Genomic DNA, 57671 nt, shown 5'->3' with positions numbered 1-57671 from the left:
TATTAATCATCCCTGCTTCAACTAGTGCTGTGCAAACTCCAATTGTATCGTGACCACACATAGGTAAATAGCCGCCTGTCTCAATGTAAATCACGCCAATATCTGCTTCAGGGTGACAAGGCTCTGTGATTAAGGCACCTGACATCACATCATGTCCTCTCGGTTCGTACATTAAAAACTGCCGGATATAATCATAATTTTTTTTCATATATAGCATTTTGTCAGACATGGTTTTGCCTTCTAACTTTGGGAGACCATTAATTACAGTTCTTGTTGGATTCCCTCCTGTATGTGTGTCAATTGTTGAAAACACCTGCCTTGCTTTCATTATTGTGTCACCCTCTCTTTAAAGCGATCGTATCTTAGTGGTTTTAATGGAACTGCTGATCCTGACTTTTCTTGTATAAGATCATCAATTAATTTTCCCGTGATTGCTGCCAAGCTGATCCCATCTCCTTCATGCCCAGCTGCTATAAAGAAATTTGGTATCTCTTCAACTTGTGAAATGATGGGTAAATGATCCTCCGTATACGGACGTAATCCTGCATATGTTCGAATGAGTGAGAAGTCAGCTAGCTTAGGGTAAAAACGAATCGCCCTCTTTGCCATACACTTTATCACTTCCATATCTACGGTCGTATTAAATCCGACGAACTGTCTGCTACTCCCTATAAGAAAATTTTGACTGGCTGTTGGCTCAAAAACGAGGGCAACACCATACTTCTCTGTTGTCTCATCAACCATTCTTTTCCCACCGAATTTAGAAATTAAATAGCCAAATTCCATTACTTTACGGAGACCAATTGGCTGTTGCCTTGCTGCAACGATGATATGTCCTTTTCTTGGTTTAATCGGAATAGTGATGCCCAACATTTCTCCTATTCTAGGAGCCCATACCCCTGCAGCGTTCACGACATATGTTGATGTAAAAGTTCCGTTAGATGTTTCTACTATAAATTGATGATTCTTTGTTTTGTTCACTTGTTTTACTTCAGCATGAGTAACAACTTGAGCTCCATACTTCCTCGCCCCTTCAAATAATGAAAATGTCATTAAATATGGGTTAACTGTTGAATCCGTTTGACATTCCACTCCTCCGAGTAGGTCATCAGCGAAATAAGGAGATTCTTGCTTTATATCAGATCGATCAAGCATACGAAACGGAAGTCCAGCTGCCTTCTGCTTTCTGACCCATTCTTCTGCTGCCACCATCTCCTGTTCATTTTCACAAACTAAAATACTTCCTGGTGCTCTATATTCAAAAGTGTGCTCTAATTCTTTACTTAATTGAGCAACGAGCCTTTGACTCTCAAGTGACATTTGACTATCAAATCCGGGGTCTTTATCAATTGCTAAGATGTTCCCGTCACACCTTGATGAAGTTCCACTAGCTAGTTCCCCTTTTTCTATTACAGTTACATCGTATCCTGATTTGGAAACGTAATATGCCACTGCGCTTCCTATTACACCTCCACCAATAACTAAGACTTCACAATGTTTTGTCGTACACATGATAGACTCCTTCCTAACTACAATTGCTTTAGTTACATAATGCAAGAAGTATACCAATGTAATAAAAATATAAAATCATATATAAAAATGAACACGCTAATAAAGATATCTAATTAAAATGCCTATGATTTATAATTTAAATATTGTAAATGTTCTAACAATGAAATAAAATGAGTGTATAATATCTTTTAATGTGTAAAAAAAGACATACATAAAATAGGGGGGGGTACTAATGTCAATAACATATACAAATGCCATTGATTTTATCGATACTGAGTTTTTATTATATTCAAAAGAAGAATTTAATGAACAACATGCTTCTAACGAATTAACTAACATAGACGATTTTCCAATGATCTTTGTCAAAGATCAGGATAATTACTTTTTTGCACTTTTTGACAAACCCACAACACAGCTTGAAAAAGTCAGTTTAATTCCTGCAAATAGTTCTGTTGCTCAGTTAATTAGTGAATTAACAAGCAGCAGTATCGTTCTTGTACAAAATACGAAAGAAGTCATAGGTTATGTTAGTATCAAGCAGTTTATAGATAAAATGTATTATTCCTACCAATCATTAAATGCCTACTTCGATGCTGTCATCAATACAATCGATGCCTCGGTTACGGTTATCGATCATCAAGGCATCGTTCACGTTTGGACTGAAGGAGCTGAAAAAATTTTTTCTTTAAGTAAAGAGCAAATTTTAGGAAATCCGATCACCGATTTTTTTGACATAGACAAACTAGAAATCATGAAAACATTAAAGGAAGGCCGCTCTTTATATCGCCATCAACACAAACCTCGCTCAGACCTATTCGTCTTAATTAACTCAAATCCCATTCACCTAGAAAATGATATCGTAGGAGCAGTAGTAACCGAAATGGACATAACGAGTCAGGTTCGCCTAAATCAAGAATTATTTAATATGTCTACAAAAGTCCAACATCTTGAACAAGAAGTTGCAAAGTTAAATCGATTAAAAGATCCATTTGATACGATAAAAGGTAATAGCTCAGCTATAAAGAAAACCATTCAATTGTCAAAGAAAATATGCACAACAAATACAACTGTTTTAATTCTTGGTGAAAGTGGAGTCGGGAAAGAGTTATTCGCCAAAGCCATTCATGATACACGTGAACCTCATGATGCACCTTTTATTCCAATAAACTGTGGAGCCATTCCTTCATCATTGTTTGAAAGTGAATTATTTGGATATGCAAAAGGAGCATTTTCAGGTGCAGACCAAAAAGGTAAGAAAGGTAAAATTGAGCTTGCGATTGGTGGTACACTTTTTCTTGATGAAATCGGTGAAATGCCCCTAGACATGCAAGTTAAACTACTCAGAGTTCTACAAGAAAGAAAATTCTACCCCATTGGAGGAACAAGACAGATAAATGCTGATATAAACATTATCGCTGCAACGAATCGTGACCTAGAGTCATTAGTAAAGCAAGGAGATTTTCGTCAAGATTTATTTTACAGACTAAATGTTGTCAGCATAAATGTTCCACCTTTACGAAAAAGACAAGAAGATATTGTAGAGCTTACGCATTACTTTTTATATGAATTTTCCATTAGATACAACCGTCCAATCCACGGTATATCTCAGACTGTGATGGAACAACTACTACAATATGATTGGCCTGGAAATATTCGAGAGCTACGCAATGTTGTGGAAAGATTAGTTGTTTTTAGCTCTGAAGGAAATATAAATCATGAAGATTTACCTTTTACAATCGATCCTATCAAAACAAGCGAATCGACATCATTTGCTCTTTCAACATCTGAAATCCTTTCACATGAGATCGGGACATTAAGTGACGAATTACATGCTCATGAGAAAAAGGTTATCTTACATGCTTTAAAATTGCATAACGGAAATAAGCTAGCATGTGCGAAGAGATTAGGAATTACACGAGCAACACTATACAATAGGATGAAAAAATTAAATATCCATTTATGAACCATCCTCCGGCTTCGGCATAAAACTTGCATTTGTTAGTAATAAGTTTATTCTAAACGTTTTTGAACATCAAAAAAGGAGTGACCTATTATGACCGAAGCACAAACGATCATATGTCGATGCGAAGAAGTAAACTACGAGGAAGTGTTCAATGCTATTCAACAATATAAGTGTTCCTCTCGAGAAATTAAACTAAGAACACGCGCTGGAATGGGCTGTTGTGGAGGTCGTACGTGTAGAATAATGCTTGAATCTATCATTCAAGATTTTTCTCAATCTGAAACAGAGAAGCTACAGCCCTTAAAATATCAGCCACCTATTCGACCAATATCTTTTGGGCTGTTAGGTGAAAATAAATGACCGAAAAAAACCGTATCATGAACCACCCAATCCTTGGCATATTAGAAGACAAAAAACGAATTACTTTTATGTTTGATGGACAGCTTGTCGACGCTTATGAAGGAGATACGATTGCTGCTGCGTTATTAGCTAATAATATACGTACGCTACGGTATCATGAAGAGACTGCTACACCGAGGGGAATATATTGTAACATAGGACATTGTTTCGAATGCCGCTTGTCGGTCAATGGCAGGAATGGAGTTAGATCTTGCATAACTGTAGTTGAAGAAGGAATGAAAGTAGAAGCAAGTAGAACTCTACCGAGTCCATTAAAGGAGGTGGAGTCAAAATGATTGATGTCGTTATTGTTGGAGCTGGTCCAGCCGGATTAAAAGCAGGCATAACATGTGCGACATATGGCTTACATGTAAAGATAATAGATGAGTTTGTGAAACCAGGTGGACGACTTCTCGGTCAACTTCATGAAGAACCGAATGGAACTTGGTGGAATGGTATAGAACAAGCGAACAATTTATTGGAGCAAGCCACAGCTATCGGCGTTACAATAGAATGTGGAGTATCTGTACACCACATTGAAAAAACTACAGATGGCTGGGTTATTCATACAAATAAAGAACAAATTATTACACCGACCGTCTTATTAGCAACAGGTGCCGCTGAATATTCAACACCAATTAAGGGGTGGACACTTCCTGGAGTCATGTCAATTGGTGCTGCACAGGTGATGACAAATGTTCACAGGGTGAAAGTTGGCCAAAGAGGAATTGTCATTGGATTAAATGTATTATCATTTGCAATAGCTCGTGAATTACAACTTGCAGGAATCGAATTGGCTAGTATTGTTCCTCCAAAGCTCAATCAAATCACGAAAGAAGCTGGGCATCCACATAAAATCATGGAGGCGTTACTTCGATATTCTCACCTTGCCCCATCAGCATTTCTTAGATTTGGGAGTAAATTAATAAAAAGTCAAACTTTGCAAAGAATAGCAGTTGACTTTTACCCTAAAACTGGCATATCAGTTTGGGGCATACCTCTGCATCTACGTACTGCCGCTGTAGAAATATTTGGGGATACTAAAGTTGAAGGTGTTAAGCTTGTTAATATTACTTCAAGTGGTGAACCCATAAAGGGTACAGAAAAGGAATTACTTGTCGATTTTGTTTGTATTTCTGGCGGACTATACCCATTAGCAGAATTAGCAGCTGTTGCTGGCTGCCCCTTCTACTATATTCCGGAATTGGGTGGCCATATTCCTTTACACAACGAAAGAATGAAAACACCATTGGATGGACTCTACGTAGCAGGAAACATTACAGGTATAGAAAGTTCTAAAGTTGCAATTGCTCAAGGAGATACCGCTGGGTTGTCAATTGTATCAGACTTAATGAAAAATAATGAGGCAATTGAGGAAAAGGTCAATGCATCAATTGTAAACATAGAGCAAGATAGACATAACTCAATCATCCAATTTCACCCTGGTATAAAGGAAGGTAGAAAAAAGTTAAATAAATTATGGACTGAACTACAAATGTCAATACCTTCAAAATATAAACAAATATACTAGTGATCATCGGGCTTGAACATCTATGAAAACATATGGAGGCTCTCCCTAATAAAGAATCCCACCTTTAGCAGTGGGATTCTTATTTTCTCTCTAGTCTTTTTATAGAACTTTGTTCACATTAATTGTTGTTCACATTAAAAATAAACACGTAATAAACAAGCGTTCTTAGTTTTTTTCTTCTATACCACAATGAACATATAAAATCACATTTTATAGTACTATTTTGTTTACAATAAAGTTTGCGAAAAGAGCTTAATGATAAGAACCTTTCCACCCACCCTATTATACCAATCATAATTCAAAATAAAAATTTCACTTAAATGATGACCACATTACCCTTCTTATGTCCTTTATCAACATATTCATGAGCTTCAGTAATTTGTTCCAATGGATAGCATCTATCAATAACCGATACTAGTTTTTCCTCCTCGATAAGCTTTTTAAGGAAAACTAAATCTTCAGTATTGCCTGGAGCTATCCCGCTTACAACTTTTTTGTCACCTACTATTGAAGTGCGTATCATTTGAAAAACTTGTGGATAATGAATAACAGCTAATACATAAAATCCATTTTGTTTTAAAGACCTTTTACAATGTGAAAACTTGGTTTTGCCCACAGTGTCAAATATAATGTCATACGTATCAATATTTTGTGTGAAATCCTCAGCAGTGTAATCAATGACTTTATCCGCTCCTAAAGATCTCACCATTTCTGCATTGGCTGTACTACAAACTCCTGTTACTTCTGCCCCGAAGACTTTACCAAGCTGTACTGCAAATGTACCTACACTCCCTGAAGCTCCATAAATAAGGATTTTTTGTCCACTCTTTATATTGCCTTTACGTAAGAAGTACAATGCAGATACTGCCCCAAAGGGAACTGCTGCGGCTTCTTCGTAGTTCATATTACTTGGCTTAATTCCAATAGCTCCGTCTTCAGCTATGCTTATATACTCAACATAAGTGCCTTTCCCACTAAATCCATACACTTGGTCACCTATATTAAACCGTGTTACTTTACTACCTATTGAAACAACTTCCCCAGCAAGATCCATACCTAGTATATTTTTTTTGGGCTTTGTAAAACCTATCGCTAATTTAGAAATTGGCCACATTGGTAATGACTTTCTACTTCCTTGTCGCATCCTTGCATCTCCTGATGAAACAGTTCTTGCATGAACTTTGATCAGCACTTCATTATCCTCGATAGTAGGCTTATCAAGTTCTTCCAGTCGAAGAACATCCGGTGGCCCGTACCTTGTATATATCATTGCTTTCATAAATCTCCTCCTTAAATCAATAATGGCGTTAAGCATTAATTGAAGCTAATATATTATCTATATTACTAAAATATTCATAGTTCGGTAATATCTAAAACTGCTTGCGTGTTCATAAAATGAGATAAAGGATCGATTATTGACATTCCCTCATAGTACCAACTAAATAAAAAAAGGCAGAGATACGATACCCTGCCCTTGTTATTTTTCTTTGCCATAGTACTATAAATTAAGTAACTCTATTTAAGGCCGAACCTTTCTAAGATGTAAAGGAACTGCAAAATCTTCAACAAAGTTTAAAAAGAGTATTTAATTGCACAAGTTTTAATTGATGTATAGAAATCTAATGCAGCCTGCCCTTGTTCCCGTGAATGAGAGCTTGATTGTTTCATACCACCAAATGGCGCTTGATATTCAACACCAGCTGTTTCTTGATTAACTCGAACCATTCCCGCATCACTTTCATCAAGAAAACGATGAGCTTTCGTTAGATTATTCGTAAATACTGAAGCACTTAATCCGTATACTGTCTCATTACATAAATGCATTGCATCTTCAAAGTCTTGTGCTTTTAACACAAGCGCAAGCGGACCAAAGACCTCTTCTTGAACAAGTGTATGTTTAGGGTCAACTCCTGTCGCTAGCATAGGGCTAATATAGAACCCTTCTGATTCAATTGAACTCATACCCTCTCCAATAATCTCTGCCTCAGTACGGGCTTGATTAATATATGCTGAAACACTATCAAACTGTTCTTTTGATGCTACTGGTCCTAAGTATGAACTTGCATTTAAAGCATTTCCAGTAACAAGTTCAGAAATAGCTCGTTTCATTTGTGCAACAAACTTTTCGTAAACACTACTTTCTACAATTATTCTACTCGTAGCAGTACACTTTTGCCCAGCAGAACGATAAGCACCACTTAGTATGATGGGAACAGTTTTTTCTATATTTGCATCATTTAGAACAACTGCTGCATTCTTCCCACCCATTTCAGTTTGATATTTAATATTTCGCTTTGCACATATACTAGCAACTTGTATCCCTGTATTCGATGATCCTGTGAAACTAACTGCCTCTATGTCTACTTGTTCAAGTAGTGTCTTCCCTACAATACTCCCCTTACCGATTACTAAGTTTAATACTCCTTCAGGTAATTGGACTGTACTAAAAATCTCCATCATTTTTGTTGCTGTTAATGAAGCGATTTCTGCAGGTTTCCAAATTACTGTATTTCCACAGATGAGTGCAGGAGCTATTTTCCAAATAGGAATAGCTACAGGGAAATTCCATGGTGTAATTATCCCAACTACTCCTAAAGGAACACGCTTCGTATATTGAAGTACATCACTATCGGACGCAGGTATAACATTACCATTTGAACGTACTCCTTCAGCTGCATAGTATTTTAATAGATTTACTGCACGCAACACTTCACCCTTCATCTCAGCAATTGGCTTTCCCATCTCTCGACTCGATAAAGTTGCAAGCTCTTCAATGTTTTTTTGCAAGGCATCTGCCATTTTGGATAAATACGAACCTCGAACAGCGCTAGGTAGAGATGACCATACCTTGAAGCCTTGCTTTGCCGCCGTCTCTGCTTGTAATACATGATTTTCATTAGAGCAATGCACAACTCCAACTTCTTCGGTTAAATTAGATGGGTTATACACAACTTTTCTATCATCTACTACCGTAACGACTTCCCCACCTATCCAGTTTTTTGTTTCCAAACATATCCCTCCTACTAATTCCATTTTATTTTTTTGTTAAGGCTGTTTTCGTATTAAGAAGTGAATACCTACACAACTAGAGTTCGTGGGATCTTTTTCTTCTGTGCAACGATGACTAACAATTTAAAACCATTTTTATAGTACTAATTTGATTACGATAGCAACCTGGACCTTTATTAAAAAGTCATTATTTAATAATTGACTTGGTATACCATTTAATAACTAAAGGATTTTTGTCTATCATTTTAACAATAATTCGTAACATCTCTTCTTCGCTAAAGATTATAAAATCCTACACGTCAGTTACTCAAATGTAGTAATAAATGTTTACAAAAAGAGCTTATAATCGTTATTGCTTAACAGTAGAAGCTGCTCGTTGAAAAGCTTTTTTAACATCTTCATATTCTTCACTACTTAAAGGTAAGCGTGGAGGTCTTGTTGTACCCACTGGCTGTCCAGCTAATTCCATCATGTATTTTATATATTGAACAAGCTGAGGGCTCGCATCATAATGAAATAAAGGGAGTAAACTTCTATATAACTCTATTGCCTCAGTCGCCCGACCTTCCCTACCCAGGCGAAACAACTCTACACTTTGTTTAGGTAAAGCATTTGGAACCCCAGCAATCCAACCAGTTGCGCCAGCTAAAGGACCTTCCAACGCTAAGTCATCTACCCCAATTAATACTTCCAAGTCTGTTTTATCCAAAATGTCATGTACTCTTCGAATATCCCCACTGAACTCTTTTACAGCTTTAACATTTTTCAGCTTTGAAAGAGTTATTAATAATTCAGGAGTTAAATCAGTAGGATAGTCGTGAGGATTATTGTATGCAATAATCGGAATACCTACTTCATTTAACGCTTCATAATGAGCAATGACTTCGTTTTGTAGAGGTTTATAATTTATAGGTGGTAAAGCCATAATACCTGCTCCACCTTTGTCTTTTGCGAACTGTGCCCACTTTACTGCTTGCTCCGTAGAAGGTGCTCCAGTACCAACTATTACAGGAACACGAAAATTAGCAGCAGCAATGACCGTTTCAATTACTTTTGCACGTTCTTCAACTGTTAACGTAGCATATTCTCCTAATGAACCCGAAGGAACTAAACCGTCTACCCCTTGAGAAATTAACCAATTACATAACTCATATAAGCGCTTATAATCAACTTCATAAGTTTCAGTAAATGGAGTAACAACTGCAACGTACACACCTTCAAAATTTGCCATATAACATTCCCCTTTCTAAGAAAACATAGCGGTATTTTTTATAAATTATACTCAGAGAAAGTTCTGCAAATTTCATGCCAATAATTAATCATTTATATAATGTATTTTTATTTGCATATGATTTATTAAGAGTGTATAAAAAAGCATACACCGTTTATTTTTTTATACACTTCTACTACATAAAAGTTAACACTCTAACTATAAGCCATTTTGTTATGCCATTATTACCAAAAAAACTATTAGACGACCTTTTTACTTTGACCTCATAGCTTAGTGGCAAAATGTATATGAATTAGTTGCTTTCTTAGTGTAAAAACTAACAAAAATCAAAGACTCTATGAGTAAACTTAACAATTAGAACACCTATCCATCTCATTCTCCTAAGCTATTTAAAAAAATGTTCAAATTATCAAATAAATCAACAATCAGGCAACATTACAATAAAAGTCAAATTCAACATAGCAAAACTTAACTAGTTAATATCACCCAAATATACTGGCGCATTTTCTTTTCGAATATATTTAACAATATATTTAGTCAACTCTTTCGTATATAACCTGTATTGTTCTAAATCTTTTATATCCACCCAATCTATCCCTACTTGGTAACTATCAGGATTCGTAGGGACTTTATTTGGACTCGTTTTATTTACTAGACTACAAATAAAGTAATATTCGATTTGATGAACATTAAAATCATAAGCAGCATGCTCATGGTTTTTGCCAATATATTCTCGAATATGAAGTAGTTCTCCAATTTGTACTTCTTGACCCACTTCTTCAATGCATTCTCTAATTAAAGCGTTGCTAATCGTTTCACCATGCTCTTGACCACCACCAGGAAATAGATAATATAACCCATCATCACCTACATTTTTTGTTAATAAGATCTTCTCCCCGTTAAAAATAATTGCTTTTGCAGAATTTCTAATATTCATTCTCTAACAACCCCTCCATCAAGTATTGTTGAATTCATGTGCATAAAAAAACCATAGAGATCCGCTCTACGGCAAAAAATGTATATGTAGTTTTTTACAACTTATTCTCCATTAAAGGTTTACTATCCTTTGTTACGAAATTAATAGCTGTTTGAATTATGTTTATCATTGTAAGACCTCTTTTATTTAGCTTATTGATAATAATATTATTATTCCATCCCCATGTAAATACCATTTTTAGAATTATAATCATAAAAAGGTAAAAAAGACCACAAATGTGGTCTTTGTTGATAAACTAAATATTTTTTCAATAGAGACAGCTTTTATCCTTCATATAATCCATTATTTTTTGAGGCATTCTCTCGTTTTGTTTTTTCTTTTTGTGCACGATTTGCATTAGCACTTCCAAATTCATGGCTAAATTCAGTATCAATCGTACTACTGTCAAATCCTTGTTTGTTTTTTTGTTCTGCATCATTTTTGTTCGTTCTTTTTGCCACTCCTAATACCTCCATAATAATAGATTTACCCACCTATTATTATCAAGTCATGGTATATTTATTCGTTTAGGAATGAAATTATTTATACAGCTAAACTGTAGGCTTATTTAAATCAATAAACAGTAAATTATGAAGGTTTAATATAACTTATACAATGCTTGTGTTCCACTTTCCCCTTCACCTTTTTTTGCTAGTTTGTCATACATTGATTTAGCTAGGCTTAACCCTGGTGTTTGCATTCCCATTGCTTCCGCCTCATTTAGCGCAATTCCCATATCTTTAATAAAATGTTTCACATAAAACCCTGGCTCAAAATTATCATCAATGATTCTCGGTGCTAAATTACTTAATGACCAGCTCCCCGCAGCTCCAAACGATATACTCTCTAACACTTTTGAAGGATTTAAGCCAGCTTTTTCTGCGTAAGCAACTGCTTCACAGACACCAATCATATTTGTAGCAATCGCAATTTGGTTACACATCTTAGTATGCTGTCCTGATCCTGCTTCCCCTTGCAAAATTATGTTCTTGCCCATTATTTCTAAAATCGGTTTACAAGTAGTAAACACTTGCTCATCTCCACCTACCATAATCGTTAGCTGCGCCTTTTGTGCCCCAATATCACCACCAGACACTGGTGCATCTAAAGAGAATATATTTTTTTTCTTCGCTTTTTCATAAATTTTTTTAGCAAGAGTAGGAGTCGATGTCGTCATGTCAATGACATATGTACCTGGTTTTACATGACTTAATATACCGTTATCTCCAAGATAAACTTCTTCTACATCATGTGGATATCCTACCATTGTAAAGATCACATTTGCTTCTTGTGCGAGCTCTTCAACGCTATTTCTCCACATAGCCCCTTTTTCCAATAAGTCTTGCGCTTTTTCCTTCGTACGCGTATATAGCGCTACCTTGTAACCCGCATCAACTAAATGACCTGCCATACTGTTACCCATTACACCCGTTCCGATAAAACCAATCTCTGTCTTTTCTTTTCTTAACATGCATAACATCCCCTTCACTATTTCCTCATATTATAATGTTTATGTTCATTATTTTATCATTTAATGCAATTAGTTGACTGTCACTAAGTTAAAATCCTAACGATCTTTTTAAACTTTGTTGCCATTGTTACCAAATTTGAACCGTAACATGTCGTTTACATGTTGGTCATCATTTTAGAAAAGAAAAGATGCCACAAACTCTAGTTGTGTATATTTTTAAATCTTAGTACAAGCAACAACAATTAATACGAAAACAGCCAATCATAAATAGAAATTACTTATAGTTTCTTTTCGAAAACGCCTATATCTTCCGAATGGAGTCTCTCCCATCTGATAAGGAAAAAGCTGTAGAGATGGAGCGCTAAAGCTCTTAAATCAAGGCTCTTTTCGTAAACTGTGTTGCTATTGTTATGTAATTAGAACCATAAATGGTTTAATATGGGTAGTCGTTGTTGTACAGAAGAAAAGATGCCACGAACTCTGGTTGTGTACGTGTTTGGTTCTTAGTACGAAAAGCAACCATTAATGCAAAAACAGCCTAAAGCAAAGTACGATCTAAATCCCCCTCTTGAACAAGTCATCGTTTCAAAAAAACCCCACACTTTGTAAGTGGGGTTCAATCATACTTAAACATTATGAGTCACTTTTTCTTCCTTCATCCACAAAGCTAACGCTTCTATATCTATAGCAAACACTCTATCTTTCTTAATTGATGGAACAACGTTTCTCCCATTTTCAAATAGTTTGCGAGTTAGCGGAGCCATTTGTTCTTCTCCACGGTATTCTACTGCCTGCATACCACAGATTAACTCAATAGCCAACACTCGACGTACATTGTTAATAATTTGATAAGCGTGTCTTGAGCCGATGGTCCCCATACTTACATGGTCTTCTTGATTTGCAGATGATGGTATCGAATCAACACTTGCCGGGTGTGCGAGTGTTTTATTTTCCGATACTAGGGACGCTGCACTGTATTGCATGATCATAGCTCCTGACTGAAGTCCTGGCTCTGGACTGAGAAAAGGAGGTAAGTCATTTAATTGAGGATTTACTAACCTTTCAATACGGCGTTCAGAAATATTCGCAAGTTCTGCCATGGCAATGCCAAGAAAATCCATTGCAAAAGCAATCGGTTGGCCGTGAAAGTTCCCGCCAGAAATGACTTTGTTACCATCATCAAAAATTAGCGGATTATCCGTTGCTGCATTAATTTCTATTTCAAGTTTTTCTTTCACATAAGATAATGTTTGCCATGTCGCTCCATGCACTTGGGGTATACAGCGTATCGAGTAGGCATCTTGTACTCGTATTTCTCCTTGATGGGTCGTAAGCTTACTTTGATCTAATATCTTTCTTATTCTTTCAGCTACATGAATTTGCTCTTGATACCCTCTAGCTTCGTGAATGTCGTTATCAAATGCATCTATTATACCTCGCAAGCCTTCAACTGTTAATGATGCAATCCAGTCAGCTTGAATTGCTAATTTTTCTGCCTCAATGTAGGCTACAACACCCATAGCTGTCATGGCTTGTGTTCCGTTAATTAAAGCCAAACCTTCTTTTGCTTGTAATACAATCGGTGAAATGCCGACTTCAGCTAACACATCTTTTGCAGGATGTATTTCACCTTGATAATACACATTCCCTTCACCAAGTAGTGGTAATACTAAATGTGATAGTGGAGCCAGATCTCCACTTGCACCTAGTGATCCTTGCTGAGGAATGACAGGATGAATTTGGTTGTTTACTAACTTTAATAATGTTTCAATTACTATTGGTCGAACACCAGATACTCCTTTCAATAGGGCATTGGCTCTCAACACAAGCATTGCACGTGACACAACCTCTGGAAATGGCTCACCTACTCCACAAGCATGAGAAAGGATTAAATTCAATTGTAGCTCCTCTACATCTTTAGCATCTATTAAAACATCACTAAATTTACCAAAACCAGTTGTGATTCCGTAGATTACTTTCTTTTCGGATACAATTCTTTCTACAGCTTCTCTGCTCTTTTTAACTTTTTCCATACTAGTTGAACAAGCTGTAACTTTTATATTGTCATTTAATATTTGTCTCATATCAGTAATTGTCAGTGTCTGTCCAGTTAACATAATCAGTCCGTCCACCATCTTTCTTTGTTTTTCTTCGACCTCATTTACGAACACACTCATTCTAATCCACTCCAAATCTCTTTAGTTAATTAAAGCACAAATCACAAAAGGGGCTATATCTAGTTAACAAAATGTTATACCTAGATATAGCCCCCTAATGTCTATAAAACTATGGGCATATATGAGTTTTTTATTCAATCAATAAAGCATGAACCTTTGGTTGTAGTGTGATTATATGTGATTAATCCCTAAACCAATTGCTTCATGTTCATTCCCTTTTACTGGGGCACCAATGGTACCGTACAAAGCAACGGCAAGCCATTCTCCTTCAGCATCATTTTGATACGGTTTACCTCTAACGATTGAAAACCTAAGACCAACTGTGCGTAGAACAGAGCCTAATTGAACTTGCCCCCTCGTAACTCCATGAAGCGCCTCAATAATTGCATGGTACAACGCATGTGATTCTCGGTATAATTCACCATCAATCATGCCATTTTTCCTTGCTGCAGTTTCAATTGCAGCTACGACTTTATTGGATTCCATTGAGCCTACTTTACCTACACACATACTCCAAGAGGAGGGATACTGCTGTTGAGAAACGTCAGTTTCGTCTACACTTAGAACAAGCTGAATGGCAATCTTTCCAATACGATTTTCCAATTTAATCGACATACATATTCTCTCTTTCATTAATACATAACTAAAGTATCTACTATCTAATAACTATTTTATGTGTAAAACGAATTTGTTGTCAATTATTATTTACTAGTTTAGTCGTTCGTTTCTTTTTTGAGTAGAGAATACATATCATCTTCTATGTTAGAAATTCCTTGGGTCATAATACGTATACTATCTTTTACACCAGCATTATAAAAATGTGGACCAAGTTCTTTCATGGCGAAATCTAACAAATTCCTCGCCGCTAATTCACCAATTTCCTCACTATGCTCATCATAGAAATATCTTTGGATATTAGTTATTATGTCATCCTGAGACTCTTTTGATAATTTCATGTACACTCAATAAACACTCCTAATAAGTATTCGAAAGACGGTTAACCCATTGTTAAGTCATTATAATGAAAGCATTTGTAAACGGTCTTATTGGGTTATCGCATAGTTTGCTCGTTTTTGTTGTCATTATCAGTTTTTTTATAATATAAAATTCCTATAATTAATAAAAAGATTGGTAGTGTGATTAATGCTGTCATTTGAATTGAATGTGTTAGTAAATATATGGATGTGAAAAGTAAAAGCAAAAATAATTTCAGTACATCCTGTAGGTTATTTTTAAATTTCACCTTTTTTCTGACAGACAAATAACCACTCTCCTTTTTTCAGATTGTTTTCTCACGATCAGTTGTTTAGCGCACAAACAAGTCCCCTCTTATACACCAAGCGTTTGTGTCATCTTTCCTTAGTGAATGTAAGCTTGCTGTTCTAATGTAATTGCAATAGCAACAAGATTTATAAGTGTTGTTTTAGCAATTACGTTCTAACATATACGTACAGCGTTTGAGTCATTTTTTCTACAGTTACAACGTTTGAGCTCTCATAAAACTCATTGTCCATTATAAGTAAGACTGTTTTCGCGAGTGTTGGTTTTCGCACTAAGGTATAAGCACGTATAAACCTACATTTCATTCCATCTTTTCTTTTATAAAACGTTGACTTTTGTATGAATCGACTTATCATCTAGTTTAGGAATTGTTACAACAAAGTTTACGAAAAGAGCATTTTAGCATGTCGCCAAATGTGCTTCTACCTATATGATGCGTATAATCATTATGGAGAAAATATCGCTTTCCGTCAAGTTTTTTTCAGATTTTTCTGAAATTTTAACAAACCAACAAAAAGAAACTGATTTCAAATTCAACTTCAAATCAGTTTCTTTAATTTTATCCTCTAATATACATTTATTCTACATGAAATGTTTCTTTCACAAACTGAACAACCTCATCTGTTGTGCTCATTGAAAGTAATTTCTCTTTATAGCTTTCAGCTGTTGCTTTTGATAAACGTTTCAGCTGTGATCTTGCAGGTAATATTGATGTCGCACTCATACTAAATTCATCTAATCCTAATGCGAGTAAAATTGGAATAGCGATTGGATCGCCAGCCATTTCACCACACATACCAACCCACTTTCCTTCTTGATGAGCAGCTTCAATAACCATATTGACTAAGCGTAAAATAGCTGGATTATAAGGTTGATATAAATATGACACCTGTTCGTTCATTCTGTCAGCCGCCATAGTGTATTGAATAAGATCATTCGTGCCTATGCTGAAAAAGTCTACTTCCTTTGCAAACTGATCAGCAAGAACTGCTGTAGAAGGGATTTCAACCATCATTCCTAATTCAATACTCTCAGATACACTGACACCATCAGCAACTAACTTTTCTTTTTCTTCTATTAATACTGCTTTCGCCTGCCTAAACTCTTCTAATGTTGCGATCATTGGGAACATGATTTTTAAATTACCGAAAGTGCTAGCTCTTAGTAGAGCACGCAACTGTGTACGGAAAATATCCTGTTCCTCTAAACAAAGCCTGATAGCACGGTAGCCCAGAAATGGATTCATTTCCTTCGGCAAATCTAGATAAGGAAGCTCTTTATCACCACCGATATCTAGCGTACGGACGACGACAGGTTTTCCTTCCATATTTTCAAGTACTGCTTTATACGCATCAAACTGTTCATCTTCTGAAGGAAAATTGTCACGACCCATATATAAAAATTCAGTACGATATAAGCCGACTGCTTCGCCACCATTATTCTTAACGCCGACAACATCATTTGGCGTCCCAATATTTGCTGCTAACTCTACATGATGATCATCATCAGTAACAGTCTTTTCGTTAACGAGCTTTGCCCACTCTGCTTTTTGCTCTTCAAATGAAGCTTTCTTTTGCTCAAATTGTGAAATAAGCTCTTGAGATGGATTAACAATAACTTGGCCCTCAAGTCCATCAACAATAATTATATCACCATTTTTCACATCACTTGTAATCGTTTTTGTTCCGACAACTGCAGGAATTTCCATAGAACGAGCCATGATAGCTGAATGTGAAGTTCTACCACCTATATCAGTCGTAAATCCTTTCACATAATTCCTATTTAATTGCGCGGTATCGGATGGTGTTAAATCTTCTGCAATGATTACGACTTCTTCTGAAATCATACTAGGGTTAGCTAACGATACACCAGATAAGTGAGCTTGTACACGTTTTGTGACATCTCTAATATCTGCAGCACGTTCTTTCATATAATCATTGTCCATTTGTTGAAACATCGTTACAAACATGCTTGCTACTTCTTGTAGAGCAAATTCTGCATTAACGTTTTCTGCTACAACTTTGTCTTTCACGGGATTTAATAACTCTGGGTCACTTAATACAAGTAAATGAGCAGCAAAAATGGCTGCCTTATCTTCCCCTAATTCGTCAAAGGCACGATCTTTAATTTGCTGTAACTCACCTTTTGCCGACTCTACTGCTGCGTCAAACCGAGCACATTCTTCATCTGTATTGACTATCGTACGCTTGTCGATGTTCAACTCTGGTTCTTCTAATCGAAATGCTTTTGCAATTGCAATTCCTGATGATGCGGCAATGCCTTTAATTTGTTTAATCATTACTGACCTAATCCTTCTTCCTTTATTGTTGCTTCTATTTTCGTTAATGCTTCGTTTTCATCTGAACCTTCAGCAGAAATAGTAATCGTAGCTCCTTTAGGAATTCCTAATGATAAGACACCCATAATAGATTTAAGATTTACTGTTTTGCCGTTATATTCTAAATTAATGTCTGATTGAAATCCCCCAGCTGCTTGAACTAATGCTGTCGCTGGACGAGCATGAATTCCTGTGTCACTAGTAATAGAAAATGTTTTGTTTGCCATTAATTATCTCTCCTTTTGAATGTCCCATTGAATAAAGTAACTTAGGATAATTTATCTCAGGTCCTACATCTATAACTCGGCTAACATTTGTAGTATCACCAATCATTTAGAAGCAAGACCTGGTCCTCTTTATCAGCTTACTTTAGAAAATGGTAAATTATTTAGAAATCTTAACGATTCCTTTTTCTTGTTTACTTACTTTTCCTTGCTTATTTATTTTAACAGACTCTCCAGCATTTAGGTTAGTGAAAATGACTGGGGTCATTATTGAAGGTGCATGTTTTTTAATATATTCAAGGTCGATTTTTAATAAAGGCTGCCCAGCTTTTACTTTATCTCCTTGTGTAACAAGTGTTTCAAATCCTTCACCTTTTAAATTAACTGTATCAATTCCAACATGGATTAAGATTTCTCTGCCTGTTGTTGATTCAATACCAATTGCATGTTTCGTTGGGAAAAGGTTGACGATTTTTCCATCTACAGGAGCTACTAATTCACCATCTGTTGGTAAAATTGCAAATCCATCTCCCATCATTTTTTGTGAAAACACTTGATCTGGTACTTCTTCTAATGGCTTAATTTCACCAGTTAGTGGTGAAACGAATACATCCTCTTTACCTTCTGATTGTAGTGCTTGAGGTTGTACATCTTCCACTTGTTTTTTCACTTCTTTTTCAGGTGAAACTGGTTGTGCTGGTCTTGGTGCTTTCCCATCCATAATATCTTTCATTTGTGTTTTTAATTGATCAGACTTTGGTCCAAATATTGCTTGGATATTATTTCCTACTTCAAGTACACCAGCAGCACCAAGCTGTTTAAGACGGTTTTTATCAACATTTTGAATATCGTTAACAGATACGCGCAAGCGAGTAATACATGCATCTAAATGATCAATATTCTCTTTTCCACCCATTGCCTCTAAAATATTATGAGGTAACTCACCGGCTTCAACAGTTGCAGGTGCAGAATCTTCATCCTCATCTTCGCGACCAGGTGTTTTTAAGTTCCATTTGCGAATTGCAAAGCGGAAACCGAAGTAATAAATAACAGAGAACACTAAACCTACTACGATAACTAACCACCAGGCTGTACGACCAGGAAGTACACCAAACAATAGGAAGTCAATGACACCACCGGAGAAGGTCATCCCAATTTTTACGTTTAGTAGGTGCATTGTCATAAATGATAAACCTGCGAAAATGGTATGAATTCCGAATAATACTGGTGCTACGAATAAGAATGAAAACTCAATTGGTTCTGTAATCCCTGTGAGAAACGATGTTAACGCTGCTGAAGCCATAATACCTGCTACAACTGTTTTCTTCTCAGGACGAGCTTCATGATAGATTGCTAACGCCGCTGCTGGTAAACCAAACATCATGAATGGAAATTTTCCTGTCATGAATGTACCAGCTGTTAGCTCGGCACCGTCTTTAATCTGATTAAAGAAGATAGCTTGGTCACCACGGACGATCTCCCCTGCTGCATTAGTATACGAACCAAATTCAAACCAAAACGGCGAGTAGAAGATATGGTGTAAACCAAATGGAATTAGTGCCCTTTCAATAACTCCGAATATAAATGCTGCTAAAGTTCTATTTGCGTCAATCATCGACGTTGAGAACGTATTTAAGCCATGTTGAACAGGTGGCCATAAGAAAATCATTACAATTCCAAGAACTAAACCGGCGACCGCAGTTACGATAGGAACAAATCGCTTACCTGCAAAGAAGCCTAAATAAGATGGTAATTCAATATTGAAATACTTGTTATACAATGATGCTGCTATTATACCGACGATAATACCGCCGAACACCCCGGTTTGTAATGTCGGTATCCCAAGTACATTCGCGAAGGACGGATCTGTTCCAACGACTGCTGGATCCAACGTGCCTCTTGCTTGTAAAATCACACTCATTGTTTGATTCATAATTAAGTAACCAATAATTGCTGCAAGACCGGCAACACCTTCACCACCAGCCAAACCGATTGCTACACCAACAGCAAAAAGTAATGGGAGATTACCAAATACAATTCCCCCGGCATTTTCCATTACTGAAGCAATAAGCGTAATCCATTCTGCCTTTAAAAATTCTGCACGATCTGTTAAAGCTGGATTTTGCAGTGCATTACCAAAAGCTAATAAAATACCAGCTGCTGGTAATATCGCTACTGGAAGCATTAATGACTTCCCGACCTTTTGTAAAACACCAAAGGCTTTTTTAAACATGTGAGTTTCCTCCTAATCATGGATGAAATATTCGAAAGCTGCTCATAATGTTATATTGTGCAAACGATTACTTTTTAAACAAATAAAAACAGGCATGAGTAAGAAAATGGTAAACAACAGAGAATACACCTGTTGTTTATATCATTTCTTTACTCATGCCTGATCGAATCAGTAACACGTAAAGTATAATACCTATAATTCAGTTTTGGTTGAAAGCCTTTGCAAATGCAATGTCAAATACACTGCTTCTGCATGATAGACTGGTAATTGTAACGTTTGCTGCATAACTTTGATCAACTTCCAAGCAACATTATAACACAACGGATATTCTTCTTTCAATACCTCAGCTAATTTTTTTGGTTCAACTACAAGTTCACCAGATTTGACTCGCTCTATTGCAAATTGCAGATGACGTACAAGTCGTAAATAATTCACATCAGAATAATTCACTTTTACTTCTAACGAATCTTCAATAATTTCAATTAACTTATGTATGAGTTGAGAGTTTTGATTAACTTCATGTAAATTTCGATTTGTAATTGCACTATGTATGTGCAGTGCAATAAAGCCAATCTCTCCTTCTGGAAGTGATACGTGTAAAGTTTCTTCTAGAAACTTTACAACAGCTGAAGCTGTTTCATATTCCTTCGGATACAACGCATGTGTTTCTAATAAAAATGGGTTATGTATTTCTAATCCTTCTTCAAGCCTCTTAATTGTAAATGCTAGATGGTCTGTTAAGCCTATATGAATATGCTCGTTTAATGGCTTATTTAATCGCTTATTAATCATATGAATTATATCATTCATAATAGCTATAAAGTCTTCATCGATATTTGGTATTAACTTTTTATACTGTTCTTGCTCCTTCTCACTTTTTAAAACGAACATTTTTTCAATTGTCGACTGTGGTATGTCATCGTTCTTCTTTTTGCCGAAGCCAATGCCTTTACCAATGACGATCACTTCTCCATATGATTCATGTTTAGCTATGAGCACATTATTATTTAACACTTTTACGACGGTAAAGTTCTGCAAGGTGCTCCCTCCTTTTACAACACACACTTGGCTACATAGTAACGAAAGAGGTAGTACTTCGTCAATGGAAATAGCTAGTTATTTACTTTTCATTCTTACTATCGAGTTCTACTGTCACGAAGTAGACACTTTCATACTGTTGAATGATCCTATTTATTTCCTTTTCAACACCATCAAACACGTTATTAGTTGCACTAATTGAACGTTCATGATGATTAATAATGTATGCTACAATTTGCGGCTTGTTTTCATAAAGTAATCTCTCATTTGATAATTGGGAGGACAATGCACGTCCAGAATTGTTGTTAGCTAATATCATATTTGATTTAAACTTACTAAATCCTGATTCAGTAACAACTGCTCCACCCCATCTTATATACTTATCATCATTTAATTCTTCCTCTACCCTACTTATTAGGACGGTGTTTACATCTTTAACCAATTGAACACCCATTCCAGCAACTTCTTTTAATAGATCCCCATTCTCATAATAATCGATACTAATATTTAAATATTGCTCTTCAGTCGTTTTATCATTTACCTTAACATCAAATGCAAACAATTGATCTCCAGCTATTGAGTCAAGTAAATTTTTTTCTCTTTGATCTACCTCTATTGGCATAATCGTAACAGCTTCGTTACTACTCGGTTCTTGGGCATTCGTGCAACTAGACATTATGAATGAAGCCAACAAACAATACAATATTTTCTTCAATGACATCACCTTCTATCTATAAGATATAATTAGTAAATTTTATCTAAAATACACATTTTATTCTACAAATAAATTAGCTCATAACCAACACTGTGTTGAGTCAAAGTTATACATTAAATTTTCTGAAAAATGCATTTCCATTTACAACGAACTTCAATTATGTTATCACTTTTATATTGGAGGGATAATTAATGATAAAACTTATTGTATCTGACTTAGATGGGACATTATTGAATTTTAATAAGCAAGTAACCGATGAAGATATAGATGCCCTAAAAAGAGCTAATGAGCAAAATATTTCATTTGCCATCGCAACTGGACGAATGGAGCCTGAAGTCCTTGAGGTTTTAAAGGTCGTGAACGATCACTTTCACCGCATTAGCCAAAATGGGGCCTTTGTAATTACAAATGACAACGAAGTATTGCATCACGCAACATTTTCTCCAGCAATTGCTCATGACATATATAAGTACACACGTGACCAGAACGACATCATTACATTGGTTTGTCATGACAATACTAATTATGCTGAGAAAATTGATGAGCATATTGAAAGAATACAAGGTCGTATGTTTTTCCCAATAGTTGAAAAACCAGATTTATTAGCAGAAATGAAAGCAGGAATGGCACCAACAAAAATAATTATTGGTGGCTATGACGTACAAAAACATGAAAAAAACTTATTAGAGCTGTTCCCTACACAACTCGATGCTTTTGTATCTGAAGAAAATTGTTTAGATGTGATGCCAAAAAACATTAGTAAAGGTAATGCTATACAAAATTTACTAAATCACCTTAATTTATCTACTGATGAAATTGCATGTATAGGAGATTCTTTTAACGATATTCCTATGTTTAAATTAACTACAAATAGTTATGCAATGGCTGAAGCACATCCAGATGTTAAAAAGGAAGCTAATTATGTTGTAAATTCAGTTAATGAAGCAATTGACCATGTCATTAATCAAAATCAACTGAAAGAAAATGCTGTTTTATAACTGTTCTCGAAGGATTGTATAAGAGATGAGGCCGCCCTATTATATCCGATATAATGGGCGGTACCCTCTATATTTATCGAATATTCATGAAATTTTAAATATTAACCTTCTTTTTAACAAATCCACTAATAAAACGACAAACACTTCTGCTATATGCACTCAAATTGTAATAATAGAACTTTCTTTTGCTAATTATCACTAGTTTTGTCACACGTAAAGGAATCTTTCCATGCATAAAGAATTTGTAGACAATGACTTGTATGGGAGGAGATAAGCAAATGAATACATCTGAATTTGCGTATAAAATTGGTGTTTCCCCAAAAACAATTCGCCGTTGGATACAATATTTTGAGTTACCATTTAACAAAAATGGTAATGGACATTACTTATTTACTCATGAAGACGAGGAATTATTTCGCCATATTCATAAACAATTAAACAGTGGTGTTGTGATGAAGGACGTGCAGTTAACAAAAGTACGCAAAGGAGTATTATCAAATACAAAAACCCAACCGAATGAGAAGCATAAATCACCTATCACTTACTTACAAAAATCTGATTTGCAACAGCTAATTGATCAAGTAAAAAGCATTGAACAAAGCTTGGACAAGAAGGCAGATGAAGTTGTATCATACCAACTATTACAACATCGTAAAGAAATCGATATGTTACAAAAGAATGTCATTACATTAGAAAAGAAAATTGAAGAAATTGAAGACAAATACGCCCAAATATTAACTCAGCAAAAGTCAATAGAACCTGTTACACAAAAGAAGAAAACCTTCATATCAACAATCTTTAGTTAAGTCTCTTTTCAGCAGATTTCTTCTCATTGTATAACTCCAAAAATAAGCTGTTGTGTTATAGTAAATGTTAACAGAAGCACGATTGTTTTATTATTGTAAGGCTGCTTTCGTATTGACTGTTGTTTTTGTATTATGATATAAACACCTACACAACTAGTTTAGTGGCATCTTTTCTTCTGTACAGCCATGAATAGCGTTATACTTTTTATAATATGAATTTGATAATAATAGCAACATTGTCTATACGAAAGGAGCCTTTCTTAAACAATTGCTATATCTTCAATAATTAGAACTTCAAGAAGTGATATTATACAAATGTCATCTCTTTATACATATGACGTCTGATTTCAAAGTACAAAAAACACAATCTTTATAAACGTTATACAAGGGGAAGCATCATGAAAAAAATAATACTAATTGGTTCGGGCGGTTCAGGAAAATCTACCTTAGCAAGAAGATTAGGTGATGAACTCAAAATAGATGTCTATCATCTCGATGCGTTATTTTGGAAACCTAATTGGGTTAGTGTTCCAAAAGAAGAGCAGCGCAACATGCAAAAAGATTTAGTCAAAAAAGAAAAATGGATTATTGATGGAAACTATGGTGGGACGATGGATATAAGGCTTAAATCAGCAGACACGATCATTTTTCTTGATTTTCCTAGAACGATATGTGTGTATCGTGCATTCAAAAGAATGTTAAAATATAGAAATAAAACGAGGCCAGATATGGGAGAAGCTTGCCAAGAAAGGTTTGACTTAGCTTTTTTTAAATGGATATGGGATTATCCAAAAACTAAAAGGCCTGAAATTCTAAAGAGGCTAGAACAATTTTCTAATGATAAGAAAATTATTGTACTTAAATCTCCAAAAGAAGTACAAAAATTTCTAGAACACCCAGCTATTGTAGATTGTTAACTTAATTCTTTGAAAGCAGTTAACTACAATATAAGAGGGCTTGGATTTACTTTATCCAAGCCTTCTTATATGTGCTGTATTTATGTTTGTTAAGCATACTTTTCTCGTAGATTCTGTTCCCTTTGTCACTAAATAAATGGACTGATATTAACAAAGAGGACATAAAAGCTAGCCAGTAAACGTGATATGATAGCCTGTAATAAATAAAAACAACCAGCTTAATTAATGATGCGTACAGCTTTTACTGCAAATGGACGCCAATAAGTATTTAAATCAGCTTTTGTTACCCCTGTTGAACTTCCTGCATGAAGGATTGTGTCTGAATCAACGACGATAGATACGTGATTGATGACCCCATCTTTAGTCGTATCAAAGAAAATCAAGTCACCTTTTCGAATATCAGAAATCGCTACAGGTGTCCCCTGCTTTGATTGCTCTACAGAAGTACGTGGCAGTTTAATACCATTATTTTCATTAAAAGCTCTATACGTAAAGGAAGAACAGTCGAACGCATCAGTTCTTGTCACTGAAGCTCCATATAAATAAGAAGCACCAATATATTTCATTCCTGTTGACACGACTTGATCAGCCTTTTCTTCCCATGTGCTTAATTCTTTATTACTTGCTGATGGAATTTGGATAGCTTGTCCTATGTAAATTATATTAGGATTTTGAACTTGTGGATTTGCTTTTGTTAATTCAGCTAAAGTGGTTTGATGCTTGTTCGCTATTTTTGAAAGTGTATCCCCAGATTGAACAGTATAAGATGCAGCTAATGCACTTTCACCAAACCATAAAGAACCTAGAATTGTACCAGCAACTATCAATTTTTTCATATCATTTCTCTCTCCCTTTCACACTACTTTTTCTGTCTAAATAAATCATAACACTGTTCAATTATCATTTTTTCTACCATATACATCCAAAGTTGCCCTATTTCAAAATGATAGGTCTATAGTCCGGTGTAGCTTAACATTTAGTTTACAATGCTGTAACTATTATCGTTTAGTTAGACTTTTGTTGGGGTTCAAACGCCACTCTTACCATTAATTACTATATAAAATATTCTTAATGATAAGTGGATAACCAATAGCGTACACGCTTATCTGTTTGTTATTGTGGTAATGCTATGTTCAATACTGATCAAATTTTGTCATGGAATAATAAAGAGCTGAGAACTATAGTGTTAATGACTATTTTTTTACAAAAAAAACACAATCTAATATGAGTAAAAAGTACATTGTCTACCATACTAACATTGTGTTTATTTTTACAACTACGAAAGGGTGATTATTTTGGGTAAAAAAGGGAGACAAAATAAAGTGTCAAAAGAAGTAGCAAACCCAACAGTATCGGCAGCTGAGGCTGAATTCGCAAATGAACTGAGTGAAACGACTGAAAAGCAATCTAGAAAAAACAATAAAAGATAAAAAAAATAAACCTCACACTATGAATGTTGTGAGGTTTTCCTTTTCCATGACCGTTATAATCATTTTCTTGTTACGAAGTTCTTTCTACAAGAGCTTCTCATTGATTTGACCAATATTTTTTTGTTTGATTGGTAAGATAATTTCTACTCGTGTACCTTCTCCAGGATTACTATAAAATGACATTTGTCCTTTATGTTGTTCAATTATTTTATAACTAATCATTAACCCTAATCCTGTACCTTTTTCCTTCGTTGAATAAAAAGGTTCTCCTAAGTTTTTCAATCTATCCTTAGGTATGCCACATCCATTATCAACAACTGCAACTGTTACAACATCATTTTTTCTATGTGTAGACATCGTAATAAATCCAGTATCCATCGATTCAATTGCGTTTTGAATAATATTCGTAAATACTTGGATTAACATTTCATCTTCGCATTCCACTAGTGGAATAGTTTCATCAAACTGTGCACCAAGTTCAATATTATGTAAATCAGTATTTGTTTTAACCAAAGTAATAGCTCTATTAATAATGCTATGAAGATCATTCATTTCAAAAGATGATGTTGATTTTGTTTTTGCCAATGATAAAAACTCATCTATGATTGTTTCGACTGTAGACAATTCATTCATCATAATAGCTGCGTGTTGTTCATTGTACTCTTTCGTCATTTGTAATAACTGTGTAAACCCTTTAATTGTAGTTAATGGATTTCTAATTTCATGTGCAACGCCGGCTGCAAGTTTACCTACTAACGCTAATTTTTCTGATTTAACCAACATTTCTTCATATTTTTTTCTTTCTGTTATGTCACGTGCAATGACTTGAATGGCTTCTTCTTCCTCATATACCGTTTTTGTAGCTGTATATTCAATTACACGTTCACCTTTATTTGTTATGACTATTTGTTCTTCGTTTGTGTAAGAATTCCCCATTAAAAGCTGATTATAATTATACTCAGCGAGTTCAACCCGATCTTTCGTAAAATAATCATAAATATTCGAACCAATTATTTCTTCTTTACTAAATCCTGATAATTCACATCCAGCTGGGTTTACGAAAATAACCTTTTCATCACGTACAACATAAAACGCCTGTAATGAATCTTGAATTAAGCTTTCGTATTTTTCCTTACTTTCTAATAGTTCTTTTTCTATACTTTTACGATGGGTTATATCATGAATTTGAACTATAGCAAATTGTGGGCTTTTATCTTCGTTTCTTTGAAGGATACCTTTTAATTCTCCCCAAACGATTCGTCCTGATTTATGTATATATCTTTTTTCTGTTGCAATCTCATCGATATGTCCAGTTAACAAACAGCTAATTTTATGTAAATCACGTTTATAGTCGTCTGGATGTGAAATTTCTTCAACAGTTTTGCAGCACAGCTCTTCCCTTGTATACCCAAGAAATTTACAAAAAGCATCATTTATTGCAAGCGGTATTCCTACCTCACCTTGACAATCATATATTGCCATGGCTATTCCTGCCGATTCAAATGCTAGTTTGTATAAATTTTTAATATTCATAGACTTCACCCGTCAATCATATTAATTTATATTTTTAATTATAGAACGATTAGTATAAAAATGGTATAAATATGTTTGATAATCTAATAGATTTGACGTTCCTGTGACTTTTAAGCTGTTGACTTCACACCAAAATTGCTATAATAAACCATAATTAATGAACAATGCATAACATAAAATGAATTGAGCATGAAGAAATATTAACGGAGGTTGATGACATGGAAGTTGGTTTTTATGGAGATAAATTTATTGATATTAATGAAAAGGTCGTACCGATCCAAGAGAGAGGGCATCAATTTGGAGATGGAATATATGAAGTTATTCGAGTTTATGATGGCAAACCATTTCTATTAAAAGAACATTTAAACCGACTTGAAATGAGTGCAAAGGAAATATTAATCGATTTACCTTATTCTCTAGAAAAAGTGAACGAACTAATATTAGAAGGGATAACGCGCTCGGAATTGAAAGATGCACAAGTATATATTCAAGTAACTAGGGGCATCGCACCGAGAGATCATGTATTTCCTAATGTTCCCGCACAGTTTTCAATGACTGTACGCCCCTCACGTCATATAGACCGTGTTAAACGACAAAACGGCGTATCTCTTCAATCATTCGAAGACACCCGTTGGGCAAATTGTTTCATCAAATCGATAAATCTATTACCAAATGTCATTGCAAAACAAAAGGCTTCTGAAGCAGGTTATGACGAAGCGGTTTTTATACGAAATGGCATTGTGACAGAATGCTCTAGTTGTAATTTATTTGCTGTAAGAGATGGTGTTGCCTACACACATCCAGCAACAAACCATATTTTACATGGTATCACAAGGGAAGCAATCATCCATATCGCATTACAAAATGACCTTATTGTAAAGGAACATACATTTGATATTGATTTCCTTTACAATGCTGATGAAGTTTTTATAACGAGTACATCAATCGAAATATTACCTGTCAATAAAATTGACAACATGAATATATCAATGAATAACCCTATAACAAAGCAGCTTATTTCTGGTTTCCAGCAATTAAAGGAACAATAAACAGATAAGGCATGATACTAATGAACAGTTAACCCTAAGTAATATAAGATGTGTGAAACGGTGATATAAAGACCATATCACCGTTTTTTTGCTTTATATATTTAATCAATTAATTAAAATATCTAAAAATGTATGTTTTCATCATGTCTAAACGTACAATCAGAGTTTAAATAATTCCATAAAATATAAATATATCAAGAAAGGAGGAATGGTAATTATGAGTAATTTTGGCGGTATCTTTGCCTTAGTTATTGTACTTTTTGTGCTCTTGATTATCATCGGCTGTGCTTGTAGCCAAGGATTTTACTAATTCCTAATCTACACAGCATAAAAGCTCCCTAATTCAACCAATCATACTTCACATTTACTCAATTGTACTTTCTATCCTTCCAATGATAAAGCTTGTATCATTCATTTTTTGTGAGGTGAGATAATCACCTCTCTAACACAAAAAAGTAAAATAATGTTAAATTCGGGAGAGTATTTAATTAAAAGGAGTTAACTAAACAAGAAGGGAGGTTTGAGCTTATGTGTGGATACGGTGGCGTAGCACCAGGCTACGGTTACGGTGGCGGGGGCTTCGGCTCTGGCTTCGCGCTAATTGTTGTCCTATTCATTTTGTTAATTATCGTATTAGGAACGTTAGCATTTGTTTCTTATTAGAAAACCGAAGACAGCATCTTAGAATATCATAATAAACAGACTAAATCACTTTGTAAATTTAGTCTGTTTATTTTGTTATAAATTAAGGGTGCTTTTCCAATAATTATTGTTTTCTTACTAAGAAATAATTTGTTTACACTTAGAGTTCGTAACATTCTTTCTTTTTAAAAGGCTGTTTTAGCATTGATTGTCGTTTTTCGTAAGAAGCAGTAAACACTAACAACAAGAGTGCTTCGCATTATCATAAGGCAAAGTTGATAGCTGCTTGATTTTTTTCTCTGTAAAGGTCTTCTTACTCATCATTACTCTTGCTTCATGTTAGTTATTACTTATCCAAAAAGCACCCTTTAGATAGGTTTTTGCTGTGTCTACATGGGTGCTTATTATATTACAGTATAGTTTAGTATAGAACAACAAAGGTCAAGTCTGTTTCTTCCGAGAAAAAAAATCTTTATATATAGATAAAAATTATTTTACTTCTTAATCAGTTGAATATTATCAAATGCTGCCCAATTATGCTCATTTCCATCAGAATATACTCCAATAGTAACAGTGCCTGACGTTACATCGATATTATCTATTTCAAATTTCGTCCAATCACCTATTGAGGTTGATCCAATATTAGCATAAAGGGTGGAGCCGCCGTAATTACTTGCTTCTAAACGTAGCGTATTTTGACCTCCACTTGAACGGACCCAAACCGAGGCTTTATAAACTCCATTTGCTACACTTATATGTTGATATGTCGTCTGTTGATAAGGGAAAGATTGCCAATGAGTCATCTTATACGCTCCCGACAATGGATAGTCTGTATCAACTTTGTGAACTGGGTCTTGTCCCTCTGGTGTCCAGCTTTGCCAATTATTTAATGCTCCTAATTCGAAATCTCCATTTACAATTAAATTACTATTATTACTTGAGTTCCATACGAAAGTAGCTACTGCACCTGCTGGCAGAGTATATTTAAATGATTCGTCTCCCTCTTTCACAGTGAATGTTTGATGTGTATTTGCATTATTTAAAACTAACAAAGTTTTTGATCCATCTGTGTTTTTAAAAGCAACGTTTTGAATATCGTTATCGTAGTTAGTATCTATTCTTTTTGCACCTGGTTTAACGAACTTACTAATATGACCAAGCACGTAATATTCTACATTTTTATATACATCGCCTGTTTGTTGGTTAATCGTTACAACACCACGGCAATCTGTACATCCACCATTAATTGGTCCAAAGTTTTCATCTAATGCTAAATTCCATAGCAGAACTGACTTCGCCCAATTTCGAGTCGAACCGATTACTACATTCGACATATTCCATGCTAAATTATCTCCAAAATCAGTTGACCACTCTCCACCTGAGCATTCGGTAAACCATATGCCTTTGTCTGGGTGAGCATTTTGCACTAAAGATTGTTGCTCAGGTGTACCACCATAGCAATGAAAAGCACTACCCGCCAAATAAGATTTTGCTTCCTCATCATTCATTACTTCAATTGGGTAATCATATTCATTCCAGTTATGGTCCCAGCTAAGTATTTTCGTATCAATTGCTTGACTGTTAAAAGTTGGCCCAAGATGATTTTTTACAAAATCAATTTGTTCCGATGCTTCCATCTTCATACTAGGATAGCCAGCAGTTTCATGATGTGGCTCATTTTGAATGGTCATTGCATAAATAGGAAGTCCCTCATTTTGATAGCTGTTAATATATTTTGCGAGATACTGCGCATATACATTATAGTATTGTGGAAGAAGTTTACCTCCATTTAATGATCCATTATCTTTCATCCAACCAGGTGCACTCCAAGGCGTGCCCATAATTTTTAAATTAGGATTTATCGTTAATGCTTCTTTTAACATAGGAATTACATTTTGTTTATCTTTATCAATAGAAAAGTTTGCTAATGTCGGATCTGTTAATCCTGCTGCCATATCATCATACGAGTAGCTTTCTAAAGAAAAATCTGATGCACCTACCGTATGGCGAACAAAACTCAAACCAATACCTTCATTACTAAATAGATCGTTATATATCGCATTTCTTTCCCAATCGTTTAGTTTTTGATTAAAAAGCCATGCTGAAGATCCAGACATTGCTGCCCCGAATCCATCCATAACTTGAAATTCTTTACTTTCATCGACTTGAATCGTTACCCCCTCTATGCTGTTATTTAGTGAAAATTCCAAATCATTTTGCTGCTGAAGTAATTGCTGTTGATCAGCTGTCGTTAACCATACTTGCACATTGCTCCCTTCAGCGTTAGCAGGAGTAACAAAACTTGTCATCAATATTAATGATAGCGCTATCATAATTATACGTCTGGTTGAATTTACCTTCATTTCCATAACCTTTCTCCCCCTTATTATGTTTAATAGATTTGAATCATACCATGTAATGTTAACGCTTACATAATTCTATAAAAAAACACATACGTTACACTTAATATCATTTTACAAGCATTATATGTTTTAAACAAGCATTAATTCTTATTCTTGTATTCCTAGTAATGACAAGTATACTTTGCAAGAAACCTTTATCTAAAGGGGTCTACCCCCTTTAGATAATCCATAAGGTCAATCATCTACAAAATACTTGTTCTCGCTCCCCTCACGGGCACTTTGATCGTCGTAGTCCTCTCAATGGAAAAATGTATATTTCTTCAAATATAACAGCAACCTAGCAAAGATCCGTATTGATACTTCCTCAGTTGGTTACATTTATTCATTCCATATCCAGATTGTTATCGATTTTGTTATTAATATATACATTAAATGATTAACATTTACATCCATATATACATGTGAATATTAGCGTCAATACTTGCTTACTACTACAAGCTTGTGTGCTTTTTTACATACGTTTGAACCATTTTGCGATGACTACCTACTAGCTTGTTTGGAAGTGAACGCAATGGAAAGAATACTGTTTCTAACCCTTCCTCTACATTTGTTTTTACTTCACCACTGAAATCATTGGAATAATATGCAATTGTTACAACATAGAATTCATCACCATTTTGTAATTTGCAATAATTATCATTTCCAGAAAAAACATTAATAAGTTCTAAGCTACCGACAGTAATACCTGTTTCTTCGTACACTTCCCTTTTAGCTGTTTCTTCTGCTGATTCAGCTAGTTCCATTAAACCACCTGGAAGCCCCCAAACACCGTATGGTTCTTTTCTTTTTTGAAGTAATATCTCGTCTTGATCATTTATAAGCAAAACAACTGAGCCAACAAGTATAATAGGACGATGCCCTATAACCTTCCTTAAATCTTCTACATAACCCATCTATATTTTTCTCCTAACCTTGACTTATAAAAAACCCACTAGTAGCAACGATTGTAGATTTTTTACTAGTTTGTTAATGTTCAAACTTTTTAAACCGATACACGATAACACTCGAGGCAATAATAATATAGCTGATAACAATAATATAGTTTTGAATGATCGTTGTATTTATTATAAAGGAATCTCCAAAATTATGTATATGGACAATGTTATTAATTGGAGGTAGCAACCACAAGATCCATGCTAAAAAGGTTGGTATACCATTAGCAAAAGCTTCGGTTACTAGTGACACCATTAGTACAAGACAAGTAGCTAACCAATGATAATGACTTTGTTTTGTTACACCAAAAAACATGCCAACGATCACACCAAGCTGACAGAGTAATACATGGCTAATAATCGAGCCAATGATTATTGGAGTTGACGGAGTTGTTAAAAAACCATTAAAAATGAGTGGATATAACATCGCAAAAATAATAAGTAGGCTACCAAACACCAACACTGCAATATTTTTACTTAACAAGTATTTCATTTTTGATTTGATATGAGTTAAAATAATTGCTCTTTCAGAGTGTTCCTCTCGATGAAACATCGAATGTGTTAGCCAAGCAGCAATTAAATATAAGACGATGCTAGAAATTAAATAGCTATTCATTATATCTTTTTGACTATAAGTATAAAATATTACAACCCACAAGCAATATACAGCTACTGGGGGAATAAAACGAAATGACCGGAAATATGTTATGACAAAATAACGAGATAAATATACCATGCTAGTTCTCCTATAATGATTCTATTTTGCTTACTGAGATGATTGAATGACCTTGTTGTAAAAGGTGTAGTAATAATTGATCCTTATCCTGTGCCCTTACCATTATTTTTATTTGACCATTCCCTACCGTCAATTGGTGATACACATCCTTAAATTCATATAAGGTATTTTCGTTGCTATTTTGCAAAACTTTACAAACAATCTCATAAGCATTCATCTCTTCATTTATTAATGATTCTTCACTACTAACATTTTTATTATTTATGTACAACACTTTATCTGCCATTTTATCAACTATCGATTTTTCGTGACATGAAAAGATCATTGAGGTACCAGCTTCTTTAATTGCTAATAGATTTTCTACCAAGGATGATTGCATTCTCCGATCTAACCCTGATAGCGGCTCATCCAAAACAAGGATGTCAGGTTCATGAATTAACGCTTGTATAAGACTTACTTTCTGTTTCATTCCTTTTGAAAATGATTGAAGTTGCTTATCTCTTACATGAATCAACTCAAATCTATCAAGTAATTGCATGATTTTCGTGTCTATCTCTTGTCGACTATACCCGTGAATTTTACCTAAATGATACAAATATTCATATGTAGTCATGCGAATATTACCTGTAAACTGTTCAGGGACATAACCAACTCGTTTAGATGGCATGTAAATTGTTCCTTTTGAGGGCATTATGAGACCTGTAATTAATTTAAGTAATGTACTTTTGCCGGAACCATTTTCTCCTATAACAGCAACCGCTTCACCCTTATACAAAGATAACGATATTCCTTCGACTATTGTTAAACCATTAAAAGATTTAGATACATTATCTATTTTACAAATTATGTTACCCAATGACTTCACCCGATCTTAATAGTTGGTTATCACTATCCAATTAAACTATTATTTTTTTGTGTACTATATATGCAATAAGAACCAATAAGGTAGATAAGTCCTTTCATATCTTCTATATTATTTTGCAAAAACTACTTTAATATTGTACCATTTCCATCTTCCAAAACATAACAATAATTTCCACATCAGCTTCATCATTAATAGTTACATGACAGCATGGCATCAACAACCATGCTCCATAAAATGAAGACTTATTATATAAATTACATCATTATAAGGCTACATAATAAATGTAATAAGTACAAAATCCCTCGAATATCATAGCAATGGTAGGGAAACAAGTTTAAGAAAGTTAGTAAGCACACTATTTCCTTATCAAAAATAACTTAATGATAGGAGGAATGAACATTTGATTTACGCAAACCCTGGTTCGCCAAACTCTATTATTACATTTAAGAAGCAATATGATAACTTTATCGGTGGTGAGTGGATCCCTTCTGTAAGTGGTGAATATTTCGATAATATGACGCCGATCACTGGACAAGCGTACTGTCAAGTTGCTAGATCTAATGGTGAAGACATTAACAGAGCTTTAGATGCTGCACATGCAGCAAAGGATACTTGGGGAAAAACAAGTGTTACTGAAAGATCAAATCTATTAAATAAAATAGCTGATCGAATTGAAGAAAACATGGAGAAATTGGCAGTTGCAGAGTCATGGGAAAACGGGAAGCCTGTTCGGGAAACCTTAGCTGCTGATTTACCATTAGCGATCGATCATTTTAGATATTTTGCTGGCTGTATTCGTGCAGAAGAAGGAAGCTTAGCACAAATTGATCAAGACACCGTAGCATACCATTTCCCTGAACCTATTGGGGTTGTAGGTCAAATAATCCCTTGGAATTTCCCTCTATTGATGGCAACGTGGAAGCTTGCACCAGCGTTAGCTGCTGGAAATTGTGTCGTTCTAAAGCCTGCTGAGCAAACTCCAGCATCCATCATGGTGCTTATGGAGTTAATTCAAGACCTACTACCTCCAGGTGTTGTGAATGTTGTTAATGGTTTCGGAGTTGAGGCTGGTAAGCCGCTTGCAACTAGCGATCGAGTTGGGAAAGTTGCATTTACTGGAGAAACAACGACTGGGAGATTGATTATGCAATATGCATCCCATAATATTATCCCTGTAACACTCGAATTAGGCGGTAAATCGCCAAATATTTTCTTTGAAGATGTGATGGCACAAGAGGATGACTTTTTAGATAAAGCAGCAGAAGGCTTTACTATGTTTGCACTAAATCAAGGTGAAGTTTGTACTTGTCCATCAAGAGCTTTGATTCAAGAATCTATTTATGAACCTTTTATGGAGAAGGTCTTATCACGAGTAGAAGCAATTAAACAAGGGAATCCTCTCGATATGAATACGATGATAGGTGCGCAAGCTTCATCAGAACAGCTAGAAAAAATAATGTCATACATCGATATTGCTAACCAAGAAGGAGCAGAATTACTAGCTGGAGGGAAAAGAAATATTCTTGATGGTGAATTACAAGGCGGCTACTATATTGAGCCTACTGTTTTTAAAGGTAACAATAACATGCGCTTCTTCCAAGAAGAGATTTTCGGACCAGTTGTAGCGGTTACAACTTTTAAAGATAAAGAGGAAGCATTACAAATTGCCAATGATACGTTATACGGCTTAGGTGCTGGCGTATGGACCCGAGATATAAATACAGCTTATCGCTTTGGGCGTGAGATCGAAGCTGGTCGTGTATGGACAAATTGCTATCATGCATACCCTGCTCATGCAGCTTTTGGAGGATATAAAATGTCTGGTATTGGACGTGAAAATCATAAAATGATGCTTTCACATTACCAGCAAACGAAAAACTTACTCGTAAGTTATAGTCCAAAGGCGTTAGGGTTCTATTAATGCTTGAAAAGGTGATCGCTACTGAAACTGCGCTAAATCTTATAGCAAAGCTAACAGCAAAACATGGACCTCTTATGTTCCATCAATCAGGTGGCTGTTGTGATGGTAGTTCACCAATGTGTTATGCAAGAGATGAATTTTTAATCGGGGATTCGGATGTATATTTAGGAGATATTGGAAAAACTCCTTTTTATATGAACAAACAGCAATATGAATATTGGAAGCATACTCAATTAATTATTGATGTTGTTGAAGGACGAGGCGGCATGTTTTCCCTAGAAGGCCCAGAGGGAGTAAGGTTTCTTACAAGGTCAAGACTGTTTCCAAACAATGAAAATCAAATGTAAATATCATATTCAGCTGATACCTTGTCAGCTGTTTTTTGTTGTTTGCATAAACCGTAGTCACCCCTCAATATTGACACTTTCAAGGAATATGCTCCTACTTGCTCATCATTAGAAATCTGTTAAACTATTATTTCTTAATAGTATTTTTTTATTTGTAGTTGTGTGCGCTTGGCTTTTTTAGTACTAATGAAGACACGATACAACGATTGCTTGTGGCATTTTTTTTAATAAAACGGTGATAACATCATAAAACAATTTGTTTTGCTGTTGAAATATTATATCAATAACAACATTATTATGAAAAATGCCTTGTAGTTTGTTGTTCACGCCTGGATTATTGAATGTCGTACTAATGAATAGACACGGTACAACGATTTCTTCGGGGCATTTTTTCTTCTTTTATACGGTGACAAATCCCTAACAATTTGTTTTGCTATGGTTAGTTGAGTGAATAGTAAAACAGATTACAATAAAAGCCTTACAAATTATTAATTTTTTTTTTTGAACTTTTTCATGCAATCGAGCCAATAAATAGAGAGAGATAAAAAAGGGGGCTCTAATATGACTGATGAAGAATTACATAGCTGGTTAAAGGAGTTGACAACTGGAAGCGAAAAAGCTTTCGAAGTTGTCTATGAAGAAATACATCATCATGTCTATCGAACTATTTATTTTTTAGTGAATAACAAACAAGATACGAATGATGTGGCAAACGAAGTGTATATCCAATTGATTAAATCCATTGCCAAGTACGATCAGACCAAAACTTTCTATTCGTGGCTAAATGGTCTTATCGTTAAACAAACAGCAAATTGGAATAGAAAGCTTTGGAGAAAATTCAATCTTGATAAGAAAAATCAGTTATTTTCAATCGAAGAACATCCTAGATCAATAGAAGAAACAATGCTAACTAATGAAACGAATAGCCAATTATTACAGCATGTTAATAGGCTGCCATATAAATTAAAGGTAGTCATTGTACTTAGATACTTTCATGACAACAGTTTTGAAGAAATTGCAAACACATTAAATATTCCGATTGGAACAGCAAAATCAAGGCATCATCATGCATTAAAAAATCTTCGAAATAAGAAATTGCCAACTGAAAGTGAGGCTTCATTACATGTTCATTGAAAAGGAATTGAGAAGTGAATTCGAGAAAATATCAAAAAGTATAAAAGAGCCGGACAACATAAAAAACAATGCACAACTTGCATTTAAACATTACCATTCCAATAAAAAAAGAATACGAAATCAATGGTTTAGTAAGTTAGCTATCTCTATGGCATGTCTATTGATATTCTCTGGTTTTGCTTACGCAGCGAATATTATCTACGAATTAACATTTGATAGCTTTGAATTCAACATTTCAGATGACCCAATGATAGACATCCCTAGCCTGAAAGAAAGAGAACACATACAAAACACGATTGAAGATATTCGTGAATCATTGAAGCCTGGAGAATCTGCAATTATGTACAGCTCTGCGTTGGATAATGGTCAGAACGTTTCATTTTCTTTAGCGACCATCAACAATCCTGAGGAAATAAGTATGGAAGATTGGCAAAATCATATGGACGATTACTTTTCACAATACAAAATACCTCAAGCATTATATAACGGGATGACGCTTAAAGCGGCGCATTACCAAACGGTAGTTGGTGGCGTTGAGCCTGAGATGGCTGAAAAATATTACGATACACTAAAGGCTCGATCAACTAAGACTACAGAAAAAATCACATGGTATAATCTAGGGTCTTTACCTTTAAAAAATAATAGCTTATTGGACTTACCAAATTTGATTTATGAAACAGATACAAATGACGAAATTCTTATAACCTATCACCTTCTTACAGATGATGTAGTTTCTATGACTTCGTATATGGGAGAGGATTTTAAGCAATTTACGGTAGACGGAAATGATGCATTTTACGTTGAACCAAATGAAAGTTTATATACGACTAATAAAGAAAAAATACTAAGTTGGATTGAAAACAGGAATGGCCAGCTTATTTTATACAACATAACAACTGAATCAGTAAATATTACTCAAGAAGATCTAATAGCTATTGCAAATAATATGGAAATAGCAAAATAGAAATCAATCAGTTTTTCACTATGTAAAACGAGTTCTATGCTGTAAAGTTAGCTCCTATGATAACCAAAATAGCTAGTCACCTATAAGAATAAATTTATGGGTGACCGCTATGTTCTCATACTATCAGTTAGTTTTATCACTACTTTTAAATGGCTTGGCAAAAAGAATCGTGTAGTTGTCTTTACTTTACACCCATTGATTAAACTACCTGTAAATCATAATGGAGGCTTTATGAACACAATAACCAATAAAAGATTTTACATGTAATTAAAATCGACTTGAATCTTATACAATTTTATACCATCTTTTCAAGCTTTCAAAAAGGTAATAATGTAGATACTCCCCAAAATGAAGAATCTGGTGGAAGTAATGGGATTTTCTGTTTTACTAAACTCCTTTTAACTTTTCTTCACAATATCTTGCATTCTTCCGCAATCTAGCTCTTCCAATTTACTCCTTTATTTTTAAAGTTTATAACTTTTATCATACTGTCCTTCCACATTAGTATTTTCAAAAATTAATTTTTCGTGATTGTTACAAATTTTTCTTCTCAATAAAATAAATAATCTTGGAGCAGTCGTTGTTCATTTCTTTATTCGTTTAAGGTACTTTTTCGCAAACTTTGTCGCCCTTGGGACTAATTTAGAACAGCAACAAATGACCTTATTTAACAAGAGAAAAGATGCTACAACTGCTTGGTTTTAAGTATTTATTTCATAGAACAAAAAGCAATAATCAATGCGATAAATGCTTTTGTTAACAAACATTTATCTTATAAAAACTCAATTTCTTTGTTCATAACAATCCCCACTAAAACAAGTTCCATAATTCTACCTTCAAACTCCTTATCCCATTTTTCTAGTAAGTAATTTAACTATTTTTTATATGTTACATTATTGTAAAAATTTTTTAAATTGTTCTTAAACCATTTACAAACTAATATACATGATTTAGTATATAAAACGAAATGATTACGATTTAACTTTTTTGTAATAAACGTTTTAATTACACAAATTTATTAAGTTAGGAGCTAACAAAATGAAAATCAACAAATCTTTTTATACTTTAGTTTTTGCTATCAGTCTTATTCTTGCAGGCTGCGGAAACTCTGAAACTGTTAAAACAGGAATATCTGAAAATGAAAAAATTACAATTTATACAACGATTTATCCTCTTGAAGATTTCACGAAAAAAATCGGCGAAGACTATGTTGATGTAAAAAGTATTTACCCTCCAAATGTAGATGCTCATTCTTTTGAACCTTCTACAAAAGACATGGTTGCTCTAGCAGAATCTGATTTGTTTATTTACAGTGGAGTTGGAATTGATGCGTTTGCAGAAAATGCGATTAAGTCCTTGAAAAATGAAAGTGTTACTATTTTAGAAGCAGGAGAAGGCATTGAGCTTATAGAATCCTCTCATAACGAGGAACATCCTCATGAAGAGGAAGCTGTTGAAGCTGAAGAACACGGTCATGAAGAGCAAGATGCTGATGCTGAGGAACACGGTCATGAAGACGAAAGCGTTGAAGAGGATGGCGACGAGCATAAGGATGACGTACATAACGATGGTGACCATGATCCTCACATATGGTTAGATCCCCTCCGGGCAATAGAAATAGCCGAAAACATCAAAAATAGTTTGAGTGATTTAAAGCCAGAGCATGCTTCAACATTTGAAAGCAATTATATTCGCTTAAAAGAAAACTTAGAAAAACTTGACCAAGAATTTAAAACTACAATTGAAAGCTCCAAAACGAATATTATTTTAGTCTCTCATGAAGCTTATGGATATTGGGAAGAACGTTATGGTATTGAACAAATTGCTATTACTGGTTTATCTCCTACACAGGAGCCTTCATTGAAACAGTTACAAAATATTATTGAAGAATCAAAAGAACACGATATTCATTATGTTATTTTCGAACAAAGTGTTACACCAAAAGTAGTAGAAACTATCCAGAAGGAATTGGGAGCAGAATCTCTAACTCTCCATAATCTTGAGTCCTTGACAGAAGAAAATATAGAACAAAAGGATGACTATTTCAGCATTATGGGAATGAATTTAAATACCATAAAGACAGCTTTAAATGATTAATAGGCAGACTGTATACTAATTATTGCCCCAAGATGTGGAAGGTATTCCCTTTATAGAACACTTTTACAATTTTGAAATTTAAAAGAAATATGAGGTTTGTAATTTATTCATCCCCTATTAATATATATAATTAATAGGGGAATTGCTGTAAGATCTATTATAGTATGGAGGTTAAAATGAATAAGATTTTACGAAATAATATTATAGATATCACAGGTTTAACGATTATTGCTTTAACCCTTCTTCTTTTTTCAATCAGTACAAGCCTTAGTGATAACTTTGCTTTTCCTCCTTCTTTGCTGAATTTGAATACTATTTTTCTAAGTATATTAATAGAAGCTCTTCCTTTTGTTTTGATAGGCGTATTAATTGCTGGAATGATTCAAATTTTTGTAACCGAAGAACATATTCAAAGGTGGATTCCTAAAAATAAAGTAATGGCGGTCATTATGAGCTGCACTGTTGGAGCGCTTTTTCCTGCATGTGAATGTGGAATCGTTCCAATTGTTCGTAGACTTGTTTCTAAGGGTGTCCCGATTTATGCAGCCATTGGTTTTATGTTAACAGGTCCGCTAATTAACCCAATTGTCATTGCATCTACTTATATGGCATTTGGCAACAATTTAAAAATAGCTGGACTACGCATGGGTTTAGGCTTCTTAATCGCTATTCTCGTTGCTTTAATAATAAGCTTCATTCTTAAAGGTAACCAATTAAAAACATCAACTAGTATAATAACTACTCACTCACATGTCCACACAGAAAAAAAATCTTTTACGAACCGATTCTGGTCAATGTTAGTTCATTCTATTGATGAGTTTTTTGATATGGGAAAATTTCTTATTATTGGTGCTTTTTTAGCGGCGTTTGTACAAACTTATGTACCTGCAAAGACGTTATTGGAGACAGGTAGTGGCCCCGTTTCTTCTTTACTCGTTATGATGGGATTAGCATATGTTTTATCTTTATGTTCTGAAGCGGATGCCTTTATCGGTGCGTCCTTTAGTAGTATTTTCCCTACTTCGTCGATATTAGGCTTCTTAATTTTCGGACCGATGATCGACTTAAAGAATACGTTAATGTTGCTAAGCGTATTCCGCTTTAAATTTGTGATAGGCTTGCTTGCATTGGTTACATCAACTGTATTTATCGTGATCATGCTGCTGCAAAACGTTCTGTAAAGGAGGGAAGAACCATGAAATTTTCTTATCAGCAGGCTGTTAGAGCAATGATATTATTAACGTTTTCAGCGATGCTCTTTAAGCTACATTTTACAGGAGACATTACAAAGTTTATCAATCCCAAATATGTCGGTTTAAGTCAGTCCGCTTCAATCATCTTTTTAATTTTGTTTTTTATCCAAATAACAAGAATCTGGAGTGTTAAAGAATATAGCCACGAGCATTGTTCACATGAAGACCATAACTGTGGACATGACCATGGCAATTCAGCTTTTAACGTAAAAAAGTTAATATCCTATATGATTATTATTGTTCCTTTATTAACTGGGTTCTTTCTTCCTCCAAAGATTCTCGATTCCTCTATTGCTGCTAAAAAAGGAGGTATGGCGGTTTTATCCAGCCAGAAATCTTCCCAGAAAGATACAAATAATACACCAGCAAATGATACGAATGACGATAATACACAAAGTGATACATCGATTAATGATAACACACAAAGTGATGCTTCGATTGATGATAACCTTGTCAATCCTAATATTACGGAAAGCCAGAAAGAAATGTCAAAGGAAGAATTTGATCAACTTATACAAATGCTAGAGGCGACTCCTATAATTGAAATGAATGATTTTGTTTATAATGCCTACTATGAAGAAATCAGTAAAGATGTCACTAAATTCAAAGGAAGAGATATTGAATTAAAGGGATTTGTTTACAAGGAGGATGGATTTGAAGAAAACCAGCTTGTTATATCGAGATTTCTAATTACTCATTGTGTAGCAGATGCTAGCATCATCGGCTTCCTCTCAGAATTCAAGGAAGCTTCTAGTATTGAACAGGATACATGGATCGAGGCGAAAGGAGTATTGGATATCACGACCTATAATGGAATGGAACTTCCTTACATCAAAATTACTGAGTGGAAAAAAATAAGTGTTCCTAAGGAACCTTATCTATATCCAATCAGTGTTAAAATCTTATAAAGAAGTAGGATTTTCCACGCACCATTGCTATAAAAAATGCTTGTATGAAAACCTTTATTATTAAATGAATGTGGAACATTTTCTTTCTCATTATACTTCACTGGGTACTTCCGGAACCTCAAATTTCTTGTATTGTTATCAAAAGACGTGAACAAAGGAAATGGCATCGAAAAATTACTAGACCTTTTAAGTCTGAGAAAGGTTTTATATTTTCTGAGTTGGTGACAATTTGAATGAAATATCATTTATAGCAACTACAAAATAAAGCAATCACTGTTAACAAGACTCATAGTGAGTTAAAGAGAATTGCGTCTTAATTATGTGGACATCATGATGAAGACGCAATTGCTCACATAATCTATTTTGATCACTATCATTTTCACGAACGAATTCTTCCAATTGCAATGGTTCAGTAATAATTTTGAAACTGATAGGATACTAGGAGTTAACAATTAAGCCCTAGAGAAGACGCTTTTCTATTACAGAATAGCTCCATTGTTTTAATAATATTTATAATTAGTGAGTATTGCTCAATCCTTTGGTTAGATAGGGAATAAAAGTCATATAGTGCCCTTTAACCATGAATTGATATTATATTATTACGATCTGCATTCACTTCTCAAAGTGAGTCGTATCACCATGCAATAGTATTTCGTTGTTATGATCACCTATTTCCACAGCAGATAAACTTGCACCATGTATAAATGGACCTTTCCATAGTTCTTCGAGAGGTCTATTTTCAAAATAGGCCATCATCGTTTTAAGCACAACCGCATGTGTAACAAGCAATACATCTCTTCCTTGATTCACATTTATAACATATTTAAGCACATCCAAGCTGCGTTTTTGAACGTCCAAAAAGTTTTCACCAGATTTGCTTTCATAAAACTGTGGCTCTGACCAAAACAACTCACTTTCCTTCGGATATTTTTCTCTAACTTCATCGGTCGTTAACCCTTCCCATTCGCCCATTGCCATTTCATACAAGCGAACATCTGTATGTATGGGGATATCTCGTTTTCCTATGATTTGTTTACTAGTTTCTAATGTGCGACCACTTGGGCTAGAATATACAGCACCTATATTTACATTTTCTAGCCTACTCCCAAGGGTTCGAGCCTGTGTAACCCCATATGCTGTTAGGGGTGAATCTTTCCTACCCTGCATCCTCTTTAAAACATTCCATTCAGTTTGACCATGTCTTGTTATATACAAGCGTGTTACATTGTTATTTGATTGTAGTTTACTCATATTCATTAACACACCTCAGCCAATTCTTTATTTACTTTTACTGTCTATTAGTTGTTAAAGCGTATCCTATTTGATTCAAGGGATATATGTCTTAAATGCTGTATCCGCATCGATTGCCTTTTTAGAATTATACATACACAACATCCTTTGTGGCATCTTTTCACCTAAAAAAAGATGTCAAACATTTCAACCCCCTTCTTCCTTCCTTTGCTAATTTAGTAACAATAGCAACAAGCCCCTTCTAAAATGTGTACATTTAGCTATAAAATCAATATTCTTCATTCTATTATTCTATCATCTTTAAAATTAACTTGCGACTTGACTAACATATTATGGTGATTCAAAACTAAGAGAAAATTTTAGGAAGTATACTATTTTCCATTATGTTACACAATAAACATAACATGTAAATGAGGTGTTTTTATGCCAAAAGTTATATCAATAAGTAAGTATATTCCTCCTTATCAAATTAACCAATTAGCAACTAAAGAAATTGCACAAGAGCTATTTAAAGATAAAATAACTAACATTGATAGGTATCTTCGTGTATTTGAGAATACTGAAATTGAGAAACGTCATTTTACTAAAAATGTTGATTGGTACAAGCAGGAGCATACGTTTGAAGAAAAAAATAATATTTATATTGAAAGTTCAGTACAATACGGGTCTGAAGCAATTAAAAATTGTTTACAAAACGATGTATATTTGAACGAACAGATAAATTTCGAAGAGATCGATGCAATCTTCTTCGTATCAAGCACAGGAATTGCGACACCAACGATAGAAGCAAAAATTATGAATATCCTACCTTTTTCTAATCATACGAAGCGTATTCCTATATGGGGATTAGGGTGTGCTGGTGGGGTAGCAGGCTTATCTCGTGCATTTGACTATTGTAAAGCATATCCTCATTCAAAGGTCATCGTATTATCAATTGAATTATGCAGTTTAACATTTCAAAAAAACGATGCATCAAAAAGTAACATAATCGGAATGTCATTATTTGCTGATGGAGTTGCTGCCTTATGTGTTGTAGGGGATGAAATAAATGCTGATCAATTATCTAAACTGAATACTCTCCCACATATTTCGTGCACTCAGTCAGTGTTTATGAAAAAATCGGAAGACATAATGGGATGGGATGTAACGAATGATGGACTTTCAGTAATCTTTTCAAGACATATCCCTACATTAGTAAATTCTTGGCTGTCACCTGTTGTCCATTCTTTTTTAGAACAACACAACTTAAACATTAATGACATAAATCATTTTATTGCTCATCCAGGAGGAAAAAAAGTCATTGAGGCTTATAAGAATTGTTTACATATGAGTGATGACTTATTACAACCATCGATAACAGTTCTTCAGCAATATGGCAATATGTCATCCCCAACTGTTTTGTATGTACTTGATTTAGTTATGCGACAACATATAAAGCAAGGATCACTAGGCTTAGCCATTGCATTGGGACCAGGATTTTCAGCCGAATTAGCACTATTAACATGGAAATAACATTAATGGAGGTGTAAGTATGATTTTTACTATTTTTTTAACTGTTATCATTATTCAACGACTGTCTGAAATTGCTATAGCAAAATTTAATGAAAAATGGATGATTGCTCAAGGTGGTATAGTCATTCAACAAGACCGTTATCCGCTCATCGTGTTACTACATAGTTGCTTCTTCATATCATTAGTTGTAGAAGTTATTTATTTTGGAAAAACGCTATCTATAGCTTGGCCCTTATTGTTAAGTTTGTTTTTTCTTACCCAAGTTATTCGAGTTTGGGCACTTCATTCGTTGGGTAAACATTGGAACACGAAGATCATCATTTTACCGAACGTAGAATATGTAACAAAAGGACCATATAAATATGTTCAACATCCAAATTATGCAGTAGTAATTATCGAGTTCATTCTTATTCCTATTATGTTTGAAGCTTATTTGACCGCCCTTGTTTTTACTGTATTAAATGCAGTGGTTCTAAAACATCGCATTAAACTTGAGGAAAGTATGCTAGCGAAATATATGAATAGTACAGAGCTAAATAATAAACCTAGATTCATTCCATTGCTGAAAAATTAACGAAGTTAATCCTTCTTCAAAATAAGATAACACCCACGTTTAGGGTGTTATCCTCCTAGAAAAATCGCACCATAGCCAAGTGCTGCAACAATCACATAAGCTGGATGGACTTTCCATCTTTCCAATAACAAATAGCTTAGAATAATTAAGATACCTGTTTGAAGTGTACCTGAGCCTTCATACGAATTAACAAAAAAGCGCATAGCCATTAACCCTAGTAGCACAGCAATCGTAGGCCTTATAAAAGCAGTCATGCGCTTCACTTTTGGCGAGTCTTTAAATTTGTATAAAATACTTAATAACGTAACCATTAAAATCAATGAAGGTGCTACAGTCGCAAAAATCGCTGTGACTGCACCAAGGACACCACCTTGTTGGTACCCTATATATCCAGCCATTTTTGTAGCAATTGGACCTGGCAATGCATTACCAATTGCTATAACTTCACTAAATTCATTAACAGTTAACCAATGATAACGGTGTACAACCTCATTTTCTACTAACGGAATTGAAGCAGGTCCACCACCGTACCCAAGTATTCCTGGTATGAAGAAAGCAAGGAATATTTGCCAATATATCATTTGGAAGCCCCTCCTATTTTATCTTTTTTCATGAGAGCTACCAACAATAAAATGGCAATAATGACTCCAGGGTGTACGTTCAATACTTCTAATAACAATAAACTAACAAGCGCTAAAAAAATTGTCTTTGTCCAGCCCAGTCCTTTTTGAGCGTTATTTAAAAACTGCCATGTTAATACAGCTAGCATAACCCCAACCACTGGAATTACCGCTTTTGTCATCCCAATAACCCACGGTTGGTCTTTGACAGATGTTAATGATGTTAATAACAGAATCATCAGGAAAATTGTTGGAACAATTGTCGCTAGTACTGCATTAATCATCCCTAATATACCAGCGACACGATAACCAATATATCCCGCCATCTTCGTAGCAATGGGGCCAGGTAGCGCGTTGCCCAAAGCTAATACATCTGCAAACTCATCATCGTTCATCCATTTATATTTTTCCACGACTTCCTTATGTACTAGTGGAATACTGGACGGACCACCACCATAACCTAGCATACCAACTCTAAAAAATGCTAAAAAAAGGTGTATTTGCTTCATCTTCATCATTTCCTTCTAGTCAAGCTTTAAGTACAAGGTACTTTAAACCATAATCTATTTCATTGGATTTCTAATATGCCGCAATTGTACCATCTGTACGTGACTCTGTACCACCTGAGAGCACTCCTGTTTGCTTGTCACGACAAATAATTTGCCCACGACCAAACTCTCCACGATCTGTTGCAATTTCAATCTCATGACCTTTTCGAGCTAGTTGTTGAGCTATATGATTCGGGAAGTTATGCTCTACTCTTACTTTTTTACCATCAATCCACTGCCACCTAGGGGCATCAAGCGCTGCTTGTGGATTTAAATGAAAGTCAATCATATTCATTACGACTTGTAAATGACCTTGGGGCTGCATATATCCTCCCATTACACCAAATGGTCCTACCGCCTCATTATCTTTCGTTAAAAATCCTGGAATAATTGTGTGGTAAGTTTTTTTGCCAGGTTGTAGTGCGTTTTCGTGTGTTTCGTCGAGCGAGAACTCTTGTCCACGGTTTTGCAGAGCAATACCAGTGCCAGGAACAACTAAACCTGATCCAAAACCCATATAATTACTTTGGATGAATGAAACCATATTTCCTTCTTCATCAGCTGTAGCTAAATAAACAGTACCGCCTTTCGGTGGTTTCCCAGCTTCTGGTAATATAGCTTGTTCAGTAATTTCGTTTCGCCTAATTTGTCCATATTCATCAGACAATAGTTGGTTAACGGAAGTAGACATATGGTCTGGATCAGTTATATACGCTTTACCATCAGTAAATGCCAGTTTCATTGCTTCGATTTGTTTATGATATGTATTAACATCGTCTTTATTTGAGAAATTAAATCCTTTTAGTGTGTTAAGTGCCATTAGAGCAATAAGGCCTTGTCCATTAGGCGGGATCTCCCACACATCATAACCACGATAATTAACTGAAATAGGTCTTACCCATTCCGGTTTATATGCTGCAAGATCTTCCCATGCTAAAAAGCCATCATATTGTTTTGAGTAAGCTGCGATTTTTTCTGCAAGTTCCCCTCGATAAAAGCTCTCTCCATTTGTTTCAGCAATTAAACGTAAAGTTTCCGCATGTCCTTGAGAACGCCAAAGCTCCCCAATTTCAGGTGCCCTTCCTTCAGGAGCAAACGTTTCAAACCAGTGAGTAAATTCTTTATCAGTAAATATTTTTTTAAATATTTTGTAAGCAGAATTCCAATACTTACCTAATACAGGTGATATCGGAAACCCCTTTTCAGCATATTCGATTGCTGGTGCTAAGACATCACTCAATGGAAGTTTGCCGAATTTTTTTGATAGCTCTGCCCATGCACTTGGCGCACCAGGTACGGTAACCGGTAACCAACCAAATTTAGGCATTTTCTCATAGCCCCTCGATTTAACTGCATCAATTGAAATATTTTTAGGAGCTGGGCCACTTGCATTTAGACCATGCAGCTCGCCTTTCGTCCAAACTAATGCAAAAGCATCGCCGCCAATACCATTTGAAGTTGGTTCTACAACAGTTAAACATGCTGCTGTTGCTATGGCTGCATCAATGGCATTTCCACCTTTTTTCAAAATATCTAAGCCAGCTTGAGCTGCCAAAGGTTGTGATGTGGCTACCATACCTTTGCGGGCTATAGTTGTCATTCGTTGTGAAGAATAAGGATAACTTAAGAAATCTATACTCATCTGTTTTTCCACCCCATTAGCTTTCAATTGTAAACATAAAAAATATTCTAATTGTAGATTATAAATTAATCAATCAGAAAAATCTATTATTTAATGAGAATTCCTTACATGTTGTACTAATTATGATTGTTAGACATATAAAAATTTTACTCTAAAGTAAATCTATAGAATATTATCCACCAATTTCATGCATTTTTATGATATATCTTTGCAATATGTAATTCACTATATCAATATAGTATTCAAGTTATCAAAAGGAACCTAAAAAAAGACAGTCTCGTTATGCAATCGAAGACTGACCTTTTCTATTAAACATAAATGTTATTATCGCCATAGCTAATAGTATGGACAGTTTGAAATAATAATTTGGAACGAAAAGTCCAATTACAAACAGAGTTAAAATAGTTGATAGCTCTACCAATTTGTTTTTTATCGATTTATTTTCGATTATAAAATTAGCTAACATGTCACAGCACACCCAAACAACAATACCTACATAAATTGTTGTTTGATGTTCTAACACATCTTCAAGACTAAAAATAAATGCTGTAAAAAATGTTACTAGCCCAACCATCTTAATAAGTAAATATCCTACCTTTTTCATGATGGCCTCCATAATTTTAGAGTTTGTCCTAGTTTCATTAAGGCTGTTTTCGCAATGACTGTTGATTTTTCACACAATAAACAGGTATACAACGAAATTTTCGTGGCATCTTTCCCTCGATAAAACGATGACAACTGATAAAGGCCTCGTTTTGTTGTTGTAATTTCATACAATGAAGTGTACGAAAAAGAGCCTTCATTAAAAAACATTAACTATGTTAACATATTTTTCATCCATTATCAATGTCAAAATGGTGAAGCTATGATACATTCCTTGAATGATAGTAAACTCGTTAAAATTAACTCTAAAAGTCCCACCAAGAAAGGTGGGACCTTGAGTCGGAATCAAATTATAAATTAGCTACTTCTCTTACTCGGTAAAAACTCATCTCCACTATTATTTTGTAAGCTTTTAATGGTTCGTATCACAACATCAAGCTTAACTTCAATACGGTGTAATAAATAAAATGATATGACAATGGGAAAGCCAACTTCACTAACGTAAGAGAGCCATTGATCCATTCCAATTCCCCCCTTCATGTACAAAAGTTAGCATAATAAATGATCAATATACCGCCATACAACATGAACACTATATCTGATTGATAATTTTCCTAAACGTATTAATCATCAGGGCAACCTAGTGAATACACTCAACTTAAGTCAGGTTTTAGAGTATTTGAATGTCTGTTACATTCCGTTCTACAACACGGGCACCTTTTTTTCTAATAAATCCCCCACCAGATGAAGTGAATACGTCTGATGAAAGGATTGTATCCATGACTGAAGATACAAGCGTAGTATCAACTGGTTCTGTTGGGTTTTCAATAAAGATTGTACCTACTTTTCCTTCTTCATTCTCAAACTTCAGCTCTAAAGTTTTTGCCAAAACTTACACCTCCTCATTACAATATGAATGGTTGATTATGCTCAATTGTCATCATCTACTAAACTAAATTAAAGCTAATATTATTGAACTAGTTGTTGAGAGTCGTTTCTTTCAACACGATGCACTGCATTTTCCTGAAGACTAATGATTGCTTCAGCAGCAGTATAGAGTTCATCTGTTGTTGCTGTTGTTTTTACATTGTTGTAGTTTTTATTTCGAAATATCTGCTTTCCTTCCTCATCAGTGCCTAAATCGTAAATAATCCGTAATTGGGAATCAGTTATAATTGCTTGCGCCAATCTTCTCACCTCCTTTGCTATATTAATAGCGATAACAAGGTAAAAAGTAGCGTTCAAACACAAAAAAGCTACTCAAATTAAGTAGCTTTCCTGTTGGAATTTAAGCTTATACTTTAAATTGGTTAATAGACTCCTGAAGTTCCATCGCTAAATGGCTTAAAGCTTCTGCAGACGATGCTACCTCCTCCATCGTAGCATTTTGTTCTTCAGCAGCCGCTGCAACATGTTGTGTACTTGCAGCAGCTTGTTCTGCAATCGATGAAGTATGTTCAACTACAGATATAATACTTTGAGCGTTAGTGTTCACTTGTTCAACGACAGTAGATACTTCTAGTGATTGAATTGCAATGCCCTTTATACTAGATTCAATCTCACTGAACGCTTGACCAGTTTGGTTGACGAGGTTTATCCCATCTCGAACAGCACTTGTACCAGCATTCATTGCTGTAATTGCTTTCGTAGATTCAACTTGCACTTCATTTATAATGTGATGTATCTTGTTAGCAGCACGACCAGACTCCTCCGCGAGTTTACGAACTTCATCAGCAACTACTGCAAAACCACGCCCATGCTCTCCAGCCCTAGCAGCCTCTATAGCTGCATTTAATGCCAATAAATTAGTTTGTTCAGCAATATCAGTTATTAATGAGACAATTTGTCCAATTTGGTTAGATTTTTCCCCAAATGCATCAAGGACAATTGAGGTTGCTTCTACCTTATCGTGAACGAGATTCATCTGTTCAACTGTTTGAGTAACGACTGCTGATCCTGATGTAGCTTTTTCTTTCGCAATTTCAGATGCTTGTGCAACTGATTGAATTGAAGCAGTTACCTCTGTCATTCCTTTAGAAATCTCATTTATCGCAGTTGAAGATTCTTTTGCACCAGTCATTTGCTGCTCTGCACCACTAGTAATTTCTTGAATATCGTTAGAAATTTGTTCACTAGCTCTACTAGTTTGTTCAGCACTTGCAGTAAGTTGTTGAGAGGATGCAGCAACCTGTTCAACGTTCTTTATCACACTGCGGATTAAATTTGCAACGTTCTTACCCATTACATTAAATGCAGTACCTAACTTACCAATTTCATCCTTAGTTTTCACTTGTAAAGGATCTATCGAGAAATCTCCTTTTGCAAGACTATCTAGTCCATACAATACATGTAATAATGGTTTTTTTATGCTTCTTCTTAAAACAAGTAACAATATAACTGTTATTACGATAATTGCTATCGATACAACAATTGCCAACAATCTCATTTGTTTAAAAACAGCTGTACTTTCCTCGCTTGCTTTTATCGCTTCATCTTTGTTAATGGCTAATAATTTCTCAATATATACGTTTGTGTTATTAAAAATTTTACTAGCAGTGTTTACCATTTCATTAATTTCATCGATATCCTGGTTGTCTCCCATCTCGTCTATTCTATCGATAAAATCATAATGAAAGTTGATGTATTTTTCCCACAATGACACAAATTCACTAAACAATCTATTTTCTTCAATTAACAGACCTTTATTTTGATACAACTCAATTTCTTCGCCTATTTTCTCAATCGTATAATCCATTTTATTTATTATGTTTTTTTCTTGTTTATTTATATATGTAAGTTCTAATCTGAATAAATGCTCCTTCATATAATTCAATTTATTAATTGATTCGACACTAGGCAACCACTTTGTCGTGATTTTTTCTGTTTTTTCATTCATTTGTTGTTGTTGATAAATACCTAGACCTCCAACAAAGAACAATCCTACTATTATAACTGCAAATGATAATGTGAGCTTTTTTCCAACTGAATTCATGATAGCCCCCCACGCTACTTTAATGTAATATCTACCTTTAATAATAAAGAATTCCAGTTAGTTTTGTCTATAAAATTTAGGTATCTTTTGTATGTAAGAGGTTTTTCCATCACTATTTTCCTATTAAATTTTTGCTTTTTCGTACTAAGAGCTAATTATGAATAAACTATTGTTCCTACCATCTTTTCTTATGAAAAGATGGTAATAATCATATATAACATAAGCAACTGCTCAAATATGTAAAAAAGAGAACAATTCAATACAAATTTTATTCTAAAAATAAATAAGGCTTACTCATTCTTTTAAAGAACAAGTAAGCGGATACTTCAGCTAATTATATTTTATTTGTAAAAGTTCTTATATAATGAGCGTACTGCTCTGTCGACAGCTGATGCTTTAACCCCAAACATCATGCTCACCTCAGAAGACCCTTGGTTGATCATTTCAATATTCACTTCAGCTTTAGCAAATGCTTCAGTAGCTTTTGAGGCTATACCTATACTATGATTCATACCTTCACCAACAACCATAATCATAGCTAAATTTCTCTCAATAGATATATCGTCTACGTGCAATTCTGTTTGAATTCTGTCTAGCAACTTATCTTCTTTTAATCCATCTAGCTGATGCTCGCGTAATATTATTGACATATTATCAATTCCCGAAGGAGTATGTTCATACGACACACCTTCATCTTCCAGAATTTGCAACAACCTTCTCCCAAAACCTATTTCTCTATTCATTAAAAATTTACTCACAAAAATACTACAAAACCCTGTATCACTAGCAATCCCAACAACTGGATTTTCACCAATTTCTCTTTCAGATAAAATGAGTGTGCCTTCTGCTTCAGGATTATTCGTATTCTTTACACAAACCGGTATTTTAGCCTTAAATACTGGCTGTAATGCCTCGTCATGAAAGACCGAAAAGCCAGCATAAGATAGTTCACGCATTTCACGGTATGATAATTCTTTTATGTCTTTCGGTTGATTAACAATATTTGGATTTACACAATATATAGAATCAACATCAGTAAAGTTTTCATAAAGATCTGCATGGACGCCAGCCGCAACAATAGCCCCAGTTATATCTGATCCACCTCTAGAGAATGTAACTAATTGTCCTTTAGGAGAGTAACCAAAAAAACCTGGTATGATTAAAAATCCACTTCTGTTCCTAAGTTTGTATAAATTTTCGTATGATTCAGGTAAAATATTTGCGTTTCCCGGCTCCTCACTCACAATAATCCCTGCTTCTTTCGGATTAACATAATTTGCCTCAAAGCCTAAGTGATCCAAATAATATGCCATTAGCTTTGCGTTATTGTCTTCACCACTCGCTTTTATTCTATCTAAAAATTGCTCATCATCATCTTGATAAGATTCAATTACATTTTTAATACTCTTTTCAATTTCTGAAACAATATTACTTGATAACTCTAGACCTGCAGCTATCTCAGCATATCGCTGTAAAATTGCAGCTTGAGCATCTTCATACGTGTCTCTCTCTATAACTTTTTCTGCTAGTGTAATTAGCATATCAGTCATTTTAGTATCTTCCTTATGCCTCTTGCCAGGAGCAGAAACTACGACAAACTTTCTCTGTACGTCTGCTGTTATTATTGAAGCTACCTTTCTAAATTGCTCAGCACTCGCTACTGAACTACCACCAAATTTTGCCACTTTCATCTTCATTAACACCTTTCCATCAAGTTAATCATTGCATTAACGCATTAATTTGTTTAAATTTTTATAATATTTTATACTACCACATTTTCACCCTTTTTTGTCAGTATAAAAAATTCCAAATTGTTTAACTACACCTTTTTTGAGTTTACTATCCCTTTATCCAAGGCTGTTTTCGTTTCTTCATTAGTTATAAGCACATACACGCCTTAACGTTAGGAGCATTTTTTCTACTTTTAAAATTATTGAGGTCTCAGAGTAAAAATAGTAACAAAGTTTGCAACAAAAGACTTATCTAAATATATATTGTGTTTCATTTTCTAACTACTCTATTACACTATTAAACAGAAATCAATTTCAATCATGTAGCGTTTAGTTTTTTAAAGAAAAAATGAATTTACAGAAATACATAAGCTATAACACATTTATCACATATTGTTTTGTTAACATCTAGTCAAGGTAGTAAACACCAATGCTCATTTTTTAATAAGCTTTATGAACAATAATCAGCATTGAGCAGCACAAATCAATGATTCATTCTTAAAAAAATATGTATATTAACATATCATACTAAACAATTTGGAGGAAATTTTAATGAAAAAACTTAGAGCCTTAACATTAGCAGGTGCAATTACATTGAGCGGACTAACTACAAACAATGTACTTGCAAACAGTGAAGAGCAAACTGACACATCGAAAGTTATTTACTCTGAAACAACAAGCAAAGAGACAAAACATGAAGATGATAAAAAACAATCTAATGCAAATATGTCAGCGGTAAATATTGACGCTAATAATATTCCACTTGAAACAATGAAAAAAATAATGAATACAGTCGACGAAGAAAACGAAAGTTCAATACATGAGACAATACAAGATTTAGGGATATCTATACTTATAGATAATGGGGTTTTCAAATCACCTGACGATCGCCACCTCTATGAACTTAATCAAAGTGAATTATTCACATTATTAGAATCAGTTTATTTGCAGAAAGAGGTATCAATATGAATAAAAATAAAAAAATGTATATATACGAAGTAATGTCGAAAAAGAAATCAGAGGATAAAAAGCTAGAATCCGATCAAATACGTTATCAACGGAAAATTATTCTTGAAGAAGCAAAGGATTATGGTGAAAATGGAAGAAACTACGATTTTCGATGACTAGCAATAAGGAGTTGTCTCAAACTAATTGCGCTCGTTCAATAAAACTAAAATCTAAACAGGTGGAGAGTGTACTCCACCTGTTTGAACAACTCCATATGTGTGGCACTTTTTCTTCTTGGATAGATGAAAACTCTGTATAGCTTCGTATTCTAATTTTACAAAATTATCACGTTGATTTTCAAATTGTTGTACAACCATGTTTCGAAGTATAGATGATCATTGTACTTACGTCATTCATCTTCTAGCTTGAGATTTTAAAGCATTACCATATCATTCGTTTACTCAGAATATAAATGATGTCCTAACTTAATCTGTTCATCAATGTTTTTCAAAATCAGAAACAAACAATATATGATTACAACGTTAAACAATGGAAATAGTATAATCTCACTAATACTAACGTGGACACCTGATAATAATTGACTAATAATCATTCCTGTAATTGCAGTTAGCATTGTGATTCCTTTAACAGTTACGATTGATGCAAGTAAATAACCGAAAGAATTTTTTCGTAGTACTAAATAACCTGATAAAATTGAAATTGGTACAAGAAATCCAAGATCAAGTGCTTGTATCACTAATGTGTTATAGTGTTCCAAGCCAATAGGTATTGAATTGTCAATAAGAGCGGGCACAATCCTACCTAGCCACATCAATCCAACTGCTACACCTATGAATAATAAAAATCCACCTACAAACTTTGTGGGAAACTGGTTATCGAAAACGGAAGAGCTTAGCTTTTTCAAATCAAATGACGTCATGGCGAGTGTAAATGCAAAAAACGCCGCTGACATCAAAAGTACATATATAAGAAAAAATGGATTATACATCGATAGAAAAGAATACGAAGTATACGTATATAAAAAATACCCTAAAGTACCTGTGAGTAAAATATCACCTTTTAATAGTCCCTTCCTAGACATATATAGAGATATAATAAGTAAAGGAATACCTACTACTATCGTCACGATATCTTGTGCAATTGCCTGTGACGCTATGGATATAGAATCATATTGATACAACCCATTTCCTTGTACAGTTACTGTTTCCCCACGTACAGACATAAATTCAAACTGACCTGGTCCTTGATTTGAGAAAACACCATAAACAGACGAAATCAATGATAAGACTATAATAAGTATAACGAGCATCTTAATTAACTTTGCGTGCTTCATATTAGCTCCACTCCCCCATTATGAATGATATGCATATTTCCACCAGAGTTCGCAGTTTAATATATTTCATTGTTTAGCACAAAATCTCTCTACTATATTTTACCTTATGATGACCTATACGTTCAGTCTATCTAATGACAACTTTATGAATGCTCTTTTTGTAACCTTCTAACTAGAACTTCTAGTGGAGGCTTAACAGCTTGTTCTCATTTTTTATAAGTAAGAATGCTTTGAACTCTAATTGAATAAGTATGTATTTCTTAGGACAAAACAACTTTAGTAAAAAAGTTGAAGTAAAAATGAATCTCTTTTTGCAGTTAATCGTATTAATTATTATAGGAATTCAAAATCACGATTCCATTATAAGGAGGAATTATGAATGATTGTAACAACAACAAATTCGTTAGAAGGTAAGAAAATTGAATCGTATTTAGGTATCGTCACAGCTGAGGCTATTATGGGTGCTAACGTCGTCCGAGACTTTTTAGCAAGTGTAACAGACATCATTGGCGGTAGAAGTGGGACATATGAGAGTAAGTTAGCTGAAGGACGTCGTGCGGCAATTGCTGAAATGGAAGGAAAAGCAAAGCAGTTAGGTGCTGATGCGGTAATTGCTGTAGACTTAGACTTTGAAACACTAAGAGATGGAATGATGATGGTTGTTGCTACAGGTACTGCAGTGAAATTTGCTAAATAGTACTTTTTATATAGCTCTTTTCATATGCTTTGATCTATTGTAATAAAATCATTAATAAAGAAGTACCAAGTAAATATAAAGCAAAAGAGGCTGGGACAAAACCCACCTCTGAAATGAAAAAGCCGTTGAAATTTTACTCGTTGTAAA

The 57671-nt window shown here is 34.6% G+C and carries 57 protein-coding genes (1 of these 57 running past the window's edge); 23 read left to right on the top strand and 34 right to left on the bottom strand.

Going from position 1 to position 57671, the window contains the following annotated elements; genetic code table 11:
• Both SLH52_RS14695 and SLH52_RS14690 read right to left on the bottom strand, forming a co-directional pair.
• Positions 1-328: the start of a proline racemase family protein gene (locus tag SLH52_RS14695; RefSeq protein WP_320210032.1), read on the bottom strand. Its footprint begins 698 nt before the window's first position; only the first 328 of its 1026 coding nucleotides appear in the window; its start codon is at positions 326-328; the stop codon falls past the left edge of the window.
• A complete protein-coding gene (locus SLH52_RS14690) occupies positions 328-1512 on the bottom strand; it encodes an FAD-dependent oxidoreductase (RefSeq protein ID WP_320210031.1) in 1185 nt (394 codons plus the stop codon). Before SLH52_RS14690 ends, SLH52_RS14695 begins: the two co-directional genes overlap by 1 nt.
• 232 nt (positions 1513-1744) lie before the next feature.
• Between SLH52_RS14690 and SLH52_RS14685 the strand changes: the two genes are divergently transcribed.
• The 4 genes from SLH52_RS14685 to SLH52_RS14670 all read left to right on the top strand — a co-directional run bounded on the left by SLH52_RS14685 (position 1745) and on the right by SLH52_RS14670 (position 5405).
• Entirely contained in the window at positions 1745-3475 is a 1731-nt protein-coding gene (locus SLH52_RS14685) for a sigma-54 interaction domain-containing protein (protein WP_320210030.1), read from the top strand.
• Positions 3476-3562: 87 nt separating this feature from the next.
• On the top strand, positions 3563-3835 hold the full coding sequence (locus SLH52_RS14680; protein ID WP_413785543.1) for a (2Fe-2S)-binding protein: 273 nt from the start codon (positions 3563-3565) through the stop codon (positions 3833-3835).
• Positions 3832-4170, top strand: a complete 339-nt coding sequence (locus SLH52_RS14675) for a (2Fe-2S)-binding protein (RefSeq protein ID WP_320210028.1) — start codon at positions 3832-3834, stop codon at positions 4168-4170. Before SLH52_RS14680 ends, SLH52_RS14675 begins: the two co-directional genes overlap by 4 nt.
• The gene (locus SLH52_RS14670; protein WP_320210027.1) at positions 4167-5405 is read left to right on the top strand and encodes an NAD(P)/FAD-dependent oxidoreductase; all 1239 of its coding nucleotides are present in this window, start codon (positions 4167-4169) and stop codon (positions 5403-5405) included. Before SLH52_RS14675 ends, SLH52_RS14670 begins: the two co-directional genes overlap by 4 nt.
• 316 nt (positions 5406-5721) lie before the next feature.
• Here the strand turns inward: SLH52_RS14670 and SLH52_RS14665 are convergent, their stop codons facing one another.
• From SLH52_RS14665 to SLH52_RS14595, 15 genes are all read right to left on the bottom strand, one after another.
• Positions 5722-6684 (bottom strand): NAD(P)-dependent alcohol dehydrogenase, encoded by a 963-nt coding sequence (locus SLH52_RS14665; protein WP_320210026.1) that lies wholly within the window; start codon positions 6682-6684, stop codon positions 5722-5724.
• 293 nt (positions 6685-6977) lie between these two features.
• A complete protein-coding gene (locus tag SLH52_RS14660; RefSeq protein ID WP_320210025.1) occupies positions 6978-8414 on the bottom strand; it encodes an aldehyde dehydrogenase family protein in 1437 nt (478 codons plus the stop codon).
• Between the two features lie 349 nt (positions 8415-8763).
• Complete coding sequence (locus SLH52_RS14655; RefSeq protein ID WP_320210024.1) at positions 8764-9645, bottom strand: dihydrodipicolinate synthase family protein; 882 nt, start codon at positions 9643-9645, stop codon at positions 8764-8766.
• A 472-nt stretch (positions 9646-10117) separates the two neighbouring features.
• Complete coding sequence (locus SLH52_RS14650; RefSeq protein WP_320210023.1) at positions 10118-10582, bottom strand: NUDIX domain-containing protein; 465 nt, start codon at positions 10580-10582, stop codon at positions 10118-10120.
• Positions 10583-10905: 323 nt separating this feature from the next.
• Entirely contained in the window at positions 10906-11082 is a 177-nt protein-coding gene (locus tag SLH52_RS14645) for a hypothetical protein (RefSeq protein WP_214481301.1), read from the bottom strand.
• A gap of 137 nt (positions 11083-11219) precedes the next feature.
• Positions 11220-12092, bottom strand: coding sequence for an NAD(P)-dependent oxidoreductase (locus SLH52_RS14640; protein ID WP_320210022.1), 873 nt, complete (start codon positions 12090-12092; stop codon positions 11220-11222).
• 626 nt (positions 12093-12718) lie between these two features.
• Positions 12719-14215: a histidine ammonia-lyase gene (gene hutH, locus SLH52_RS14635; protein ID WP_320210139.1), complete on the bottom strand. Its 1497-nt coding sequence runs from the start codon at positions 14213-14215 to the stop codon at positions 12719-12721.
• 225 nt (positions 14216-14440) lie between these two features.
• Positions 14441-14884, bottom strand: a complete 444-nt coding sequence (gene hutP / locus SLH52_RS14630) for a hut operon transcriptional regulator HutP (protein WP_320210021.1) — start codon at positions 14882-14884, stop codon at positions 14441-14443.
• Positions 14885-14982: 98 nt separating this feature from the next.
• Positions 14983-15225 (bottom strand): DUF2164 domain-containing protein, encoded by a 243-nt coding sequence (locus SLH52_RS14625; RefSeq protein ID WP_320210138.1) that lies wholly within the window; start codon positions 15223-15225, stop codon positions 14983-14985.
• 95 nt (positions 15226-15320) lie between these two features.
• Positions 15321-15530 carry a hypothetical protein gene (locus SLH52_RS14620; RefSeq protein WP_320210020.1) on the bottom strand — a complete coding sequence of 70 codons (210 nt, stop codon included), beginning with the start codon at positions 15528-15530 and terminating at the stop codon, positions 15321-15323.
• A 597-nt stretch (positions 15531-16127) separates the two neighbouring features.
• A complete protein-coding gene (gene ptsP, locus SLH52_RS14615; RefSeq protein WP_320210137.1) occupies positions 16128-17846 on the bottom strand; it encodes a phosphoenolpyruvate--protein phosphotransferase in 1719 nt (572 codons plus the stop codon).
• Positions 17847-17848: 2 nt separating this feature from the next.
• Positions 17849-18115, bottom strand: coding sequence for a phosphocarrier protein HPr (locus tag SLH52_RS14610; protein WP_214481305.1), 267 nt, complete (start codon positions 18113-18115; stop codon positions 17849-17851).
• 157 nt (positions 18116-18272) lie between these two features.
• Complete coding sequence (gene ptsG, locus SLH52_RS14605; RefSeq protein ID WP_320210019.1) at positions 18273-20345, bottom strand: glucose-specific PTS transporter subunit IIBC; 2073 nt, start codon at positions 20343-20345, stop codon at positions 18273-18275.
• A 192-nt stretch (positions 20346-20537) separates the two neighbouring features.
• Entirely contained in the window at positions 20538-21383 is an 846-nt protein-coding gene (gene glcT, locus SLH52_RS14600) for a glucose PTS transporter transcription antiterminator GlcT (RefSeq protein WP_320210018.1), read from the bottom strand.
• A gap of 82 nt (positions 21384-21465) precedes the next feature.
• The gene (locus SLH52_RS14595) at positions 21466-22098 is read right to left on the bottom strand and encodes a hypothetical protein (protein ID WP_320210017.1); all 633 of its coding nucleotides are present in this window, start codon (positions 22096-22098) and stop codon (positions 21466-21468) included.
• Between the two features lie 191 nt (positions 22099-22289).
• Between SLH52_RS14595 and SLH52_RS14590 the strand changes: the two genes are divergently transcribed.
• From SLH52_RS14590 to SLH52_RS14580, 3 genes are all read left to right on the top strand, one after another.
• Positions 22290-23096: an HAD family hydrolase gene (locus tag SLH52_RS14590; RefSeq protein ID WP_320210016.1), complete on the top strand. Its 807-nt coding sequence runs from the start codon at positions 22290-22292 to the stop codon at positions 23094-23096.
• 278 nt (positions 23097-23374) lie between these two features.
• A complete protein-coding gene (locus SLH52_RS14585) occupies positions 23375-23902 on the top strand; it encodes a MerR family transcriptional regulator (RefSeq protein ID WP_320210015.1) in 528 nt (175 codons plus the stop codon).
• A gap of 398 nt (positions 23903-24300) precedes the next feature.
• A complete protein-coding gene (locus SLH52_RS14580; RefSeq protein ID WP_320210014.1) occupies positions 24301-24819 on the top strand; it encodes a DNA topology modulation protein in 519 nt (172 codons plus the stop codon).
• A 218-nt stretch (positions 24820-25037) separates the two neighbouring features.
• On the opposite strand, the gene SLH52_RS14575 is transcribed toward SLH52_RS14580, so the two are convergent.
• Entirely contained in the window at positions 25038-25655 is a 618-nt protein-coding gene (locus tag SLH52_RS14575) for a C40 family peptidase (RefSeq protein WP_214481311.1), read from the bottom strand.
• A 459-nt stretch (positions 25656-26114) separates the two neighbouring features.
• Between SLH52_RS14575 and SLH52_RS14570 the strand changes: the two genes are divergently transcribed.
• Complete coding sequence (locus tag SLH52_RS14570; protein WP_320210013.1) at positions 26115-26249, top strand: hypothetical protein; 135 nt, start codon at positions 26115-26117, stop codon at positions 26247-26249.
• A gap of 84 nt (positions 26250-26333) precedes the next feature.
• Here the strand turns inward: SLH52_RS14570 and SLH52_RS14565 are convergent, their stop codons facing one another.
• Positions 26334-27782, bottom strand: a complete 1449-nt coding sequence (locus SLH52_RS14565) for a PAS domain S-box protein (protein WP_320210012.1) — start codon at positions 27780-27782, stop codon at positions 26334-26336.
• A gap of 218 nt (positions 27783-28000) precedes the next feature.
• Here SLH52_RS14565 and dat point away from each other — a divergent pair, with 218 nt between their 5' ends.
• From dat to SLH52_RS14550, 3 genes are all read left to right on the top strand, one after another.
• Positions 28001-28831, top strand: a complete 831-nt coding sequence (gene dat, locus SLH52_RS14560) for a D-amino-acid transaminase (RefSeq protein ID WP_320210011.1) — start codon at positions 28001-28003, stop codon at positions 28829-28831.
• Between the two features lie 208 nt (positions 28832-29039).
• Positions 29040-29141 (top strand): YjcZ family sporulation protein, encoded by a 102-nt coding sequence (locus SLH52_RS14555; protein ID WP_320210010.1) that lies wholly within the window; start codon positions 29040-29042, stop codon positions 29139-29141.
• A 218-nt stretch (positions 29142-29359) separates the two neighbouring features.
• Positions 29360-29494, top strand: a complete 135-nt coding sequence (locus SLH52_RS14550; RefSeq protein ID WP_214481315.1) for a YjcZ family sporulation protein — start codon at positions 29360-29362, stop codon at positions 29492-29494.
• 473 nt (positions 29495-29967) lie between these two features.
• On the opposite strand, the gene SLH52_RS14545 is transcribed toward SLH52_RS14550, so the two are convergent.
• From SLH52_RS14545 to SLH52_RS14530, 4 genes are all read right to left on the bottom strand, one after another.
• Positions 29968-31842, bottom strand: a complete 1875-nt coding sequence (locus tag SLH52_RS14545) for a glycoside hydrolase family 30 beta sandwich domain-containing protein (RefSeq protein ID WP_320210009.1) — start codon at positions 31840-31842, stop codon at positions 29968-29970.
• A 485-nt stretch (positions 31843-32327) separates the two neighbouring features.
• Positions 32328-32789, bottom strand: coding sequence for an NUDIX hydrolase (locus SLH52_RS14540; RefSeq protein ID WP_320210008.1), 462 nt, complete (start codon positions 32787-32789; stop codon positions 32328-32330).
• Between the two features lie 73 nt (positions 32790-32862).
• On the bottom strand, positions 32863-33564 hold the full coding sequence (locus SLH52_RS14535) for a hypothetical protein (RefSeq protein ID WP_320210007.1): 702 nt from the start codon (positions 33562-33564) through the stop codon (positions 32863-32865).
• 10 nt (positions 33565-33574) lie between these two features.
• On the bottom strand, positions 33575-34420 hold the full coding sequence (locus tag SLH52_RS14530) for an ABC transporter ATP-binding protein (protein ID WP_320210006.1): 846 nt from the start codon (positions 34418-34420) through the stop codon (positions 33575-33577).
• A 409-nt stretch (positions 34421-34829) separates the two neighbouring features.
• Between SLH52_RS14530 and adh the strand changes: the two genes are divergently transcribed.
• The 7 genes from adh to SLH52_RS14495 all read left to right on the top strand — a co-directional run bounded on the left by adh (position 34830) and on the right by SLH52_RS14495 (position 43053).
• Positions 34830-36350, top strand: a complete 1521-nt coding sequence (gene adh, locus SLH52_RS14525) for an aldehyde dehydrogenase (RefSeq protein WP_320210005.1) — start codon at positions 34830-34832, stop codon at positions 36348-36350.
• Positions 36350-36697, top strand: coding sequence for a DUF779 domain-containing protein (locus SLH52_RS14520; protein ID WP_320210004.1), 348 nt, complete (start codon positions 36350-36352; stop codon positions 36695-36697). Before adh ends, SLH52_RS14520 begins: the two co-directional genes overlap by 1 nt.
• 561 nt (positions 36698-37258) lie before the next feature.
• Positions 37259-37831 (top strand): sigma-70 family RNA polymerase sigma factor, encoded by a 573-nt coding sequence (locus tag SLH52_RS14515; protein ID WP_320210003.1) that lies wholly within the window; start codon positions 37259-37261, stop codon positions 37829-37831.
• Complete coding sequence (locus SLH52_RS14510) at positions 37821-38795, top strand: hypothetical protein (RefSeq protein WP_320210002.1); 975 nt, start codon at positions 37821-37823, stop codon at positions 38793-38795. The genes SLH52_RS14515 and SLH52_RS14510 overlap by 11 nt, the downstream gene beginning before the upstream one ends.
• A 1038-nt stretch (positions 38796-39833) precedes the next feature.
• Positions 39834-40892 (top strand): metal ABC transporter solute-binding protein, Zn/Mn family, encoded by a 1059-nt coding sequence (locus SLH52_RS14505; RefSeq protein ID WP_320210001.1) that lies wholly within the window; start codon positions 39834-39836, stop codon positions 40890-40892.
• A 176-nt stretch (positions 40893-41068) separates the two neighbouring features.
• Positions 41069-42073 (top strand): permease, encoded by a 1005-nt coding sequence (locus SLH52_RS14500; protein WP_320210000.1) that lies wholly within the window; start codon positions 41069-41071, stop codon positions 42071-42073.
• A gap of 14 nt (positions 42074-42087) precedes the next feature.
• Positions 42088-43053, top strand: a complete 966-nt coding sequence (locus SLH52_RS14495; protein WP_320209999.1) for a TIGR03943 family putative permease subunit — start codon at positions 42088-42090, stop codon at positions 43051-43053.
• A gap of 612 nt (positions 43054-43665) precedes the next feature.
• Here the strand turns inward: SLH52_RS14495 and SLH52_RS14490 are convergent.
• Entirely contained in the window at positions 43666-44304 is a 639-nt protein-coding gene (locus SLH52_RS14490) for a histidine phosphatase family protein (RefSeq protein WP_320209998.1), read from the bottom strand.
• 423 nt (positions 44305-44727) lie between these two features.
• Between SLH52_RS14490 and SLH52_RS14485 the strand changes: the two genes are divergently transcribed.
• Both SLH52_RS14485 and SLH52_RS14480 read left to right on the top strand, forming a co-directional pair.
• A complete protein-coding gene (locus SLH52_RS14485; RefSeq protein WP_320209997.1) occupies positions 44728-45816 on the top strand; it encodes a type III polyketide synthase in 1089 nt (362 codons plus the stop codon).
• A gap of 19 nt (positions 45817-45835) precedes the next feature.
• Entirely contained in the window at positions 45836-46390 is a 555-nt protein-coding gene (locus SLH52_RS14480; RefSeq protein ID WP_320209996.1) for an isoprenylcysteine carboxyl methyltransferase family protein, read from the top strand.
• A 47-nt stretch (positions 46391-46437) separates the two neighbouring features.
• Here SLH52_RS14480 and SLH52_RS14475 read toward each other — a convergent pair whose 3' ends face one another.
• The 9 genes from SLH52_RS14475 to SLH52_RS14435 form a co-directional block, all read right to left on the bottom strand.
• A complete protein-coding gene (locus SLH52_RS14475; protein WP_320209995.1) occupies positions 46438-46971 on the bottom strand; it encodes a chromate transporter in 534 nt (177 codons plus the stop codon).
• Positions 46968-47519 carry a chromate transporter gene (locus SLH52_RS14470; RefSeq protein ID WP_320210136.1) on the bottom strand — a complete coding sequence of 184 codons (552 nt, stop codon included), beginning with the start codon at positions 47517-47519 and terminating at the stop codon, positions 46968-46970. The genes SLH52_RS14475 and SLH52_RS14470 overlap by 4 nt, the downstream gene beginning before the upstream one ends.
• A 70-nt stretch (positions 47520-47589) precedes the next feature.
• Positions 47590-49200 (bottom strand): gamma-glutamyltransferase, encoded by a 1611-nt coding sequence (gene ggt, locus SLH52_RS14465; protein ID WP_320209994.1) that lies wholly within the window; start codon positions 49198-49200, stop codon positions 47590-47592.
• 280 nt (positions 49201-49480) lie between these two features.
• On the bottom strand, positions 49481-49804 hold the full coding sequence (locus tag SLH52_RS14460; RefSeq protein WP_320209993.1) for a hypothetical protein: 324 nt from the start codon (positions 49802-49804) through the stop codon (positions 49481-49483).
• Between the two features lie 356 nt (positions 49805-50160).
• Positions 50161-50325 carry a YvrJ family protein gene (locus tag SLH52_RS14455; protein WP_320209992.1) on the bottom strand — a complete coding sequence of 55 codons (165 nt, stop codon included), beginning with the start codon at positions 50323-50325 and terminating at the stop codon, positions 50161-50163.
• A 148-nt stretch (positions 50326-50473) separates the two neighbouring features.
• Positions 50474-50692 carry a DUF2922 domain-containing protein gene (locus SLH52_RS14450; RefSeq protein WP_320209991.1) on the bottom strand — a complete coding sequence of 73 codons (219 nt, stop codon included), beginning with the start codon at positions 50690-50692 and terminating at the stop codon, positions 50474-50476.
• Positions 50693-50772: 80 nt separating this feature from the next.
• Entirely contained in the window at positions 50773-50991 is a 219-nt protein-coding gene (locus SLH52_RS14445) for a DUF1659 domain-containing protein (protein WP_320209990.1), read from the bottom strand.
• 106 nt (positions 50992-51097) lie between these two features.
• Positions 51098-52795 carry a methyl-accepting chemotaxis protein gene (locus SLH52_RS14440; RefSeq protein ID WP_320209989.1) on the bottom strand — a complete coding sequence of 566 codons (1698 nt, stop codon included), beginning with the start codon at positions 52793-52795 and terminating at the stop codon, positions 51098-51100.
• Positions 52796-53136: 341 nt separating this feature from the next.
• Positions 53137-54486 (bottom strand): aspartate kinase, encoded by a 1350-nt coding sequence (locus tag SLH52_RS14435; protein WP_320209988.1) that lies wholly within the window; start codon positions 54484-54486, stop codon positions 53137-53139.
• Between the two features lie 591 nt (positions 54487-55077).
• Between SLH52_RS14435 and fbpA the strand changes: the two genes are divergently transcribed.
• Both fbpA and SLH52_RS14425 read left to right on the top strand, forming a co-directional pair.
• On the top strand, positions 55078-55494 hold the full coding sequence (fbpA, locus tag SLH52_RS14430) for a Fur-regulated basic protein FbpA (protein ID WP_320209987.1): 417 nt from the start codon (positions 55078-55080) through the stop codon (positions 55492-55494).
• Positions 55491-55649 carry a hypothetical protein gene (locus SLH52_RS14425; protein ID WP_320209986.1) on the top strand — a complete coding sequence of 53 codons (159 nt, stop codon included), beginning with the start codon at positions 55491-55493 and terminating at the stop codon, positions 55647-55649. The genes fbpA and SLH52_RS14425 overlap by 4 nt, the downstream gene beginning before the upstream one ends.
• Before the next feature lie 281 nt (positions 55650-55930).
• Here SLH52_RS14425 and SLH52_RS14420 read toward each other — a convergent pair whose 3' ends face one another.
• A complete protein-coding gene (locus SLH52_RS14420) occupies positions 55931-56827 on the bottom strand; it encodes a hypothetical protein (RefSeq protein WP_320209985.1) in 897 nt (298 codons plus the stop codon).
• A gap of 379 nt (positions 56828-57206) precedes the next feature.
• Between SLH52_RS14420 and SLH52_RS14415 the strand changes: the two genes are divergently transcribed.
• Positions 57207-57524, top strand: coding sequence for a YbjQ family protein (locus tag SLH52_RS14415; RefSeq protein ID WP_320209984.1), 318 nt, complete (start codon positions 57207-57209; stop codon positions 57522-57524).
• Positions 57525-57671: the final 147 nt, after the last annotated feature.

The organism is Cytobacillus sp. IB215665 (assembly GCF_033963835.1).
GTDB lineage: Bacteria > Bacillota > Bacilli > Bacillales > SM2101 > Nanhaiella.
This window is presented reverse-complemented; position numbering and strand designations above follow the sequence as displayed.

Excerpts from the sequence above, each read along its gene's own strand:
- SLH52_RS14435 (WP_320209988.1), bottom strand. The coding sequence starts at position 54,486 with ATGAAAGTGGCAAAATTTGGTGGTAGTTCAGTAGCGAGTGCTGAGCAA.
- hutP (WP_320210021.1), bottom strand. The coding sequence starts at position 14,884 with ATGTCGATTAAATTGGAAAATCGTATTGGAAAGATTGCCATTCAGCTT.
- SLH52_RS14640 (WP_320210022.1), bottom strand. The coding sequence starts at position 12,092 with ATGTTAAGAAAAGAAAAGACAGAGATTGGTTTTATCGGAACGGGTGTA.
- SLH52_RS14495 (WP_320209999.1), top strand. The coding sequence starts at position 42,088 with ATGAAATTTTCTTATCAGCAGGCTGTTAGAGCAATGATATTATTAACG.
- SLH52_RS14460 (WP_320209993.1), bottom strand. The coding sequence starts at position 49,804 with ATGAAAAAGGTAGGATATTTACTTATTAAGATGGTTGGGCTAGTAACA.
- SLH52_RS14610 (WP_214481305.1), bottom strand. The coding sequence starts at position 18,115 with ATGGCAAACAAAACATTTTCTATTACTAGTGACACAGGAATTCATGCT.
- SLH52_RS14470 (WP_320210136.1), bottom strand. The coding sequence starts at position 47,519 with ATGAAGCAAATACACCTTTTTTTAGCATTTTTTAGAGTTGGTATGCTA.
- SLH52_RS14515 (WP_320210003.1), top strand. The coding sequence starts at position 37,259 with ATGACTGATGAAGAATTACATAGCTGGTTAAAGGAGTTGACAACTGGA.
- SLH52_RS14440 (WP_320209989.1), bottom strand. The coding sequence starts at position 52,795 with ATGAATTCAGTTGGAAAAAAGCTCACATTATCATTTGCAGTTATAATA.
- SLH52_RS14665 (WP_320210026.1), bottom strand. The coding sequence starts at position 6,684 with ATGAAAGCAATGATATATACAAGGTACGGGCCACCGGATGTTCTTCGA.
- SLH52_RS14500 (WP_320210000.1), top strand. The coding sequence starts at position 41,069 with ATGAATAAGATTTTACGAAATAATATTATAGATATCACAGGTTTAACG.
- SLH52_RS14420 (WP_320209985.1), bottom strand. The coding sequence starts at position 56,827 with ATGAAGCACGCAAAGTTAATTAAGATGCTCGTTATACTTATTATAGTC.
- SLH52_RS14550 (WP_214481315.1), top strand. The coding sequence starts at position 29,360 with ATGTGTGGATACGGTGGCGTAGCACCAGGCTACGGTTACGGTGGCGGG.
- SLH52_RS14535 (WP_320210007.1), bottom strand. The coding sequence starts at position 33,564 with ATGGTATATTTATCTCGTTATTTTGTCATAACATATTTCCGGTCATTT.
- SLH52_RS14540 (WP_320210008.1), bottom strand. The coding sequence starts at position 32,789 with ATGGGTTATGTAGAAGATTTAAGGAAGGTTATAGGGCATCGTCCTATT.
- SLH52_RS14625 (WP_320210138.1), bottom strand. The coding sequence starts at position 15,225 with ATGAAATTATCAAAAGAGTCTCAGGATGACATAATAACTAATATCCAA.
- SLH52_RS14655 (WP_320210024.1), bottom strand. The coding sequence starts at position 9,645 with ATGGCAAATTTTGAAGGTGTGTACGTTGCAGTTGTTACTCCATTTACT.
- SLH52_RS14565 (WP_320210012.1), bottom strand. The coding sequence starts at position 27,782 with ATGAATATTAAAAATTTATACAAACTAGCATTTGAATCGGCAGGAATA.
- SLH52_RS14480 (WP_320209996.1), top strand. The coding sequence starts at position 45,836 with ATGATTTTTACTATTTTTTTAACTGTTATCATTATTCAACGACTGTCT.
- dat (WP_320210011.1), top strand. The coding sequence starts at position 28,001 with ATGGAAGTTGGTTTTTATGGAGATAAATTTATTGATATTAATGAAAAG.
- SLH52_RS14675 (WP_320210028.1), top strand. The coding sequence starts at position 3,832 with ATGACCGAAAAAAACCGTATCATGAACCACCCAATCCTTGGCATATTA.
- ggt (WP_320209994.1), bottom strand. The coding sequence starts at position 49,200 with ATGAGTATAGATTTCTTAAGTTATCCTTATTCTTCACAACGAATGACA.
- SLH52_RS14520 (WP_320210004.1), top strand. The coding sequence starts at position 36,350 with ATGCTTGAAAAGGTGATCGCTACTGAAACTGCGCTAAATCTTATAGCA.
- SLH52_RS14685 (WP_320210030.1), top strand. The coding sequence starts at position 1,745 with ATGTCAATAACATATACAAATGCCATTGATTTTATCGATACTGAGTTT.
- SLH52_RS14415 (WP_320209984.1), top strand. The coding sequence starts at position 57,207 with ATGATTGTAACAACAACAAATTCGTTAGAAGGTAAGAAAATTGAATCG.
- SLH52_RS14670 (WP_320210027.1), top strand. The coding sequence starts at position 4,167 with ATGATTGATGTCGTTATTGTTGGAGCTGGTCCAGCCGGATTAAAAGCA.
- SLH52_RS14490 (WP_320209998.1), bottom strand. The coding sequence starts at position 44,304 with ATGAGTAAACTACAATCAAATAACAATGTAACACGCTTGTATATAACA.
- SLH52_RS14510 (WP_320210002.1), top strand. The coding sequence starts at position 37,821 with ATGTTCATTGAAAAGGAATTGAGAAGTGAATTCGAGAAAATATCAAAA.
- ptsG (WP_320210019.1), bottom strand. The coding sequence starts at position 20,345 with ATGTTTAAAAAAGCCTTTGGTGTTTTACAAAAGGTCGGGAAGTCATTA.
- SLH52_RS14690 (WP_320210031.1), bottom strand. The coding sequence starts at position 1,512 with ATGTGTACGACAAAACATTGTGAAGTCTTAGTTATTGGTGGAGGTGTA.
- SLH52_RS14555 (WP_320210010.1), top strand. The coding sequence starts at position 29,040 with ATGGTAATTATGAGTAATTTTGGCGGTATCTTTGCCTTAGTTATTGTA.
- SLH52_RS14485 (WP_320209997.1), top strand. The coding sequence starts at position 44,728 with ATGCCAAAAGTTATATCAATAAGTAAGTATATTCCTCCTTATCAAATT.
- SLH52_RS14505 (WP_320210001.1), top strand. The coding sequence starts at position 39,834 with ATGAAAATCAACAAATCTTTTTATACTTTAGTTTTTGCTATCAGTCTT.
- SLH52_RS14475 (WP_320209995.1), bottom strand. The coding sequence starts at position 46,971 with ATGATATATTGGCAAATATTCCTTGCTTTCTTCATACCAGGAATACTT.
- SLH52_RS14580 (WP_320210014.1), top strand. The coding sequence starts at position 24,301 with ATGAAAAAAATAATACTAATTGGTTCGGGCGGTTCAGGAAAATCTACC.
- fbpA (WP_320209987.1), top strand. The coding sequence starts at position 55,078 with ATGAAAAAACTTAGAGCCTTAACATTAGCAGGTGCAATTACATTGAGC.
- SLH52_RS14575 (WP_214481311.1), bottom strand. The coding sequence starts at position 25,655 with ATGAAAAAATTGATAGTTGCTGGTACAATTCTAGGTTCTTTATGGTTT.
- SLH52_RS14590 (WP_320210016.1), top strand. The coding sequence starts at position 22,290 with ATGATAAAACTTATTGTATCTGACTTAGATGGGACATTATTGAATTTT.
- SLH52_RS14650 (WP_320210023.1), bottom strand. The coding sequence starts at position 10,582 with ATGAATATTAGAAATTCTGCAAAAGCAATTATTTTTAACGGGGAGAAG.
- SLH52_RS14585 (WP_320210015.1), top strand. The coding sequence starts at position 23,375 with ATGAATACATCTGAATTTGCGTATAAAATTGGTGTTTCCCCAAAAACA.
- SLH52_RS14545 (WP_320210009.1), bottom strand. The coding sequence starts at position 31,842 with ATGGAAATGAAGGTAAATTCAACCAGACGTATAATTATGATAGCGCTA.
- SLH52_RS14455 (WP_320209992.1), bottom strand. The coding sequence starts at position 50,325 with ATGGATCAATGGCTCTCTTACGTTAGTGAAGTTGGCTTTCCCATTGTC.
- SLH52_RS14425 (WP_320209986.1), top strand. The coding sequence starts at position 55,491 with ATGAATAAAAATAAAAAAATGTATATATACGAAGTAATGTCGAAAAAG.